Origin of the sequence: Citrobacter sp. Cf087, assembly GCF_030334285.1 — a bacterium.
In the GTDB taxonomy this organism is placed as follows: Bacteria; Pseudomonadota; Gammaproteobacteria; order Enterobacterales; family Enterobacteriaceae; genus Citrobacter; species Citrobacter freundii.
In genome coordinates this window covers 1-57,671 of record NZ_JAOWED010000022.1, presented here as the reverse complement: position 1 = coordinate 57,671, position 57,671 = coordinate 1, and the positions used below count along the sequence as shown (strand labels likewise).

Genomic DNA, 57,671 nt, shown 5'->3' with positions numbered 1-57,671 from the left:
GTACCAGCTCGCGATCGTCAAACACCGCGCGCATCGCCGGTGTGCCGAAAGAATCCCTGAACAGAACAGAATCAAGTACATTCGAAGCCATAAATCCCCCTGGAAAATCTGATAGTGATAAGATGCGTGTTTACGGTCGTTTTTTAGATATTCAAACGCCGACACAATGTCCAGACATAATTAAATGTCCGTACATTTGAATGTACGGACATTTATAGTATTCATAAGAAATGTAGGGAATAGTCCGTACAAATTTTCGTGATAAAGATCACTAATATTTTGATGAAACCGCGATGAAAGAATCTCTGTACAAGCGAATAGCACGTGAACTGGCGCAGCAAATTTCGGTGGGGACCTTTGCCCCCGGATCGCTGTTTCCAACGGAAATGGAACTGTGCGAAACATGGCAGGTCAGCCGCCACACCATGCGTGAGGCGTTGAGGGAATTAACAGAGCAAGGTCTGATTTCACGGCGTAAAGGCGCGGGAACTCGCGTTTGCGAACCTAAGGCTAACGGTGTCAATCACCCGCTATCGCATCTTGAGGATCTGTTGCTGCTGGCCAAAAACAATCTGCGCGTCATCAAGAAAATCGATGAGATTGTGGCGGACATCGAGCTGTCCCAGATGATTGGCTGCCCGCCAGGTTCCCGCTGGCTGCACATTGCCAGTACTCGCGAAGATGCGCAAAACCCCGACGCACCGATCTGCTGGACGGACAGCTATGCCAGCACGGATTACGCTAAACTGCGCACCTACATCCGTGACGATCCACACTCATTAATCAGCGACTTGATCGAAACGCATTACGGCATCAAAAGCCATGAGGTGCATCAGACTATTACGGCTGTCGGTGTGCCCAAAAAGGTGGCAAAGATCCTCAACGTAGCGCCTGATTCGCCAGCGATGAGAATTGTGCGTCGTTATCTGGACAGGGACGGGAAAGTATTTGAGACGACGATTTCGATTCACCCGGCAGGACGATATACCTGCTCAATCGTGCTGAAATCGCAAAGTTCGGGGGAGTGATTGACCTGTCCGGCCTACACCCTGTGTAGACCGGATAGCGTGTTTATACTGCCAGACAGCAAGGTGAATTACTGCGCTGAGGACGGTTTGCGCGGACGGCGCGGCGGACGAGGCTTATCGCCTGCCGGTTTGCCTTCGCCATTACGCGGCTTCGCTTTTGGCGCACCGCCATCCTGACGACGCGGCTGCTGGCCACGCCCTGCTCCGCCCTGCCCGCGACCACCACCGCCGCCACGCTGCTGGCGACCATTCTGGATCGGCTCAGCTTTAATGGAGGGATCTGGCTCATAGCCTGGCGTTGCAATACGCGGGATCTCTTTTTTCAGCAGCTTCTCGATGTCACGCAGCAGCTTGTGTTCATCGACGCACACCAGAGACAACGCTTCGCCAGTAGCGGCGGCACGCCCGGTACGACCAATACGGTGCACATAATCTTCTGGGACGTTTGGCAGCTCGTAGTTCACCACGTGCGGTAACTCTTCAATGTCCAGACCACGCGCGGCAATATCGGTCGCTACCAGCACGCGTATATCACCGGATTTAAAATCAGCCAGCGCACGTGTACGCGCCCCCTGAGATTTATTACCGTGGATTGCCGCACTGCGGATGCCGTCTTTATTCAGCTGTTCTGCCAGATGGTTCGCGCCATGTTTGGTACGGGTAAACACCAGCACCTGCTGCCAGTTGCCCTGACCAATCATCTGTGACAACAGTTCACGTTTACGTTTTTTATCGACGAAATGAACATGCTGAGTTACCTGCTCGGACGCGGTATTACGACGCGCCACTTCGATTTCCAGCGGGTTATGCAGCAGTTTTTCGGCCAGCGACTTAATGTCATCAGAGAACGTTGCCGAGAACAGCAGGTTCTGACGTTTTGCCGGCAGTTTTGCCAGAACGCGACGAATATCGTGAATAAAGCCCATATCCAGCATGCGGTCAGCTTCATCCAGTACCAGGATCTCCACCTGATCCAGTTTTACCGCATTCTGGTGCTCCAGATCGAGTAAACGACCCGGGGTGGCAATCAGTACATCCACACCGCCACGCAGCTTCATCATCTGCGGGTTAATGCTGACGCCGCCGAAGACCACCAGCGAGCGAATATTCAGATACTTACTGTAATCACGTACGTTTTCGCCAATCTGGGCCGCCAGTTCACGGGTTGGCGTGAGGATCAGCGCACGAACCGGACGACGGCTTTTACCATGCGGCTGATTGGTGATCAGGTGCTGCAACAGCGGCAGGGTAAAACCTGCCGTTTTCCCCGTACCGGTCTGGGCGCTGGCCATCAGATCGCGGCCTTCCAGCACGGCAGGAATAGCCTGCTGCTGAATAGGGGTAGGTTCACGGTAACCCTGCTCGGCAACGGCACGTAAAATTTCAGGGTTTAAACCAAGGGAATCAAAAGACATAACAACTCCGAACCGCCCTGACCGTTACCGGTGTCGTTTTCAGGGAGATACATACAATAGAGATGACAAAAACCACAATGTCATGAAGGGGCGGAGTGTAGCAGTTTTTGTGATGTGCCGCATAAATTATCCCTTCACTGGAAAATAACCGTCCGGACTGGACAAGGCTGCACATCAGTCATAATCTTAATCAATCGATTGATTAAGATCAGAGTCGTGCCATGAATACACCCACCATGACAACCAAAGGTGAACAGGCGAAGAACCAGCTCATTGCCGCCGCATTGGCACAATTCGGCGAGTATGGTCTGCACGCCACGACGCGCGATATCGCTGCACAGGCCGGGCAAAACATTGCGGCTATCACCTACTATTTTGGCTCAAAAGAGGATTTATATCTCGCCTGCGCCCAGTGGATTGCAGATTTTATCGGCTCACAGTTTCGTCCGCACGCTGAAGAGGCCGAGCGTTTATTCGCTCAGCCAGAACCGGATCGTGGCGCGATGCGTGAACTGATCCTGCGCGCCTGCAAAAATATGATCATGCTGTTAACCCAGGACGACACCGTTAACCTGAGTAAATTTATCTCGCGTGAACAGCTTTCCCCCACGGCGGCTTATCAACTGGTGCACGACCAGGTTATCAATCCGCTGCATACACACCTGACGCGCCTGATTGCCGCCTATACTGGCGGCGATGCCAACGATACCCAAATGATTCTGCATACCCACGCCATACTCGGCGAGGTGCTGGCTTTTCGTCTGGGGAAAGAAACCATTCTGTTGCGTACGGGCTGGTCACAATTTGATGAGGATAAAACCGCGCTGATTGACCAAACGATCACCTGTCACATCGATCTTATTCTGCAAGGTTTAACGCAAAGGAGTCTGGAGTCATGAAAAAACCTGTCGTTCTCGGGCTGGTTATCGCGGCCCTCGTTGCCGTGATTGCCGGTGGAACGTGGTGGTATCAGAGTCGGCAAGATAACAGCCTGACGCTATACGGCAATGTCGATATCCGTAGCGTCAACCTGAGTTTTCGCGTCGGCGGCAGACTGGCCTCACTGGCGGTTGATGAAGGCGATGCGATTACCGCCGGTCAGGTACTGGGTAAACTGGACCGCGCACCGTATGAAAACGCATTGATGCAGGCAAAAGCCAACGTTGCCGCCGCGCAGGCGCAATACGATCTGATGCTGGCAGGGTATCGCGAAGAAGAGATCGCGCAAACCGCGGCGGCAGTCAAACAGGCGCAGGCCGCCTATGATTACGCGCAGAATTTTTACAATCGGCAGGTAGGATTGTGGAAAAGCCGTACCATTTCTGCCAACGATCTGGAAAATGCGCGTTCATCTCGCGATCAGGCGTTAGCTTCATTGAAATCCGCACAGGATAAACTCACGCAATATCGCAGCGGTAATCGTGTGCAGGACATCGAACAGGCAAAAGCCACGCTCGAACAAGCTCAGGCAGAGCTGGCACAGGCAGAGCTTAATTTGCATGATACCACGCTGACCTCGCCATCTGACGGCACGCTTCTCACCCGCGCGGTTGAACCCGGCAGCATGCTGAACGAAGGGAGCACGGTACTGACGCTGTCGCTCACGCGTCCGGTATGGGTCCGCGCCTACGTTGACGAACGCAATCTGAGCCAGGCGCAGCCAGGACGTGAGATCCTGCTCTATACCGACGGTCGCCCGGACAAATCGTATCACGGCAAAATCGGCTTTGTGTCACCAACCGCCGAATTTACGCCGAAAACGGTCGAGACTCCTGATCTGCGCACCGATCTGGTGTATCGCCTACGAATTGTCGTAACCGACGCGGACGATGCGCTACGTCAGGGAATGCCGGTAACGATAAAATTTGGCGATGAGGCACGGCATGAATGACGCCGTCATTACGCTTAAAGGGCTGACGAAAAACTTTGCTGGAATGGAAAAACCGGCCGTCGCCCCGCTCGACTGTATCGTGCATGCGGGCTACGTGACCGGGCTTGTCGGGCCGGACGGTGCGGGCAAAACCACGTTGATGCGCATGCTGGCGGGATTATTAAAACCTGATGCCGGAAGTGCTGCGGTAATTGGTTTTGACCCCATCAAAGACGACAGCGCGCTGCACGCGGTGCTGGGCTATATGCCGCAGAAATTTGGTCTGTATGAAGATTTGACCGTCATGGAGAACCTCAATCTCTATGCCGATTTGCGCAGCGTCACCGGTGAGGCGCGAGAAAAAACCTTTGCCCGACTACTGGAGTTTACCTCGCTGGGGCCATTTACCGGACGACTGGCCGGCAAACTTTCCGGCGGCATGAAGCAGAAGCTCGGGCTAGCCTGTACGCTGGTCGGCGAACCCAAAGTGTTGCTGCTGGATGAGCCAGGTGTGGGTGTCGACCCAATTTCCCGTCGCGAACTGTGGCAAATGGTCCACGAACTGGCCGGAGACGGCATGCTGATCCTCTGGAGTACGTCGTATCTGGATGAAGCAGAGCAATGCCGTGATGTGCTGCTGATGAACGAAGGCGAATTGTTATACCAGGGCGATCCTACTCAGCTTACGCAAACCATGGCTGGTCGCAGCTTCCTGATGAGCAGTCCGCAGGAAAATAACCGCCGACTGCTGCAACGCGCGTTAAAACTACCACTGGTCAGCGACGGAATGATTCAGGGGAAATCCGTCCGTTTAATCCTGAAAAAAGAGGCGACAGCTCAGCAGATCCAAAACGCTGACGGCATGCCGCAGATAACCATCAATGAAACTGCACCCCGCTTCGAAGATGCCTTTATCGATTTACTCGGCGGAGCCGGAACATCGGAATCCCCGCTGGGCGCTATCCTGCATACCGTAGAAGGTACGCCTGGCGAAACGGTGATCGAAGCCAAAGCGCTGACCAAGAAGTTTGGCGATTTTGCCGCGACCGACCACGTAGACTTTTCCGTACAGCGCGGCGAGATTTTTGGTCTGTTAGGACCCAACGGTGCCGGCAAATCCACCACCTTTAAAATGATGTGCGGCCTGCTGGTCCCCACTTCCGGCAAAGCGCTGGTGCTGGATATGGACCTGAAAGTCAGCTCCGGCAAAGCGCGTCAGCATCTGGGCTATATGGCGCAGAAATTCTCCCTGTACGGTAACCTGACGGTTGAACAAAATCTGCGCTTTTTCTCCGGCGTCTACGGCCTGCGTGGTCGGGCACAGAAGGAGAAAATCGATCGTATGAGCGAGGCATTTGGCCTGAAGAGTATCGCTTCCCACGCCACCGACGAACTGCCGCTGGGGTTTAAGCAGCGTCTGGCGCTGGCCTGCTCGCTGATGCATGAACCCGACATTCTGTTCCTTGATGAACCCACTTCCGGGGTCGATCCCCTCACCCGTCGTGAGTTCTGGTTGCATATCAACAGCATGGTGGAAAAAGGCGTCACGGTGATGGTGACCACCCACTTTATGGACGAGGCGGAATACTGCGATCGCATCGGGTTGGTGTATCGCGGCAAACTGATTGCCAGCGGAACACCGGACGACCTGAAAGCTCAGGCTGCCGACAGCGACACTCCGGACCCGACCATGGAGCAGGCGTTCATTACGCTAATCAATGACTGGGATAAGGAGCATACGCATGAGTAACTCCGCTCTCTCCTGGCGTCGCGTACGTGCGCTGTGCGTGAAAGAAACCCGCCAGATCGTTCGCGATCCCAGCAGTTGGCTGATTGCGGTGGTGATCCCGCTGCTGCTGCTGTTTATCTTTGGCTACGGGATAAACCTCGACTCCAGCAAGCTACGGGTCGGGATTTTGCTCGAACAGCAAAGCGAAGAGGCGCTGGATTTTACCCATACTATGACCGGTTCGCCGTATATTGACGCCACCATCAGCGATAACCGGCAGGAATTGATTGAGAAAATGCAGGCCGGGCGCATTCGTGGGCTGGTGGTGATCCCTGTGGATTTTGCCCAGCAGATGGCGCGACCTAATGACGTGGCACCGATCCAGGTGATCACCGATGGCAGCGAACCCAATACCGCCAACTTTGTGCAGGGTTATGTTGAAGGCATCTGGCAGATTTGGCAGCAACAGCGGGCGGAAGATCGTGGGGAATCGTTCGAGCCTTTGATCGACGTGCAAACACGCTACTGGTTTAACCCGGCGGCCATTAGCCAGCACTTTATTATTCCCGGGGCGGTAACCATCATCATGACGGTGATTGGCGCGATCCTCACCTCATTAGTGGTGGCGCGCGAATGGGAACGCGGAACCATGGAGGCACTGCTTTCTACCGAAGTTACCCGCGTCGAATTACTGCTGTGTAAACTGATCCCCTATTATTTCCTCGGCATGCTGGCGATGCTGCTGTGTATGCTGGTGTCGGTATTTATTCTTGGCGTGCCCTATCGCGGCTCGTTGCTGATCCTGTTTTTCATTACCAGCCTGTTTCTGCTCAGTACGCTTGGCATGGGGTTGCTTATTTCCACCATCACCCGCAACCAGTTTAACGCCGCGCAGGTCGCGCTGAACGCCGCTTTCCTGCCCTCGATTATGCTGTCAGGTTTTATCTTCCAGATAGACAGCATGCCCGCGATTATCCGGGCGGTAACCTACATTATTCCGGCTCGTTATTTCGTCAGTACCCTGCAAAGCCTGTTTCTGGCGGGAAATATTCCGGTGGTGCTGATTATTAACGTGCTGTTTTTAATCGCTTCGGCGGTGATGTTTATTGGCCTGACGTGGCTTAAAACCAAACGTCGGCTGGATTAAGGGGACGGGCATGTTTCATCGCTTATGGACATTAATTCGCAAAGAGCTGCAATCGCTATTACGCGAACCGCAGACGCGAGCCATTCTGATTTTACCGGTGCTGATTCAGGTGATCCTGTTCCCGTTCGCGGCAACGCTGGAAGTCACCAACGCCACGATCGCTATCTATAACGAAGACAACGGTAAACATTCGGTTGAGCTTACCCAGCGCTTCGCCCGCGCCAGCGCTTTTACGCATGTTCTGCTGCTGAAAAGCCCGCAGGAGATTAAGCCTACCATCGATACGCAAAAAGCCCTGCTGCTGGTGCGCTTCCCGGCCAATTTTTCGCGCAACCTGGACACCTTCCAGCAAGCTCCTATGCAGATTATCCTCGACGGGCGTAACTCCAACAGCGCGCAAATTGCCGCCAATTACCTGCAGCAAATCGTTAAGACGTATCAGCAGGAGCTGATGGACGGCAAGCTGAAACCAAACAACAGCGAGCTGGTCGTGCGTAACTGGTACAACCCGAATCTGGATTATAAATGGTTCGTGGTGCCGTCGCTGATCGCCATGATCACCACTATCGGCGTAATGATCGTCACCTCGCTTTCGGTTGCTCGCGAGCGCGAGCAAGGTACGCTGGATCAGCTGCTGGTCTCCCCACTTACCACCTGGCAGATTTTCATCGGTAAAGCTGTGCCCGCGCTGATTGTGGCTACTTTTCAGGCCACCATTGTGCTGGCAATTGGTATCTGGGCTTATGACATTCCATTTGCCGGTTCACTGGGGTTGTTCTATTTCACAATGGTAATTTACGGGCTGTCGCTGGTCGGCTTTGGTCTGCTGATTTCATCGCTGTGCGCCACCCAGCAGCAAGCGTTTATCGGCGTGTTTGTGTTTATGATGCCGGCGATTTTACTCTCGGGCTACGTCTCACCGGTCGAAAACATGCCGGTCTGGTTGCAGAATCTGACGTGGATAAACCCGATCCGCCATTTTACGGACATCACGAAACAGATTTACCTGAAGGATGCGAGTCTGCAGATTGTCTGGGGAAGTTTGTGGCCGCTGTTGGTGATAGCGGCCACAACCGGCTCAGCGGCGTATGCGATGTTTCGACGTAAGGTGATGTAGCTTTTTGTCTTTCGCCAGCAGCGAGACCACGGCGGGTCCGGCCAGGATCACCAGACCCGCCAGTGCCAGCAAGACGTTGTTTTGCAGCACGCGCGACAGCAACCACAGCACGATCATTGCGGCACCGAAATACCACGTGGTAGTCAGCTCTTCCAGCACATCAGCGACGTCACGCCAGCGTTGTTCATGGTGACGTTGCAAGGCCAGCATTAATAAAACCGTTACGCCGTAAACGACGCATAATCCCAGGCCGACGCGCACCAGCGTGCCGCTCATCCAGCCCATTACCAGCAACGCCACTACCAGTAAATGCAACACAATCTGCCAGCAACTTAGACCCGTTGCGACACGAACACGTTGTTGCCACCTCATGGCTTTTCTCCTGAAGGATTTTCAACTAATTGTTCAGAGTACCGGACTTTACGGAAAATTCCGCAACACTGCATCTTTTTGTGACGATGACTACACTATTTTATTTAGGAAGTGACGCCAACGGGAGGCTCATGAGCGGATCGGGAGTTCAATTTTCATTCAATGTGCTCACCATTAATACTCACAAAGGGTTCACCGCCTTCAACCGGCGTTTTATTTTACCTGAGCTAAGGGAGGCCGTCAGAACGGTCGGTGCAGACATTGTATGCTTGCAGGAAGTGATGGGTGCGCACGAAGCTCATTCGCTGCACATTGAGAACTGGCCGGATACCAGCCACTACGAATTTCTGGCGGACACGATGTGGAGCGACTTCGCCTACGGGCGTAACGCCGTGTACCCGCAGGGACATCACGGTAATGCTGTGCTGTCGCGGTATCCCATTGAGCATTATGAAAATCGTGATGTGTCGGTCGGCGCGAGTGAAAAGCGCGGAGTCCTTTACTGCCGAATAGCACCGCCAATGCTCTCCTACCCCATTCATGTGATGTGTGTGCACCTCGGCCTGCGTGAAGCTCACCGCCAGGCCCAGCTCACGATGCTGGCTGATTGGGTTAACGCCCTGCCCGACGCGGAGCCGGTGGTGATTGCCGGGGATTTTAACGACTGGCGGCAAACGGCCAATCGCCCGTTGAAAGCCAAAGCTGGCCTTGACGAAATTTTTACCCGCGCCCACGGCCGCCCGGCGCGAACATTTCCGGTGCAGTTTCCCCTGCTGCGTCTGGACAGGATCTATGTGAAAAACGCGAATGCCAGTACCCCAACGACGCTGGCGCTGCGTCACTGGCGACATTTGTCCGATCATGCCCCTCTGAGTGCGGAGATTCATTTATGAAATATGGCTGGCGTGAAGGCAATCAAATTCAACTACTGGAAAACGGCGATCAATTCTACCCCGCCGTCTTTGACGCCATTGAACAGGCGCAACAAAAAATAATCCTCGAGACCTTTATCTGGTTTGAAGATGCGGTAGGAAAACAGCTGCATGCCGCGTTGCTCGAAGCCGCCCGGCGAGGAATCAAAGCAGAGGTGTTACTGGATGGCTACGGCTCGCCTGATCTTAGCGACAGTTTTGTCGAAGAGCTCACCGTAGCCGGCGTTGTTTTCCGCTACTACGATCCGCGTCCGCGTCTGTTCGGGATGCGCACTAATCTCTTTCGTCGTATGCATCGCAAAATTGTGGTCATTGATGATCGTGTTGCCTTTGTTGGCGGCATCAATTACTCCGCTGAACACATGTCTGATTACGGTCCGGAGGCCAAGCAGGATTACGCCGTGCGCGTTGAAGGTCCAGTCGTTGCTGACATTCTGAAATTCGTGCTGGAAAACTTGCCCGGACAGAGCGCTGTACGACGCTGGTGGCGACGTCATCACCGGGCAATCGACAATCATCGCCCCGGCGAAGCGCAGGCGCTGTTCGTCTGGCGCGATAACGAAGAACATCGTGATGATATTGAACGCCACTATCTGAAAATGCTGACCCAGGCACGGCGGGAAGTGATCATCGCCAATGCCTACTTCTTTCCCGGCTATCGCTTTCTGCATGCCCTGCGTAAAGCGGCCCGACGGGGCGTTCGGGTAAAACTCATCGTGCAGGGTGAACCGGATATGCCGATTGTGAAAGTGGGCGCCCGCCTGCTGTACAACTATCTGGTAAAAGGCGGCGTCCATGTCTATGAATACCGCCGTAAACCTCTGCATGGCAAAGTGGCGCTGATGGACGATCACTGGGCGACGGTGGGTTCCAGCAATCTTGATCCACTGAGCCTGTCACTGAATCTGGAGGCAAATCTGATTATTCATGACCGTACGTTTAATCAGACCCTGCGTGACAACCTGAATCCTATTATTGCGCAGGACTGCAAGCGGGTTGATGAATCCATGCTGCCAAAACGCACCTGGTGGAACCTGACCAAGAGCGTACTGGCCTTCCACTTTTTACGCCACTTCCCGGCGCTGGTCGGCTGGCTGCCGGCGCATACCCCGCATCTGGCCGAGGTAGAGCCGCCCGCGCAGCCTGCTCTGGAAACTCAGGACCGTATACAAACAGAGGATGCAGGAGGGAAAACCTGATGGCAAAAAGCCACCGACGCTGGCGGTTAGCGAAAAAGATCCTCACATGGCTGTTTTTTATTGCGGTGATCGTGCTGCTGGTTGTTTATGCCAGCAAGGTCAACTGGCAGGAGGTGTGGACGGTCATCCGCGATTACAATCGGATCGCCCTGCTCAGCGCCGTGGGGTTGGTGATCGTCAGTTATTTACTTTACGGCTGTTATGATCTGCTCGGGCGCTACTACTGCGGCCACAAACTGGCAAAACGCCAGGTCATGCTGGTGTCGTTTATCTGTTACGCCTTCAACCTGACATTGAGCACCTGGGTGGGTGGTATAGGGATGCGTTATCGCCTTTACTCGCGCCTCGGATTGCCGGGGGGCACAATAACGCGGATTTTTTCGCTGAGTATTACCACTAACTGGCTGGGCTATATTCTGCTGGGCGGTTTTATATTTACCTTCGGCGTCGTCGAACTGCCCGCACACTGGTATATCGATGAAGGCACATTGCGCATCTTAGGCATTGCGCTGCTGCTGATTATTGTTGTTTATCTGTGGTTTTGCGCCTTCTCTAAACATCGTCATATCACCATCAAGGGCCAAAAACTGGTGCTGCCCTCCTGGAAATTTGCCCTCGCGCAAATGACGATATCCAGTGCGAACTGGATGGTAATGGGGGCGATTATCTGGTTGTTGCTCGGTCAGAATATCGATTATTTCTTCGTGCTGGGCGTGCTGCTGGTGAGCAGTATTGCCGGCGTAATCGTGCATATTCCGGCGGGGATCGGCGTGCTGGAAGCGGTGTTTATGGCGCTGCTGGCAGGAGAGGACTCGTCTCAGGGAACGATCATTGCTGCCCTGCTCGCGTATCGCGTGTTGTACTATTTTATTCCGCTGCTGCTGGCACTGGTGTGTTATTTGCTGCTGGAGAGTCGGGCAAAAAAGTTGCGGGTAAAAAACGAGAAGGCGATGGCGAAATGATAGTATATATAGTGCCGGATGCGGCGTAACGCCTTATCCGGCCTACTTTTGATACCAAGCGGTAGGCCGGATAAGCGCAGCGCCATCCGGCAACAGAGAATTAACGACGATTGCCGAAAATACGCAGCAGCATCAGGAACAGGTTGATGAAGTCCAGATACAGCGTTAAGGCCCCAAGAATCGCGTATTTACGCAGATTGGAGCTGTCGCGCAGGTCAATCTGCTCACCGATATTTTTCAACTTCTGCGTGTCATAGGCGGTCAGACCAACAAACACAATCACCCCGATATAGGTCACCGCCCACATCAGCGCTTCGCTCTTCAGCCAAAAGTTAACCAGTGAGGCCAGTACAATACCGATCAGCGCCATAAACAGCATATTGCCGAAGCCGCTCAGATCACGTTTGGTGGTGTAGCCATACAAACTCATGATCCCGAACATCCCTCCGGTAACCACAAAGGTGCTGGCGATAGACGAGTAGGTATAGACGATAAAAATGCTTGATAGCGTCAGCCCGGTTAATGCCGAGTAGAGCATAAACAGCGTGGTCGCCATACCCGCGCTCAGCCTTTGCACCATGCCGGACAGGACGAACACCAGCGCCAGTTGAGCGATGATCAGGCCAAAGAAGGTGATTTTGCTGGAGAAGACAAACATCATCACCGCGGGCGTATTTGCCGCATACCAGGCGATAAACGCCGTCAGCAACAGTCCGCAGGTCATCCAGCCGTATACCTGCGCCATATACGTTTGCAGGCCGGAACGGGCCTGTACAATAGAATCGGATCGTGGGAATCGGTCCATGACAATCTCCTGAATCAGTATGAGCCTACAACAATTGTACTCTACCAGCGTTTTGCTGCTAGCTTATCGCTGTCGCGGGCATCAACCCAGCGCTCACCTTCCGGCGTGGCCTCGCGCTTCCAGAACGGCGCGCGGGTTTTCAGGTAATCCATAATGAACTGCCCGGCATCAAACGCGCTGCTGCGATGCGCACTGGTCACGCCAACAAACACGATTTCGTCACCCGGCCACAGTTCGCCAATGCGATGAATAACCGTCACCCGACCCAGCGGCCAGCGCAAACGCGCTTCGTCGACAATCTCCGCCAGCGCTTTTTCGGTCATTCCCGGATAGTGTTCCAGCGTTAACGCCTTAACGCTGTCACCGAGATTGTGATTGCGCACTTTACCGGTGAAAGTGACTACCGCACCGTCTTCATCACGCTCTGCCAGCCAGGGATACTCATCCCCGACGCGAAACGGCGCAGGGCCAACAACAATTCGCGTTTCAGTCATTTTAGCCTCCGGTTACCGGCGGGAAGAAAGCCACTTCATCACCCGCGTTAAGAGGATGATCAAAACTGACCAGCGTCTGGTTTACCGCCGCCAGCAGCTTGCCGTCTTCCAGCGCCAACGCCCAGCGATCGCTTTTTGCCGCAAGATGCTTGCGCAGCGCTTCTACCGTTGTAAACTCGGCGGCAACCTCTAACGCATCGGTGTTTACCAGTTCGCGTATCTGAGCAAAGAAGAGAACCTTAATCATGCGCATCTACCTTAAAATCTCCGGACTTGCCGCCGCTTTTTGCCAGCAGACGCACCGGACCAATCACCATATCCTTTTGCACCGCTTTGCACATATCGTAGATGGTCAACGCCGCCACGGAGGCCGCCGTTAACGCTTCCATTTCAACGCCGGTTTTACCGGTCAGGCGACACAGCGTTTCAATCCGTACGCGGTTGTGCTCCGGTTCAGCGTGAAGATTGACTTCCACCTTACTCAGCATCAGCGGATGGCACAGCGGGATAAGATCCCAGGTACGTTTGGCGGCCTGAATACCCGCAATACGCGCCGTGGCGAATACATCACCTTTATGGTGGCTGCCATCGATAATCATCGCCAGCGTTTCGCTACGCATAGTCACGAATGCTTCAGCACGCGCCTCGCGTACAGTTTCCGCTTTGGCGGAGACATCCACCATATGCGCTTCGCCAGCGGCGTTAATATGAGTCAGTTGCGACATACTTATTTCTTCAAATGTGGGTGGAAATTACACGGACGCGTACGGGCATCAAGCTGCGGCGCAATGATATTTTCCCAGGCGGTACGACACGCTTTGGTCGAACCCGGCATGGCGAAAATCAGCGTTTTATTGGCCACTCCGGCAATCGCGCGGGATTGCAGCGTCGCGGTGCCAATCTCTTCAAACGACAGCATACGGAAGACTTCGCCAAACCCTTCAACTTCTCTGTCAAACAGCGGTTGCAGCGCTTCCGGCGCCTGGTCCCCTTCGGTTAACCCGGTACCGCCGGTAATGAGCACTACCTGTACATCATCACTGGCAATCCAGGCAGAAACCTGGGCGCGGATGGCGTAACGGTTTTCTTTGACAATCGCCTTATCGACAATCTGATGACCCGCTTCTTGCGCCGAGTCACGCAGATAATGGCCGGAGGTGTCATCTTCTTCGCCGCGACGGTTGGAAACAGTAAGAATAGCAATGCGTGTCGGGATAAATTCAGCGCTTACCTGACTCATGAAAAACTCCTTTTAGCGATCAGCCGCCAATGTAAGATAAGTTTTGCGTAATACCGGTATTGTTCTGATGCAGGAAATGGGTCTGCTTTTTCTCCAGCAGCGCGGCTGAAATACGTTCTTCCAGCGCCGGCTGCTGAGCGTCATCTTCCAGCAAATCACGCAGGCTTACGCCGCCTTCACCAAATAAACACAGATGAAGCTTGCCAACAGAGGAAACGCGCAGACGATTACAGGTGGCGCAGAAGTCTTTCTCATAAGGCATGATCAGACCAATTTCACCAACATAATCAGGATGACAGAAAACCTGAGCTGGGCCGTCGCTGCGCTGTCGGATCTGGTGGATCCAGCCGCGACGCAATAGCTCATCGCGAAGTACCTGTCCGGAGATATGGTGTTTACGGAAGAGAGAGCTGCCCTCGCCCGTTTCCATCAGTTCAATAAAACGCAGTTGGATTGGCCGAGGTTGGATCCACGCAAGGAAGGTGTCCAGCTGATGATGGTTTACATCGCGCATCAGCACGGTGTTGACTTTCACTTTTTCAAAACCCGCATCAAAGGCGGCGTCAATGCCTGCCATCACCTGTTGAAACTTGTCCTGCCCGGTAATGGCATGAAACTGACGGGCATCCAGGCTGTCGACGCTGACGTTGAGCGCGGTCAGTCCGGCATCGCGCCAGGCAGCAGCATCGCGAGCCAGACGATAACCATTGGTGGTTACCGCAATCTGACGGATGGCGTCGTTTTCGCGCACGGCGGCGATAATGTCAGTAAAGTCGCGACGCAGTGAAGGTTCGCCCCCTGTCAGACGCACTTTTTCCGTTCCCAGACTGGCGAACGCGCGCGTGACACGGCGAATTTCATCAACGGTCAGAAAGCCGTTATTGGTGACCCCACCGGGCTTATAGCCATCCGGCAGGCAGTAGGTGCAACGAAAGTTACACACATCGGTAATCGACAAACGTAAGTAGTAAAACTTACGTGCGAAAGCATCGGTAAGTTGAGAGCCCATGTACACCTTTCCAAATACGGGAGACGTAGTCATTTCTTCCTGCGCCCTGGTGACAAACTTTTTCAAGTCTTGTCACGGCCAAAGCACCGTATCATTTGACCCAGGTGCAGAGGCTAGAGTGTTTATACTCGTCATACTTCGTGTTGCAGATGCGTTGGCTTCCGGCAACTCAAATTATTAAGAGTACTTAGTGGTTATGCCGATACTAGCGTGTAAATGACGCTTTTGCCATGTACACTTTCGCTATATAAATACATACATAACGACATGATCGTGCAATTTCGCTACAGAATAAGCAAAAATCACAGTTTTGCATTGATATACATCATCTTGCCATCAGGTGGATCTCGCCAGAAAGGAGTAGACCGCAGAAAAAAATTACGGCAGATGCCGACTGGATAATTGCTGAAAACACGCTATTTACGTTACTGTAGCGCCGATCAATTGATATCAGGAAAATATATGCGCACTCGCACGCTGGCAGATCTGGACCGCGTTGTCGCTCTCGGCGGAGGGCATGGATTAGGACGCGTTCTCTCCTCTCTTTCCCCATTAGGTTCCCGCCTGACGGGTATCGTCACCACCACGGATAACGGCGGGTCGACAGGCCGTATTCGTCGCTCTGAAGGAGGGATAGCCTGGGGAGACATGCGTAACTGTCTGAACCAGTTAATTACCCAACCCAGCGTTGCATCCGCCATGTTTGAGTATCGTTTTGGCGGGAATGGCGAACTTTCCGGGCATAACCTCGGAAACCTGATGTTAAAGGCGCTCGATCACCTCAGCGTGCGGCCTCTGGAAGCCATCAATTTAATTCGTAACCTGCTGAAAGTCGATGCGCATTTAATTCCGATGTCGGAGCTGCCGGTGGATTTGATGGCTATCGACGATCAGGGGCATGAAGTCTATGGCGAAGTGAATATCGATCAGCTTACTATCCCGCCTCAGGAGCTAATGCTGTCGCCAAAAGTCCCCACCACGCGGGAAGCAGTAGAGGCTATCGCCGAAGCGGATTTGATTCTGATAGGACCAGGCAGTTTTTACACCAGCCTGATGCCGATCCTGTTGCTAGACGAGCTGGCGCAGGCGTTACGTCGCACACCGGCCCCGATGGTCTATATAGGCAATCTTGGGCGCGAATTAAGCCTGCCAGCAGCCAGCCTGACGCTTAGCGATAAGCTGGCCATTATTGAACAGTACGTCGGGAAGAAAGTGATTGATGCGGTAGTTGTGGGGCCGAAAGTGGATGCTTCCGCCGTTACCGACCGCGTTGTCATTCAGGAAGTGCTGGAAGCCAGCGATATTCCCTACCGCCATGACCGCCAGCTATTGCATAGTGCGCTGGAGAAAGCGGTGCAGGCGCTAGGCTAAACGGATTTGCCTGATGCGCGGCGCTTATCAGGCCTACAAAACGCTCTGCTCCGGCATCCGACCTACGAACGCGATCTTTGCCGTAGGCCGGATAAGGGGTTTACCCCGCATCCGGCACACTCTTACGATGCTGCGATAAACAACTCGCGCAGTTGATGCAACTGGTCGCGGATCGTCGCTGCCTCTTCAAATTCAAGATTCTGCGCATGCTGCATCATCTGCCCTTCCAGCTCGTGAATCTTCTGCTGCAGCGCTTTTGGCGTCATATCCAGTTCCACAACTTCAGACTTCGCGCCTGCGCGTGACTTCCCTTTGCCTTTCGCCTTGGTCTTCGCAATATTCTGACCCAGCGCCAGAATATCGACTACTTTCTTATTCAGGCCCTGCGGCGTAATACCGTGCTCTTCGTTGTAGAGTTGCTGTTTCTCACGACGACGTTCGGTTTCACCAATCGCTTTAGCCATTGAGGCGGTAATTTTATCGCCGTAGAGAATAGCCTTACCGTTGATGTTTCGCGCCGCACGACCGATGGTCTGGATAAGCGAACGTTCAGAACGCAGGAATCCTTCTTTGTCTGCGTCCAGAATCGCCACCAGGGAGACCTCAGGCATGTCCAGACCTTCACGTAAAAGGTTGATACCCACCAGCACGTCAAACTCGCCCAGACGCAGGTCACGAATGATTTCCATGCGTTCCACAGTATCGATGTCAGAGTGCAGATAACGCACCCGCTCGCCATGTTCTTCGAGGTATTCTGTGAGGTCTTCTGCCATCCGTTTGGTCAGCGTGGTGACCAGCACACGTTCGTTAATCGCCGCACGGGTGCGGATCTCCGACAGCAGATCGTCAACCTGCGTCGCCACCGGACGCACCTCAATGACCGGATCCAGCAGGCCGGTCGGTCGTACCACCTGATCGACCACTTCATCACCGGATTTCTCCAGCTCATAGTTGCCCGGCGTCGCCGAAACGTAGATAGTTTGCGGAGCCAGCGCCTCGAACTCTTCAAATTTGAGCGGACGGTTATCCAGCGCCGACGGCAGACGGAATCCGTATTCAACCAGGGTTTCTTTACGCGCCCGATCGCCGCGATACATGCCGCCAATTTGCGGGATAGTCACGTGGGATTCATCCACCACCAGCAGGCCATCGGCAGGCAGGTAATCAAACAGCGTCGGCGGCGGCTCGCCGGGGCCGCGCCCGGACAGATAGCGGGAGTAGTTTTCAATCCCCGAGCAGTAACCCAGCTCATTCATCATTTCCAAATCGAACTGGGTACGCTGACTTAAGCGCTGTTCTTCCAGCAGTTTGTTATTTGCCAACAGGACTTTACGCCGCTCTGCCAGCTCAACTTTGATTTCTTCCATCGCCTGCACGATACGTTCTCGCGGCGTCACGTAGTGCGTTTTAGGATAGATGGTGTAGCGCGAAATTGTGGATTCGACCTGTCCGGTCAGCGGGTCAAACAGCGATAAACGTTCGACCTCTTCATCAAACAGTTCCACGCGCAGCGCGATGTCATCGGATTCTGCCGGGAAAATGTCGATCACTTCACCGCGCACGCGGAAGGTCCCGCGCTGGAATGCCTGATCGTTGCGGGTATATTGCAGCTCCGCCAGACGACGCAGGATCGCACGCTGGTCGATAATCATCCCCACCGTCAGGTGCAGCATCATTTTCAGGTACAAATCCGGGTCACCCAGACCATAAATCGCGGAAACCGACGCCACGACAACGACATCGCGACGTTCCAGCAGCGCTTTGGTTGCCGACAGGCGCATCTGCTCAATATGTTCGTTGACCGAAGCATCTTTCTCGATGAAGGTGTCAGAACTGGGTACGTAGGCTTCCGGCTGATAATAGTCGTAGTAAGAGACAAAATACTCCACCGCATTATCCGGGAAGAACTCTTTCATCTCACCGTACAGCTGAGCAGCAAGTGTCTTATTGGGGGCCAGCACCATGGTAGGACGCTGCAAGTCCGCAATCACGTTAGCGATGGTGAATGTTTTCCCCGACCCTGTCACCCCCAGTAGCGTCTGATGCGCCAGACCATCCTCCAGACCTTCTTCCAGGCGACGAATCGCCTCAGGCTGATCGCCAGAGGGTTTAAAAGCGGAATTTAGTTTGAACGGTTTACTCATGAGCAGCTACCTGAAGCAATGGGCGGGCAGGTGTGTAATTTTACTCGCAGCAGTATATTTTGCCAGTAAAATATACTGGATGAAAAAACAGTAACGCGCCAGAATATTTCTGTTACCCCAGCAAAATGGCCGTGACTACAGGCTAAAATTTGTCCGCAGGCAAGATAAAACACCAGCAAAAATGTGTTATCCCCAAACCAATGACTTTTTTAACATTTGTCAAGCTACTCGATGAAAGTTTTGTGGCAACGCATGACACTTCTGCGACAGCCATTGCATTTATCTAACATCCTGTAATCTAATGATTATTATCTTGAGCCGTCTTTCGCATCAATTTAGTCGCAGGCCGCGTCTTCTCTCGCTTACATTGTGTTTTCTAACCCTAATACACAAGGTTATCCACAGGAATAGTGGATAACTGCCTCCAGCCCGTATGGACTGTAGCCTGGCAAAAACGTCCTGATGGTCTTTTCTGGTGGGATAAAAAAAAATTATCGCTATTTTTTGATATTTATCAGCTAACGAAGCGACCTCGGATGGCCGAGATCTTGCTCGCATTTTCATCATTTTCCTGCCTGCACCATCACGACACTACCAGGCACTGCCAATGTGCACAAAACAATGTCAGGAATGCGGTCAGTAAGAATTTACCGCCAGCGCTGCACGCCATCCTGCTGTATTTTTCCCCAATTCCGCTTCTGGCAAGAGATTTGCAGTTTTCTCCCGACCACCAGTCCGCGAGGCGGATATCATCATGAGGGAGAAATCTATGTTGAGTCTTCGTGCAGTGAATCACTATTACGGTAATCAACACTCGCTTTGGGATGTCGATCTCGACCTGTTGCCCGGTAAATGTACCGCCGTGCTGGGTCTTCCAGGGATGGGAAAGACTACGCTTGCCAATTGCATCATCGGCAATTTACCGATTGAGAGCGGAACCATGTTCTGGCATCAGGCTGGCGCACCACCTTGCGATCTGCTTCAGATTCCGGCGGCAAAGCGCATTGCACTAGGTATTAACTGTGTATCACAGGAGCGGCGAATTTTTTCGCAGTTGACGGTAGAGGAAAATCTGCACATTGCGCGCCAGGCGGTTGAGGAAAGCGAAGCAATGAACAGCAGCGATATTTACCGCCTGTTTCCACAGCTGTTTGTACTGCGTCAGGCCAAAGGGGTGGCATTGTCGGAGGAAAATCAGCACCAGCTTGCACTCGCCAGCGCGTTGGTCACTCGCCCGCGTCTGCTGATCCTCGATGAGCCCACACGAGGAACAGGCCAGGCGTATATCCACAAACTGGGGAATCTGATTGTGAGGCTAAGCCAGGAGCTTGGCATCACCATTATGCTCGCGGAGCAGAGCCTGCCGTTCATTCGTCGGGTCGCCGACTGCTATTGCTTGTTACATCGTGGCCGCAACGTGGCTCAAGGGCAAATAACACAATTCAGCGACCCGCTAATCAACGACTGGTGGATGCCAGAGACAAAACGCTAAGATCGATATAACGACCTGTCGATGCTTGCTCCGGCTCTTCTGCCAGCCAGGGAATTTCCCCCAGCAGCGGAGCCGCAAGCGCACGCTTTAGCGTCGCCATATATTCAGCATGACGCTTGCCGGGGGGCGTCACATCATTGGCAACCCATCCGGCGAGCGTCAGCCCAGCCTGCTGCACCGCCTGGGCGGTCAAAATGGCATGATTGATACAACCGAGCTTAACGCCAACCACCAGAATCACCGGCAGTTGTTCCTCTTTTACCCAGTCAGAAAAACTCAGCGTTGGCGAAAGCGGCGTAAACCATCCGCCTGCACCTTCCACCAATACCCAGTCAGCCTGTTCTTCAAGCAAGCGTAAACCCGCAGACATCACGGAGGCCTGAATGGGGCGCCCTTCGTCAGCACTGATGATATGCGGTGAGGTAGGTTCCGCGAAGGTATACGGATTGATGGCTGCATAATCCACGGCTACAACGCTGTTGCGCTGTAGCGCCAGCGCATCACTGTTTCGCAGACCTTCATCCGTCATTTCACTGCCTGACGCCACCGGCTTATAGCCGACGGTTCGCAATCCCAACTGTCCCGCCGCCTGAAGCAACGCACAGCTGGCGATAGTTTTACCTACTTCAGTGTCCGTCCCGGTGACAAAATACGTGTTAGTCACGTTGAATCACTCCCAAAAAAAGATGATAGGTCAGCGGATATTTCCCCTGCTGACAGGGCCAGGCGAGCTGTAGCTGACGCAGTTGCGAGCGGGTCAGCACACGCTGCTCGCGTCCATCATGCAAATGCGTCGCACCAATACCCTTCAACGAGCGCATGGCGCTCAGCGCATCGTCAAACCACAGCGTGACGGCATGAGACTGGTATTCAACGTCCCAGCCGCACAGCGCGTTTTCCAGTTGCTCCACGGGCAAAAAACGGTTGGCATGCTCCCGGTCATCAACTGTTCGCCACGCCTGACGAAGTTCCGGCATCGAACCTTGCGCCAGGGTACTAAACGCCACCGTTCCGCCAGGACGCACCACCCGGTATAGCTCGCTTAACGCACCGCGTAGGTCGCTGCACCACTGCACGGCCAGATTGCTCCAGGCCAGGTCGAAAGTGGCAGCGGCCTGCGGAATGGCTTCGATATCCGCCAGCAGATAGTGATGGGCAACATCGTGACGCTGCGCTTCAGCCAGCATTTGCGCCGACAGATCCAACGCACAGACCTCGCTCCCCTGCTCCCGCCAGTAGAGACTCATACGCCCAGGCCCACAGCCCGCGTCCAAAACCCTTGAGAACTCCCGGCCATCGAGTTGTGCCAGTAACGCATCGGCACTCTGACGTTGTAGCTCTGCGTGTTGCTCATAGTGGGTGGCAGCGCGGCCAAACGCGGCGGCAATCGCCTGTTTATTGACCTGTGCCATGCAACACCTCCAGTAGACGATCGATATCCTGCACCTCATGCGCTTGGGTCAGCGTCAGCCGTAATCTGGCCGTACCGGTGGGCACCGTTGGTGGGCGAATCGCCGTCACCCAGCATCCCTGTTGCCGTAATGTCTGTGCCAGTTGCAGGGCTTTATGATTGTCGCCAACGATCAGCGGTTGAATAGCGCTGTCTGAATGCGCCAGCGTCAAATCCGTAGTATTCACCCCAGCGCGAAAACGCTGGATCAGCATCGCTAACTTTTCCCTGCGTTCATCGCCTTCACGGCTGCGGATCACCGCCAGCGCGGCGCGTAAGGCCTGCGCCTGCGCCGGAGGCATACTGGTGCTGTAGATCAGATGGCGGGCAAACTGCAACAGATAGTCGGCCACGCTATCAGAACACAGGATCGCCGCACCGCTGACGCCAAACCCTTTGCCAAACGTCACTACGAGCAGCTCAGGTTTCACCTGCTGTCGAGAGCACGAACCACGCCCTTCCTCACCGCTTACGCCAATCCCATGCGCATCATCCACCAGCAGCCACGCGCCCTGCCGTTTCGCCACCGCGTGGATTTCTGCCAGCGGCGCACTATCGCCATCCATGCTGAATACACCTTCAGTGACCACCAGTTGCTGCCCCGGACAGGGGGAAGTCAGCAGACGCTCCAGGTGTTGCGGATCGTTATGGGTAAAGCGACGTAAAACAGCAGGGCTAAGGCTGGCAGCCTCCAACAGCGAGGCATGGCTAAGCCTGTCGGCGACAATGCGATCGTCTTTTTCCATCAATGCGGCTATCACTGCCTGATTAGCGGCAAAACCGGAGATGAACAACAGCGCCCGGGAATAGCCGAGCCACTGCGCCAGCTCTTCTTCCAGCGCCTGATGCGCAACGGAATAACCGCTGACATGGCCCGAGCCGCCACTGCCGACGCCAAAACGCTCAGCACCCTGCTGCCACGCGCAGATAATTTGTGGATGGTGGCTTAAGCCGAGATAGTCGTTACTGGAGAAATTCAGATACTGACGACCGCCAGCCTGTAACCAGCGACCAGCACCCTGTGTCACTGCATAGCGCCGACGCCACGCATCAGCACGACGACGCGCCGTTAGCGCATCGTCGATTTTTTGCTGCCAGGTCATACGGTTGCCGCGTTGTAGTAATCGTCGGTATCCGGGGTACGCAGCGCCTGCTCCAGACGTTGTTGCTGTTCGTTATCACCCGCCAGTACCGCCGTTTGCTGCGGGTTAAGACCCAGCTTACGGAACAACAATAAATCTTTATCTTCGTTCGGGTTCGGCGTGGTCAGCAGTTTGCAGCCGTAGAAAATCGAGTTGGCCCCGGCCATAAAGCACATTGCCTGGGTTTGTTCGTTCATCTGCTCGCGCCCGGCGGAAAGACGTACGTATGAGGTCGGCATCATGATGCGCGCGACGGCGATAGTACGAATAAAATCAAAAGCATCTACGTCGTCGTTATCGGCAAGCGGCGTGCCCTTCACTTTCACCAGCATGTTGATCGGCACACTTTCCGGCGGCGTCGGCAGATTCGCTAATTGCAGCAGCAGACCCGCGCGGTCGGTCACCGTTTCACCCAGCCCCACAATCCCGCCGGAGCAAACTTTAATGCCCGCCTCACGCACTTTATCCAGCGTATCCAGGCGCTCCTGATACGAACGGGTGGTAATGATATTGCCGTAAAATTCCGGCGAGGTGTCGAGGTTGTGGTTGTAGTAGTCCAGACCCGCATTGGCCAGGCGCTGGGCCTGAGATTCGTCCAGCGTGCCCAGCGTCATACAGGTTTCCAGCCCCAGTTCTTTCACGCCCTGAACCATTTGTTCCAGGTACGGCATATCGCGTTCGTGAGGGTTCTTCCACGCCGCGCCCATGCAAAACCGCGTTGAACCGGCTTGTTTCGCCTTACGGGCAGAGTCCAGAACCTGTTCAACTTCCATCAAACGTTCCGTTTCCAGTCCGGTTTTATAGCGGGAACTTTGCGGGCAGTATTTGCAGTCTTCCGGGCAAGCACCGGTCTTAATCGACAGCAGCGTACTAACTTGTACCTGCCGCGGATCGAAATGCTGACGATGAACCTGCTGCGCTTCAAACAACAGATCCAGCAGCGGTTTTTCAAATAATTCGGTGACTTGCGACATTGTCCAGCGAGAAGAATGAGCCATATTGGTATACGTTTCGTTGTTAGTTTGGTGTAGACTCGTAAACCTAAATCTTTTTAATTTGGTTTACAAGTCGATTATGACAACGGACGATCTTGCGTTTGACCAACGCCATATCTGGCACCCTTACACCTCCATGACCTCCCCGCTACCGGTTTATCCGGTGGCCAGTGCCGAAGGTTGTGAACTGATATTAGCCAGCGGTGAGAAGCTGGTTGACGGCATGTCATCCTGGTGGGCGGCGATCCACGGTTACAATCACCCGCAGCTGAATGCCGCGATGAAAACGCAGATTGATGCCATGTCGCACGTGATGTTTGGCGGCATTACCCATGCCCCGGCTATTGCGCTGTGTCGCCAGTTGGTGGCGATGACGCCCGAGGCACTGGAGTGCGTTTTTCTCGCGGATTCTGGTTCGGTCGCCGTGGAAGTCGCGATGAAAATGGCGCTGCAATACTGGCAGGCCAAAGGTGAATCCCGTCAGCGTTTCCTGACATTTCGTAACGGTTATCACGGCGATACTTTCGGCGCGATGTCGGTCTGCGATCCCGACAACTCGATGCACAGTCTGTGGAAGGGTTATCTGCCTGATAACCTGTTTGCGCCCGCTCCGCAAAGCCGGATGGGCGACGAATGGGACGAACTGGATATGGTGCCTTTTGCCCGTCTGATGGCCGCACATCGCCACGAAATTGCGGCAGTGATCCTTGAGCCGATTGTGCAGGGCGCTGGCGGCATGCGCATGTATCACCCCGAATGGTTAAAGCGCATCCGTAAGATGTGTGACCGGGAAGGCATTTTGCTGATTGCCGATGAAATCGCCACCGGATTTGGTCGCACGGGCAAGCTGTTTGCCTGTGAGCATGCCGATATCACTCCGGACATTTTGTGCCTTGGCAAAGCGTTAACCGGCGGAACGATGACCCTTTCCGCCACCCTGACCACGCGCCTGGTTGCGGAAACCATCAGCAACGGTGAAGCCGGATGTTTTATGCACGGCCCGACTTTCATGGGCAATCCACTGGCCTGCGCCGTCGCCTCTGCCAGCCTGTCGCTGCTCGAAACCGGCGAATGGCGCTCGCAGGTCGCGGCCATTGAAGCGCAGTTGCGTGAAGAACTCGCCCCGGCGGCAGATTCCCGTTGGGTCGCCGACGTGCGCGTGCTTGGTGCCATCGGCGTGATAGAAACCACGCATCCGGTGAATATGGCCGCGTTACAGAAGTTCTTTGTCGAACAGGGCGTGTGGGTAAGACCGTTTGGTAAGCTCATTTATCTGATGCCGCCGTACATCATCAAGCCCGAACAACTGCGTCGTCTGACCCAGGCCGTCAATAAGGCTGTGCGCAATGCAACATTTTTTAGCGATTAATCGGCAGTAAGCTCTACGGTTTCTGGCTACACTTTTTGGCTAACGAGAGGAGTCAGCATGAAACTAATCAGTAACGATCTGCGCGATGGCGAAAAGCTTCCTCATCGCCACGTCTTTAACGGCATGGGATATGACGGGGATAATATTTCCCCGCACCTGGCATGGGATGATGTGCCCGCCGGGACTAAAAGCTTTGTCGTGACCTGTTACGATCCTGATGCGCCAACCGGCTCCGGCTGGTGGCACTGGGTGGTGGTTAACCTGCCTGCAGATACCCGGGTTTTACCACAAGGTTACGGCTCGGGGCTGGTTGCGTTGCCGGAAGGCGTGCTGCAAACACGCACGGATTTTGGTAAAGCCGGTTATGGTGGCGCTGCGCCGCCGAAGGGGGAAAACCACCGCTATATCTTTACGGTTCACGCACTGGATGTGGAGCGTATTGATGTCAATGAGGACGCCAGCGGCGCGATGGTTGGATTTAACGTCCATTTCCACTCGCTCGCCAGCGCTTCTGTTACCGCAATATTTAGCTAAGTTCTGTTGTGCCGGATGTCGGCTTAGCCTCATCCGGCCTACAAAGCCGGCCGTAAGTCTGATAAGACGCGTCAGCGTCGCCATCAGGCAATTCTCTAGAGAAATTCAGGCAGCAATTTCAGCAACGTTCCTTGCGCTAACAGTTCGGTCGCGCACTCGATATCCGGGGCGAAAAAGCGATCCTGCGTGTAATGAGCAACCTGCTCGCGTAAAGCCTGGCGCGCCTGCTCCAGCAGCGGGCTTGAGGTTAACCCTTCGCGCAGGTCAATCCCCTGACACGCCGCCAGCCACTCTACGGCAATCACGCCGCGCGTATTTGCTGCCATCTCCCACAGTCTGCGCCCCGCCGCCGGAGCCATAGATACGTGATCTTCCTGGTTGGCGGACGTCGGTAAACTGTCTACGCTATGCGGATGCGCCAGCGCTTTGTTCTCACTCGCCAGCGCGGCAGCCGTGACTTGAGCAATCATAAAGCCGGAGTTCACCCCACCGTTTTTCACCAAAAACGGCGGCAGTTGCGACATGTGTTTATCCATCATTAACGCAATGCGTCGCTCCGATAACGAGCCGATTTCCGCAATCGCCAGCGCCAGATTATCTGCCGCCATCGCCACCGGTTCAGCATGGAAGTTGCCGCCAGATATGACATCCCCCTCTTCGGCAAATACCAGCGGGTTGTCGGAAACCGCATTGGCTTCCACCAGCAGAACATCCATCACCTGGCGCATTTGCGTCAGACATGCCCCCATCACCTGTGGCTGACAGCGCAGAGAATACGGATCCTGCACTTTCTCACAGTTATGATGCGACTGCGAAAGCGAGCTGGTGTCGGTCAATACGTGACGATACAGCGTTGCGGCATCAATCTGCCCACGCTGCCCTCGCGCGGCGTGAATACGGGCATCAAACGGACGACGGGAACCCAGCACGGCTTCGGTGGTCAGCGCCCCGCACACCGTTGCAGACGCAAACAGTTCCTGAGCTTCAATTAGCCCACGCAGCGCAAAGGCCGTCGAAGCCTGGGTACCGTTGAGCAACGCCAACCCTTCTTTTGCCTCCAGCGTTATCGGCTCCAGCCCGGCCTTTTTCAGCGCTTCGGTCGCCGGGAGCCATTCACCCTGCCAGCGCGCCTTCCCTTCTCCCAACAGCGTCAAAGACATATGCGCCAGCGGCGCCAGGTCACCCGATGCCCCCACGGAGCCTTTCGCCGGGATCAGTGGATACACCTCGGCATTCACCAGCGCAATCAGCGCTTCAATCACGCTCAGGCGAATACCGGAAAAACCGCGCGCCAGGCTGTTGATTTTCAGCACCATAATCAGACGCACCATCGCGTCGTCCAGCGCCTCGCCGACACCTGCCGCATGGGAAAGCACCAGCGAACGCTGCAAATTCTGCAAATCTTCCGTGGCGATACGGGTCTGGGCCAGCAGGCCAAAGCCGGTATTAATGCCATACGCCGTACGGCCTTCAGCGACAATATTATTGACGCAGGCGACGCTGGCGTTAATAGCATCGATCGCCCCGGCATCCAGACTCAGTTTGACCGGCTGCTGCCAGATTTCACGTAGCTGGATAAAACTCAGATGGCCCGGCGTGAGTGTCATGGTGTTCATATCAGCGTTTCTCCTGCGTCGCGGCAACCATCGGCAAATTTAGCCCTTCTTCGACGGCGCATTCCACCGCAATGTCATATCCGGCGTCGGCGTGACGCATCACCCCGGTCGCTGGATCGTTATGTAAGACCCGGGCGATACGCGCCGCGGCTTCATCGGTGCCATCGCAAACAATCACCATCCCGGCATGCTGAGAGAAGCCCATACCGACCCCGCCACCGTGATGCAGCGACACCCAGGTCGCGCCGCTGGCGGTGTTAAGCAGCGCGTTCAGCAGCGGCCAGTCGGATACTGCGTCTGAACCGTCGCGCATAGCTTCAGTTTCGCGGTTCGGGCTGGCAACAGAACCAGAGTCCAGATGGTCACGGCCAATAACAATCGGCGCGGATACTTCACCGCTGCGCACCATTTCATTAAACGCCAGCCCTAGTTTCTGACGCCACTCCAGGCCTACCCAGCAGATACGCGCCGGTAAACCCTGGAAATTAATCCGCTCACGCGCCATATCCAGCCAGTGATGAAGGTGCTTATCATCTGCCACGATCTCTTTCACTTTGGCATCTGTTTTATAAATATCCTGCGGATCGCCGGAAAGCGCTACCCAACGGAACGGGCCAATGCCGCGACAGAACAACGGTCGAATATAAGCAGGTACGAAGCCGGGGAAATCAAAGGCATTTTCCACGCCCATCTCTTTGGCCATCTGGCGAATGTTGTTGCCGTAATCAAACGTTGGCACGCCCATTTTGCTAAACGCCAGCATCGCCTCAACGTGCGTTGCCATTGAACGTTTCGCCGCCTGCACCGTGCCCTGCGGATCGGACACCGCTTTTGCCTGATACTCTTCCCAGCTCCAGCCAGACGGCAGATAACCATGCAGCGGATCGTGGGCGCTGGTCTGGTCGGTGACCATATCCGGGCGCACACCGCGCTTCACCAGTTCCGGCACAACGTCGGCGGCGTTCGCACACAGCGCAATGGAGACCGCTTTACCCTCGCGAGTGTATTTGTCGATACGCGCCAGCGCATCGTCAAGCGATGTCGCCTGCTCGTCCACGTAACGGGTACGCAGACGGAAATCGATTCGGCTTTGCTGGCATTCAATGTTCAGCGAACACGCCCCCGCAAGCGTAGCGGCTAACGGCTGCGCCCCGCCCATGCCCCCCAGTCCTGCGGTCAGTACCCAGCGCCCGCTCAGGTTACCCTGATAATGCTGACGCCCGGCCTCAACGAAGGTTTCATAAGTCCCCTGCACGATGCCCTGGCTGCCGATGTAGATCCAGCTCCCGGCGGTCATCTGGCCGTACATCGCCAGCCCTTTGGCGTCCAGTTCGTTGAAATGTTCCCAGGTAGCCCAATGTGGCACCAGGTTGGAGTTGGCAATCAGCACGCGCGGTGCGTTGTCGTGAGTTTTGAATACGCCTACCGGTTTTCCGGACTGGACCAGCAGCGTCTCATCGGTCTCCAGTTTGGTCAGCGCGTTGACGATGGCGTCATAGCATTCCCAGTCCCGTGCGGCGCGGCCAATCCCGCCGTAAACCACCAGCTCATGCGGATTTTCCGCCACATCGGGATCCAGATTATTCATTAACATGCGCAGCGGCGCTTCGGTCAGCCAGCTTTTGGCCGTTAAGGTGGTGCCGCGTGGGGCACGAATATCCTGCTGACGATATTTGCTATGAGACATGGTTGAGCACTCCTCGGACAGAATGTAGGCCGGATCAGGCGTTTACGCCGCCATCCGGCAAGTGCCTGATGGCGACACTAACGCGTCTTATCAGGCCTACGTTGAATGGTTACGCACATCTGGAGTATATACTTGTCTATACAAGCTATCGCAAGGTCGAATTTAACAATTAAGATACATTTTTATTATATTGCGTCAGCAATCACGGTTTTCATCTCCTGTATCAGGACATAAACCGCCCTTGCAGTCGATAGCGGGAACCAGGGAACAGCAAACGGGCATGAGAGACAATGGATGACGCGGACCAGGTCTTGCGGCGGATCAGCAGGCAGGGATCGTGTTCTTTGATGTTCAGCAGCGCGCACTCTTCGGCGCTGGCACGTACCGCTTCAACAATATGCTCACCTTCGGTCAAGGGGGCTATCAGCGACAGGTAAGCGTGCGGCGTAGTCTGGCTGTAATCCTGCGCCAGATACTCCGGCACAATTTCGGCATTCACGCAGCGATCTTCAATCTGTACCGGCAGATCGTTCTCGTAGTGCACCATGACAGAGTGAAAAATAGAGGTGCCTTCTTTGACGTTTAATACCAAAGCCTGCTGCGCGTTTGCCCGGGTTCTTTCCAGCGTCAGCACTTCGCACCGGTGCTGATGCTGACGGGCGTTGATTTCATCCGCAATGCTGCGAATTTCAAATAGCGCGGACTGACCTTTTGGCTCGGCGACAAACGTCCCCACGCCCTGCAAACGCACCAGTAAACCTTCATCCGTTAACTCACGCAGCGCCCGGTTGATGGTCATGCGGCTGAAACCATACTGCGCCACCAGCTCTGCCTCAGACGGAATGCGATCGTGAGGCTGCCAGATACCGCTGGCAATTTTTTCGCTGATCTCCTGTTTGACCTTTTCGTAAAAAGGAGCCGGAGCAGAACGGGATGGGAGCATGCGTGAGCCTTCCTTAAGCTGAAAATGTGAGTGGGTACAGTTTACAGGCATTACCCGAACCTGATAAGCGCAACGCCATCAGGTATATCAGTGCCACCAGTGGGCGATTTGCCAGCCTAATCGCGCCGCAACCCGCGCCGCCCTGCCATCATCGTCAAAGCGTGGATTAAATTCAACCATATCCACCGCCTGTAGTTTACCGCTACGACATAGAGGCTCAATCAGTCTCAGCAGCGTCGCCAACGGTACGCCAAGCGCGGCGGGGGCCGATACACCGGGCATTTCCCACACCGGCAGCACGTCGAGGTCGATTGTCAGATAGATGACATCCAGATTGGCAATGAACTGCGCTAACTGCGCCTGCGCCGTATCACAATGCAGATCCTCCACTATGGTCACACCGAGCCGCTGGGCCTCATCCCAAAGCGCCTGGGTGTTTGCCGCCCGGCTGACGCCGATACAGGCATAGTGAAATTCACGCTGTTGTTCATCGCAAAGCTGCGCCAGCTGGCGAAACGGCGTACCGGATGTAGCCTGCCCGGCATGGCGCAAATCGAGATGCGCATCGAAGTTGACTATCCCCACTTTCGCCTGCGGGAACGCGTCCAGCACACCTGCGCCATGGGCATATGCGGTTTCGTGTCCGCCCCCCAGAACAAAGGTGCGCATATTTTCCTGCTGGCAACGCTGTACTGCATTGCGTAGCGCCTGCTGCGCGCCCTCAAGATCGGGGGCCTGCGCCACAATATTGCCCAGATCCACCAGTCGATGATGCCCATCGTGGCTGGCTAAATTCGCCAGCGCCTTGCGCAGCACATCGGGCGCTCCGGCAGCTCCCGTGCGCCCCTGATTACGTTTAACACCTTCGTCGCAGGCAAACCCGAGCAACGCTATCTGCTCGCGATACATTTCTGGGCTAAACGTCGGGCTCTGGGTGATAGTCTGAAACAGGCGCAGCGCATTCGGCGATTCGGCCCGGTCATCACGTCCCTGCCATAGCGCAGGTGAAGCAGGTTGCCAGTGAGTCATGCTATTTGTCCTTTGAATACGCGTTGGTAGAGCGGGTTGCGTCCGGGTTCATACAGGATCTCAACAGGAAGTGTTGCATCCCACACCACAAAATCGGCCACAAACCCGGCCTTCAATTGACCGTGGGTGTCGTGACGCCCCAGCGCCCGGGCCGCATGACGGGTTACGCCCGCCCATGCTTCTTCCGGCGTTAAGCCAAACTGAACGCAGGCCATATTCATCGCCCAGTGCAGGCTGATAAACGGGCTGGTACCGGGGTTAAAATCTGTCGCTACCGCCATCGGTACCTGATATTGACGCAGCAACGCTACCGGTGGGCGCTGCTGCTCTTTGAGGAAATAGAATGCGCCGGGCAGCAGCACGCCGACCGTACCGCTTTGGCTCATTGCCGCCACGCCCGCTTCATCGAGGTATTCAATATGATCGGCGGATAGTCCGTGGTAGCGGCTTACCAACTGCGCGCCGCCAAGCAATGACAGTTGTTCGACATGGCCTTTAATCGGAATGCCCAGCGCCTGCGCAGCCTGAAACACCCGCTCACTCTGCGCCAACGAAAAACCAACGCTTTCACAGAACAGATCAACGGTCTCAAACAGCCCTTGTTCCCACAGCTGCGGCAAAATGGTCTCGCACACCAGCGTAATATAGCCGTCAGGATCATCCCTGAATTCCGTTGGCGTCGCATGCGCAGCCAACAGCGTCGGGCTGATTTCAACGATATTCTCTGCCGCCAGCGCTGCCACCACGCGCAATATTTTCTCTTCTGTCGGCAAATCCAGGCCGTAGCCGGATTTTATTTCCAACAGCGTAACACCTTCTTTAATCAGCTGTTCCATCCGCTGATGGGCTACCTGTAAGAGTTGTTCATCCGTGGCGCTGCGGGTCGCCGATACGGTGGCATTGATCCCCCCACCCTGAGCGCTTATCTGCTGGTAGGAGACACCATTTAGCCGCTGCTCCCATTCACCTGCGCGGTTTCCGCCAAAGACGAGATGCGTATGGCAATCAATCAGGCCAGGCGTAATCAGCCGGCCCTGCATATCAAAAGTATTGTCATGTGTGAGATATAACGATGATTCCGGGACGATATCGCGAATCTTGCCCTGGCGGACGATCAGCGCGTGACCATCCACCAGCCCATATGGGGTACCACGTTCAGGATCCATAGTCGCCAGACGAACATTGCGCCAGATAACATCATCAGGGAAGAATTGCTGCATTCGACTCACCACTTGTCATAGGTTGTATAGACATTTATTTTTGATTATAGGGATGTTGTCAACCTGAAGAGCCATAATTGTTATCTATTTGTGATATAAAGACTCTCCGCGCCAGACATTGCTGCGATAAAAAACAACTTTTTACCTTTTCGCCTTCCCGTTTCGCTCAACTTAGTATAAAAAAGCAGGCTTTAATGGATAACTTTCAAAGCCCGGAGCAACCTGTGAACATATCATCAGTTTCCCGTCTGGCGCTGGCAATGGCTTTTGGCGTGACGCTGACCGCCTGTAGCTCTACGCCGCCCGATCAAATTCCTTCCGATCAGACCGCGCCAGGTACCTCTTCGCGCCCGATCTTGTCGGCCAATGAAGCGAAAAACTTCGTTGCTGCGCACTATTTTTCCGCGCTGACGCCAAACACCGCGCCATGGAGCCCTTCTTCAATTTCTTTGCCTGCACAACCTGACTTCGTCGTTGGCCCGGCAGGCACTCAGGGCGTAACCCATACCAGCATTCAGGCTGCGGTGGATGCGGCAATCATCAAACGTACGAACAAACGTCAGTACATCGCGATTATGCCGGGCGAGTATCAGGGCACGGTATACATCCCGGCAGCAACGGGTAGCCTGACGCTGTACGGTATGGGCGAAAAACCGCTGGATGTAAAAATTGGCCAGGCCATTGACGGTGACATGAGCACCGCAGACTGGCGTCGTACGGTGAACCCAGGCGGTAAATATATGCCGGGTAAACCTGCGTGGTATATGTTTGATAATTGCCAGAACAAACGTGGCACAAATATTGGTGTGATGTGTTCTGCCGTCGTCTGGTCGCAAAACAACGGTCTGCAATTGCAGAACCTGACCATCGAAAACAACCTCGGTGACAGCGTTGATGCAGGCAACCACCCGGCCGTTGCACTGCGTACCGATGGCGATAAAGTGCAGATCAACAAGGTCAATATTCTGGGTCGTCAGAATACGTTCTTTGTAACCAACAGCGGCGTACAAAACCGCCTGGAAAACGATCGTCAGCCGCGTACGCTGGTTACCAACAGCTACATTGAAGGCGATGTGGATATTGTTTCCGGTCGCGGCGCCGTGGTGTTCGATAACACCGATTTCCGTGTAGTGAACTCCCGTACCCAGCAGGAAGCCTATGTGTTCGCACCGGCTACTCTGTCAAACATCTACTACGGTTTCCTGGCGATTAATAGCCGCTTTACAGCAAGCGGCGATGGCGTGGCGCAGTTAGGCCGATCGCTGGATGTCGATTCCAACACTAACGGTCAGGTCGTTATCCGTGACAGCGTGATTAACGAAGGCTTTAACATGGCAAAACCATGGGCTGACAGCGTTATCGCAAAACGCCCATTTGCCGGTAATACCGGTGCGGAAGATGACAAAGGTGAAATCCAGCGCAACCTGAACGACACCAACTTCAACCGCATGTGGGAATACAACAACCGCGGTATCGGTAGCAAAGTGGTTGCCGAGCCGAAGCAGTAACAGCGAAAAGGGATGGCTTACCGCCATCCCTGAATATGTCACTCTTTTTATTGCGCCAGCACTGGCCGGTTGCTGTAAAGGCGGTTGAGTTCTTTTCTGCTGAGTCCGCGTTCTGGAGTCTTGCTTTGAAGTAAATCATCTGCAGGCTGTACAGCGGCAGTTTCATTTTCATTACTCAATGATGGCTCCAAAACATGTGGATCGTTATCATCAAGTTGTGTATCAATCCTATCATGCTCTTGCTTCTTTGCCAGCTCTAACATATCTGACATCAATTTATCCATTGATAACTCCTTTATAAAGGCAGGGTCAGTCATAGGTGTAACTTTAGCATCTAAGAATGTACTTAAAACAGTAGCATCGTGGGTTTCAATAGTCATATTAGTAGTCACTAGATTTGGGATAAACAGTTCCTTGGGCTTTGTCCCTTCAGAAAGACTGTAACTGGTTGACGTAATAGCATTGTCTTTTATTCTTACTACCTGAAGACATCCATTATATATACGATATGCAAGCCCCTCATCAGGTATTAACCCCCCTGGTCCTACTAGCATACGACGATACATAGACAAAAAATCTTCATAACTCGCCTTAATGTTCACCAGACTATTTTTTTTATCGCTCGGCACTTCCATGTCATGGATTACATTAGCAAACTCATTACTGTGCAATAAATATTCAGCCTTTGATTTCAGAATATTAGCCATAGCATCAATTTTTTCTTTCCTATTAAAATTGGGGGCAATAGCCTTAATAGACTTGCTTGGTGTCAATTTATAGCTAGCAACTTTAAAAATATCAGTTTTATTTTTATGTTTATTTATATATTTACTTGCACTTTCATTTATATTTATTTTCACATAGCGAATAAGAGCTTGAGTAAGTATTTCATCTTTTAAATCTGAATTGAGAACTTTATCAACAAATTGGTCATGATAAAGCTCCATAAAAGCAACGCTATCGACCTTATTTTGTAGAGAAGACACTCGCCAAGACTGGAGGCCGTCTATTGACTGAACAGATCCCTTTGGAATATCTGGCGAAAATGAATATTTACCATTATCACCAATTAATAATTTGAGGTTTGTACCAATCGATAGCGATTTTTCAGGCGTCAAATCGGAACTTGGTGCATTTACTGTCTCTTTGACTTTTTGAGACTGGTGCACACCATCTGTTGATATCACGGATTCATCATGACGTTTAATTTTGTCGGTATTCTGGCTATTTTCTACTACTTTTTCATTTTTTTGAATATAAATTTCATTGCTGTTGTTGACACGCGAACGGGAGGACTCCTGTAGACGGCGGATTTCCCGGCCACTCATCGTTTTGCCAATTACATTATTTTCTTGCAATGATTGAGACGGCGCCAAGGTTCGCAGCGGCAACTCCTGCGAAATATTCTCGCTTACCGGTGACAACACGGATTCCACAGAAACAGCTGCTGTGGGTTTATCCGTACCCGTTTTAGGTAGTGAAACATTGTCATCTTGTACAAGAGCATCAATCATATCATCAAGATAATCTCTAGGTCTCGCCACATCCGACAGATCGTCACTTATCTCATTATCACCAAATGCAGAAATGCTACCCAGTGATGGGTCTGAGTACTTTTCTCCAAAAAATTGATTAAATTTCTTCTTGAAATCCGAGTTAGTTTCAATCATTTTAAAATCAAAGTAGGAGTTGCCGTCAGAATTATCACAATTATATTTTTCATCTTGATAAACCTCCAACAAACCGCTGTTCTTTAATCTAAAATTATTAATCACCTCAACAAATTGAGTTTTATCTACCCCCATTTTTTCAAGTATTGAAAGATCATATTTATAAAGTTGAGATTCAATATTCACCTCACTGATATCATCATTTTTAATAACTTCCTGCGCAATACGACCAGTGGGAACAACAACATCAAGTAATACTCTTGAATTGTTAACACTGGTTTTTACTTCCTCTTGCCACATAAATTTATCTTTAAAACTTGTCGTTTCATTAATAACGGGGTAATTAAATTTATTTTTCACATCGATAGTAACATCTGCCCCACTATATCTTTTTTTAACAAATAATTCATTTAGTGGCAAATCAACTCCATTTTTAAACTTTATAGATGTTAGTCCATTTGAACGGAAACCTTCAACGTCGGGAGATAATAGCGATTTTATTTGTACGGTTGATTCATCCTTCAATAGATAAGGAGCACCTGAGTCTACCCTGGATGCAACAAATAAAAGATCTGCCATAAAACGAAGAAAAATTCCGCCTTCACTCTTCAACTCAATATAATTTTCTGCAAGAATATTTCTAACTTCACTCTCATTACTTTTGCAAAACTCAGAAATAACTTTGCTTGAAAAGTTATTGCCATTATTTTTATATTCTTCAAAAACACCCGGAAACTTATTGACAATGGTCATTAATCTCGGATCAAGACCTTTAGTCTCACTATTGATAATGGGAATTCTATTACCAGAATTAATACTGATAATGTTCTCCTGACCAGGATTATTTTCATTTTCCGCTATTTGCGGCTTAAAATAGCTTTCGATCTTGCTAGTAGTACTATCTATCAGCTTTTGCTGAGATATACCTCCAACTTGCTCGCGAAAATCATCCAATTCCGATGGTGTCATGCTTCTTATATAATCAAATCTGTTTTCATTTATTAATGAATCAATATATTCGATAAAACCTTCATGTGAAGAACGGGTTGTTTTCGCCTCCTCTACTTGCTTAAAATACTCATAGAAATGAGAAGCAGCCAACCCTCTCTCATATTTCTTATAAATACAACCAGGAATAGTATAAATCTTACCATTCACCCCCGGTATTTTAAGATCCCCATTGCCAGATATTGGTTTATATTCTGTTGCAAGTTCATCGAGCTTACCATTGGAGTCATAAAAATATTTAACCTCGACCTTAAGAAATTTTTTATGTTCTGCATCTCCTTGCTTTTCCAACTTAGTGACACACATACCTTTTTCAGTAAACTCAACACCATCATAGGGGATACTAATTTTTTTAAAAATTGACTTTTGCCGTTCAATTTCTTTAAGCATCTCTTTTTTTTCTGCTCTATCAGAGGTTTTCCTTGCCATTTCCTCAAGAGCATTTACATTTTTTAACGTATATACTTCATTATTAAATGTTATTTTAAACTCAGGAGTATTCGGCTCCACAGGAACAGTTGAACCAGTCGATACTGTAGATGTATTTGAAACAATGGTTTCTTTACCAGAATTTAACCCTACAATCAGTGCATCCTCTACAGATTCACTGGCTCGCCCCATTTCTTCTTCGTTTGACAACATATCGATAAACAGTTCTTTCTCTACTGGCTCAGTGGCTTGCCCCACTACTGCGTCGGTTGCCAACAGCTCAAAGAGCGGGTCTTCCGCTCCTGATTCACTGGATTGCTCTACTTCTTCTTCACTTGGCAACATATCGATAAACAGGTCTGGCTCACTGGCTTGATTCACTACAGCTTCAGTTGTCTGTGTATCAACAATATGCTCATTCGCTTCAGGCTGACTGGGTTGCCCTACTGTAGCGTTAGTTTTTGCATTTTGTGGTAAATCACTAACCCATTTTAGAAACTCATTAACTCTTTTTGCCTGTTTCTCAGTTGCGCGACATTGTTCTTTAGATTCTTTATTCTGATGATGGCTTAGCGCCATTTCGTTTACAGAAGTTAATTTATCGTCATTAAGCGTGCTGATCTCTCTAAGCGCATGAGATGAAAATGTAAAAGCGGCACCTTTTATATCGACCATTTTTTCTATTGACGAAAGCAAATACTTCAACTGACTTTCTCTGGTAATTGCCAGATGATGATATTTTCTGGCTAACTCCCTGTTGCCCGATGTATGTTCTTTACTTGAATACGAGGCATACTTATCCCACGCCATAGCAGATTCTTGTTGTAAAAAAAGAACTTTATCTTTCGGCGATAAGTCATGGTAGTATGACCTCACGACAGAGAAGTCTTTTATAGCATCTTTAACTGCAAAAGACTCAATGTGGTTATCCAGCCAGGCAATTTGCTGTCTTGAACTTTCTCGCTCATATTTGTTTTTAAGTTCGTGAAGCCCAGATATCTTGCTATCTCTCAATTCCCTGAGCGTATTAATACCTTTCTGAGAAAACTCATTTTCTACATTATTGTTTTTAAGACACACCGCAACCATACTCGCCATACTACCGGGTTCTGGTTCTGCTTCGGTGATATTTTTCAACTCTATTTTAAGTGAGATAATTTCTTTACGATATGCTTTATTTTTTAACAGATTCAATTGTCTGGCTAGTTTACCAATCTCTTGTCCGTATTCTAAAGTTTTGGCATCATCATCCGTGATGCCATTATCCTCCAGATGATTGAGTAACTCCTTTTCCTTTCGTTTCAGTTCACTCTTTATTTTTTTTGGATTCAGGGATGCCAGACCCTCTAACTTAGAAATAGCCTTTTTGATATTTTCCGATCTTGACGACAATACTTTAACATCTTGTATATTGCTAAAATCATTACTGTTAACCATGGTACTCAAGGCGGATAGATAGCCAGAATCAGCATATACAGTATCAATATAGTTCTTGAATTTATCACTACTATAAATTGTCGGAAGATATTTTTCCGCATCAGATTGTGATATATTTTCAACCCATCCTTTTTTTATAACATTCTCAATAGCAGCACAACGGAGTTTATCTTTATCTGTCCAGCCTTTCATTGTTTTTGCGGACCAGTCCGTACACAGTGCATCAATCCCTTTCGCGTAGTTTTTTTTAGCCGTAGACCGCGTTAGAGCCTGAGAATCTGCATGGCGTTTACTTTGTTGTAGCGCTTCTATATTCTTTCCATTGGAATAATGGAACATAGAATCGATATTATTCTGCAAATGATACAGCTTATCCTTTCCAAAAAACTCCTTAACATCAGCATCTATTCCTATACCTATAACCCTGGCAGGAACACCACTGCCAAATTCATGAACAAGAGATTTTACATATTCACTGACTTTATTCTCTTGAGAATATCTTGATGTATCCAGAAGTGTGGGGAAGTGTGTCTCTAAAGATTCTTTTCCATATAACACGCCGAGAGGAAGTGCATTATTTTCGTTAAGAATGATATTCTGGCTTTTCTCACGGATAAATAACTTTAAATTCGCAATATTATTTGGCTTGTCAAAAGTACTATATTTTGCCTCAGGCTCCTGCCAGGCAATTATATTATCCCATGAAATGATCTTACCGTTATATTGAATTCCTTTAGTACTGATTAATTTATTTCCTTTACTATCGGTGGCACTTTCAGCAATGAGTGTCATTCTCTCTTTTCTGTCTAACGTTCTGGCAAATGTAGTCCCATCATCCTTCTCGACCAAGGAATAGTGGACCAGAGCATTACCAACATGTTTAGCTGGTACATGTAAATTAAGGGTACCCTTGCCATCACCGCTGCCAGAATCAAGGGTCAAGGTTCCCATGACACTAACCTGCGATTTTAGAGGCACATTAATAGTCGCCGTAGCTTCACTTTTCGGTCGACAATCAGAAAGACGTCGAATGGTGTGACATGTTTCGGCTCTGGAAAGTTTTTGGCCTGATAGATTAGATACAGATTGAATGTTATCCCTAAAGTTGTCTACCGTTTTGTTTCTGTGTAATTGTTTCGGAATTGAATTTTGTACTTCAGGTACAGCGCGACATTGGCTTCCAGCATTCAATAAATAAATTTCGCTCATATTATCCCCCAGAAAATAATCCATTTAACTATCAATGTTTTGAATAAATCACAGCAAGAATATATGTAGAATCTATTCTTTTCACCGTATAGAATCTCATACTCTTTGAATGGAAAATTTCAAAAAACGCTCCATTTTCCGAAAATTTTTTACGCAAAAATTCATTGATATTTAATGCAGAAAAAAGGAAGAAACTAAATCGTCAGCAGAAACGCAAGTCCAGCCTACTGTAGAAGGGAATTAAACAAGCAGAAACAGTAAAAGTATTTGCAATCAATCTTAAAGATAGCGACGCCCGCTAACGGGCGTCGCTATTGTTAGTACGCGTTAACCACCACCCACATCGGGCCTTGTCCTACCGCGTAACGACCGTTCTCTGTCAACAGTCCTTGTTCGCCTGCAATCTTATACACCGCGATATGGTGCGATTTTTGCCCGGCGGCAATCAGGTATTTTCCGCTGTGATCGATATTAAAACCACGTGGCTGAGTTTCGGTAGGCTGGAAACCCTCTTTAGTCAGTACGCTACCGTCTTCAGACACGCTAAAGACCGTAATCAGGCTGGCGGTGCGATCACAGGCATACAGATGACGCCCATCAGGTGTGATATGAATATCTGCTGCCCAACGGGTATCAGCGAAATCTGCAGGCATCATATCCAGCGTCTGCACACACTCAATTTTGCCGTACGGATCTTTCAGCTCCCATACATCAACAGAGCTGTTCAGTTCGTTCACACAGTAGGCATATTGCTTATTCGGATGGAACGCCATATGACGCGGGCCCGCGCCTTCCACGGTAGTCACTTCAGCCGGTTCCTGCGCGACCAGATGGCCATCATCGCTTACGTCAAACAGGCAGATACGATCCTGTTTCAACGCCGGAACCCACAGGGTACGGTTATCCGGAGAGATGTTGGCTGAGTGGCAACCATCCAGACCCTCAACCACGTCAACCAGTTCCACCGGCAGACCATCTTCCAGACGCGTGACGCTCACGCTGCCAGCGTTATAAGAACCCACAAACACGAAACGTCCCTGATGATCGGTAGAAATATGCGTCGGGCTACCCGGCAGCGCAGACTCTGCCGCGAAGGTCAGCGCACCGTCATCAGGCGCAATACGATAAGCCAACACGCGAAACTCCGGGCGCACGCCAACATAGAGGTAACGCTTATCCGGGCTGACGACCATCGGCTGTACCTGACCCGGCACATCAACCACCTGTGTCAGCGTCAGAGAACCATCGTGATTCAGGCTCCAGACGTGGATTTGCTGACTTTCAGGGCTGGCGGTATAAACGGTTTGCTTCATGAATACTCCTTTGCTTTTTGGCAGGTGGCTGCAATTGCCTGACACACGCCTAAGGTAGACGCTTTTAACGGTGAATGCTTAATTAAGGCTCAGAATTTTGTCCGGCTCCCGTCTCGGTGTACCATTCCAACAGACATAATTCTCAACCTTAATCTGGATAAACCTATGACCGCACGCGTGATTGCCCTGGATTTAGACGGTACCCTCTTGACCCCGAAAAAAACCTTGCTGCCATCCTCTCTCGAAGCGCTCTCGCGCGCCAGAGAAGCAGGCTACCAACTTATCATTGTCACAGGTCGCCATCACGTTGCTATTCATCCTTTTTATCAGGCACTGGCGCTGGATACACCTGCAATTTGCTGTAACGGTACCTATTTGTATGATTATCAAGCAAAAAAGGTGCTGGAATCCGATCCCCTTCCGGTAGACCAGGCATTACAGCTGATCGAAATGCTGGATGAACATCAGATCCACGGGCTGATGTATGTGGATGAGGCCATGCTGTATGAGCGCCCGACCGGGCATGTAGTGCGTACCGCTAACTGGGCACAAACGCTGCCGCCGGAACAGCGCCCGACCTTCACCCAGGTTCCTTCGCTGGCGCAGGCAGCGCATGACGTTAACGCCGTCTGGAAATTTGCTCTGACCGACGAAGATATTCCGAAACTGCAGCAGTTTGGCCGGTATGTCGAGCAACATCTGGGGCTGGAGTGTGAATGGTCCTGGCACGATCAGGTCGACATTGCCCGTAAAGGCAACAGTAAAGGACGACGCTTGACCCAGTGGATAGAAGCACAGGGCGGGTCAATGGAAAACGTGATTGCCTTTGGCGATAACTTTAACGATATCAGCATGCTGGAAGCCGCAGGCACCGGCGTAGCCATGGGCAACGCGGATGACGCGGTCAAAGCACGCGCCAACATCGTGATTGGTGATAACACCACCGACAGCATCGCGAAATTTATCTACTCTCACCTGCTGTAATCAGGCGGTAATCGATACGCTCTTAATTTGCGCGTACAGCCACAGGCCAGGTTTGATACCCAGTTCATCCCTGGCCCATGGGCTGATCTTCGCCCACAGCGTCTTACCGCCCACCTCAAGCTGAACTTCCACCTGACCGTTGTCGTCATAGCAGTGCGCGACTTTTGCCCGGAGAACATTACGAATACTGGTCTGTTGCGGCGGTTGCAGTACCAATGAAACATCAGAGGCCTGAATACGAATACGCAGCGCGGTTTGCAGCGGTTGCTCCAGCTTGTTGACCCACAGATGCTGATCGCCAAGCGCCAGCGCGGTCATCGCGTAGTGTGGATGATGTTCCAGCACGCTGACTTTCAGAATACTGCTTTGCTGTTCCTTAGGCAGCCAGGGGTGCATCACGCTGCTGCCCCAGACATCTTCCAACGAACCAAACGCTTTGACCTGCCCGTTTTCCAGCACCATCACTTTATCTGCCAGGTGCAAAATCTCATCAAGCGAGTGGCTGACGTACAGCATCGGAATATTAATTTCCCGCGCCAGGCGTTGCAGATAAGGCAGCAGTTCGCGTTTACGCGGTATATCCAGAGAGGCTAACGGCTCATCAAGCAGCAATAACTCAGGCGCGGTCAGCAGCGCCCGACCGATGGCGACACGCTGCTTTTCACCGCCAGAAAGACCGCCTGGCAGACGGTCAAGCAGCGGTTCAATGCCCAACAACGCCACCAGCTTATCAAACTGTCCGGCCATGCTTTTCGCCATTCCGTAACGCAGGTTGCCGCGCACTTTATAGTGCGGGAACAGGCGCGCATCCTGGAAAACATAGCCCACCCGGCGTTTTTCCGGCGTTAAACAGATACCGTTCTCGACGTCGTTTAACACCCGACCGTTGAGCACGATGCGCCCGGACTGCGGCTGCGTCAGACCACTGATGGCGTTAATCAGTGAGGTTTTGCCCGCACCGGAAACGCCAAAAATAGCGGTGATGCCGCTCGCTGGCAGCGTTTCGTTGAGCGTCAGACAATGCGTCCCCAGCGTCTGAGAGAAATTAAGTTCAAGCATGATTATCGCCCCGTCCGCTCACGGCTAATACGCGCCAGCCATTCAGAAATCAGCAGCGAAATCAGCGCCAACACAATGGAAATGATACATAACCTCGCCGCCGCGCTTTCGCCGCCGGGAGTTTGGATCAGAGTATACATCGCCGAAGGAATGGTGCGGGTTTCACCAGGAATATTGGAAACAAAGGTAATGGTTGCACCAAATTCCCCAAGGGAACGCGCAAACGCCAGCACCGTACCAACAATAATACCGGGCAGCATCAGCGGTAACGTAATGGTCATAAATACGCGCCAGCGTCCGGCTCCCAGCGTGCGGGCCGCCTGCTCCAGCTTGACGTCGACACCTTCCAGCGCCAGACGAATAGCCCGCACCATGAGCGGGAAGGACATCACCGCAGCGGCCAGCACCGCCCCACGCCAGCTAAAGGCAAAAGTGATGCCAAACCAGTCGTACAGCCATTCGCCAATGAATCCGCGCCGTCCCATAGAGACCAACAGCAGATACCCCACCACCACAGGCGGCAGAACCAGCGGCAAATGCAGTACGCTGTCGAGCAGCGCTTTGCCTGGGAACTTGCATCGCACCAGTAGCCAGGCAAAGAAGATCCCAAATGGCAGACTAAACAACACGGCCAGGGAAGAAACTTTCAGGCTCAGTATAACGGCCTGCCATTCAGGATCGGTCAGTATCATTACTTGGTCGTAAATCCATAACGTTTAAAGATTTCAGCAGCCTGCGGTCCTTTCAGGTAATCATAGAACGCGCTAACCGTTGCGTTTTTGTGCCCATCAACAATCGCGATAGGGTATTCCACTTTTTTGTGCGAATCTTCCGGGAAGGTCGCCACAACTTTTACGCCCTTGCTGGCGACGGCGTCAGAACCATAGACGATCCCCAGCGGCGCTTCGTTACGCTCTACCAGCGCCAGCGCACCGCGCACGTCTTCAGCAGGAGCCAGTTTCGGGGCCAGGGTATCCCATGCACCCAGTTTTTGCAGCGCTTCTTTGGCATAAATGCCTGCCGGAACATGTTCCGGATCGCCAACAGCCAGGCGTCCACCGTTCAACAGACTGGTCCAGTTGGTTTTGCTGTCGATGGTGAAATCTTTCTGTGCGCTGGCTTTCGGCGCAACCACCACCAGGCTGTTACCCAACAGCGTTTCACGCGTTGCGTTATCAATCGACTTCTTGTCTACCGCGTAGTCCATCCATTTCTGATCGGCAGAAATAAACAGATCGGCCGGTGCGCCTGCTTCAATCTGACGCGCCAGTGTGGAAGAAGAAGCAAAAGAGGAGACAACATCAACGTTCTTCTCTTTTTTATATTGCGTTGCAATGTCCTGCATCGCGTTGGTCAGCGAAGCCGCTGCGAAAACGGTAATCTTTCCTTCATCCGCCAGCGCATGTCCGGCAACAGTAAGAGAAAGTGTTGCCCCTGCAAACAAGCGTAACCATGTACGTGCCATCTGTAACTCCTTTGCGTTTCGTTATGTAGGCGCAAATATAACGATTAAACCAGGATTTTCCCAGTGGTTATTGATACCAATTAGAGGTTACACAAAGAAAATATCGGCAGGGAAAGTAGGATCTTGAGAAACTGTAGCGAGAGAAAACGAGTAGGAAGGCAAAAAATATAAACGCCCGACTGAGCGGGCGTTTGGGGAATCAATGATTCTGTCTGGACTGGTCTTTTTGACCGATACCGGAGAAAATGTTGAACACTTCACCCAGTCCGTAAATCAGACCCAGAATGATGGCCATTACCACAGGTACCATGATTACGGCGAATACCAGACTTTTCAATAACTCTAACATGGTCAACTCCAGATATAGTCCTTAGTTGTATTCTAACCACATAACGCAGAAAAGCACTCCCCTTTTGTGCGGTCGGCTTTGCTCAGGCGCGGTTTTCCGTCACAATACCCTTTTTTGCCAGGAGCTTGTGATGCAGGCCGAAATCCTTCTTACGCTGAAACTTCAGCAAAAACTGTTTGCTGACCCCCGTCGCATTTCTCTGCTTAAGCACATTGCGCTTTCCGGTTCCATCAGTCAGGGCGCGAAGGATGCAGGTATCAGCTACAAAAGCGCCTGGGATGCGATTAACGAAATGAACCAGCTCAGCGAGCAGACGCTGGTTGAACGTGCCACAGGCGGTAAAGGCGGCGGTGGCGCGGTGTTAACGCGCTATGGCCAACGTTTAATCCAGTTATATGATTTACTGGCGCAAATCCAACAAAAAGCTTTTGATGTGTTGAGCGATGACGATGCGCTACCGCTCAACAGCCTGCTGGCAGCTATCTCGCGTTTTTCACTGCAAACCAGCGCCCGTAACCAGTGGTTTGGCACCATTACCGCTCGCGACCACGATCAGGTCCAGCAGCATGTTGACGTCCTGCTGGCCGATGGCGAAACGCGCCTGAAAGTGGCAATCACTGCGCAAAGCGGCGAGCGTCTGGGTCTTGAGGAAGGCAAAGAAGTACTGATTTTGCTGAAAGCGCCGTGGGTGGGAATCACTCAGGACGACGCCATCGCTCAGGCTGCCGATAACCAGTTGCAGGGCACGATTAGCCATATTGAACGCGGTGCGGAACAGTGTGAAGTGCTGATGACGTTGCCAGATGGCCAGACGCTCTGCGCGACGTTGCCGATAGATCAGACCCACACATTAACTGAAGGCGCTAACGTCACAGCATATTTTAATGCGGACAGAGTGATTATCGCCACACTGTGCTGAGTTAATTGACATCAGCCTGAAGAACACGTATCCCTGTTATTCATCGCTGCAAATAATGGGATACAAAATGTCATCGTTGCAAATTTCGCAAGGCATGTTTCGTCTTAGCGACACAAAAACGCTCCAGTTAGATGCGTTGACGTTAAACGCGGGTGATAGCTGGGCGTTTGTTGGCTCTAATGGTAGCGGGAAATCTGCGCTGGCCCGCGCGCTGGCGGGCGAGTTGCCGCTCCTGAAAGGCGAACGCCGCTGCCAGTTCACACGTATTACCCGACTCTCCTTTGAGCAGCTCCAAAAGCTGGTCAGCGACGAGTGGCAGCGGAACAACACCGATCTTCTTAGTCCCGGTGAAGACGACACAGGGCGCACCACCGCAGAAATCATTCAGGATGAGGTCAACGATCCCGCCCGCTGCGCTGCGCTGGCGCAGCAGTTTGGCATTTCAGCCCTACTCAACAGGCGTTTCAAATACCTTTCCACCGGTGAAACACGCAAAACTCTGCTCTGCCAGGCATTAATGTCCACGCCAGATTTGCTGATCCTTGATGAACCCTTTGACGGGCTGGACGTCGCGTCCCGCCGCCAGTTAGCAGAACTGCTCGATGAGCTACACCAGGCCGGTTTAACGCTGGTACTGGTGCTTAATCGCTTTGATGAAATTCCCGAATTCGTGCAGTTTGCCGGCGTGCTTGCCGATTGCACACTGACGGAAACCGGCGCAAAAATCGACCTTCTGCAACAGGCATTAATCGCTCAGCTTGCCCATAGCGAGCGGCTGGAAGGCATCCAGTTACCCGAGCCGGATGAGCCTTCAGTACGCCACACATTGTCAGATAACGAGCCGCGCATTGTGCTTAACGATGGCACCGTCTCGTATAACGATCGCCCTATCCTGCATCATCTGAGCTGGCGGGTAAATCCGGGGGAACACTGGCAAATCGTCGGCCCCAACGGTGCGGGGAAATCAACCCTGCTCAGTTTAATCACCGGCGATCATCCCCAGGGATATAGCAACGACCTGACCCTGTTTGGCCGACGCCGGGGCAGCGGTGAAACTATCTGGGATATCAAAAAACACATTGGCTATGTCAGCAGCAGCCTGCATTTGGATTACCGGGTAAGTACAACAGTTCGCAACGTTATTCTCTCCGGTTATTTCGATTCAATCGGCATTTATCAGGCCGTCTCCGACAGGCAGCACAAGCTGGTACAGCAGTGGCTGGATATTCTTGGCATCGATAAACGTACCGCGGATGCGCCATTTCATAGTCTTTCCTGGGGACAACAGCGGCTGGCATTGATTGTTCGTGCTCTGGTGAAACATCCTACATTGCTGATCCTCGATGAACCCTTGCAAGGATTAGATCCGCTCAACCGCCAACTGATCCGTCGGTTTGTGGATGTCCTGATCGGTGAAGGCGAAACTCAGCTTTTGTTCGTCTCTCATCACGCCGAAGATGCCCCGGCCTGCATTACCCATCGGCTAGAGTTTGTACCCGAGGGAGATATCTACGGCTATCGACAAACTTCTCTGCGTTAATTTTCATGCCAGGGCGTTTATCACGCCCTTTTTTCTGCTTTTTTTTCAGACAATCGCTGTAATAACAACCTAACATAATGATTTATAATAAATTAACTAGCAGCGTCGAGTGAAAATCCTGGAGTGTAAACGATTCCACTAATTTATTCCGTGTCACACTTTTCGCATCTTTGTTATGCTATGGTTATTGCATACCATAGGCTTAACGGAGCGAATTATGAGAGTATTGGTTACAGGTGGTAGCGGTTACATTGGAAGCCACACTTGCGTGCAGTTGCTGAAAAACGGTCACGAGGTGGTGATCCTGGATAATCTCTGCAACAGCAAGCGCAGCGTACTGCCCGTCATTGAGCGTTTAGGCGGCAAGCATCCGACCTTCGTGGAAGGAGACATCCGTAACGAAGCGCTGATAACCGAAATTCTGCACGATCATGCCATTGATACGGTCATCCATTTTGCCGGTTTAAAAGCCGTTGGAGAATCCGTTGCCAAGCCGCTGGAGTACTATGACAACAACGTCAACGGCACTCTGCGTCTGGTGAATGCAATGCGCGCAGCCAACGTGAAAAACTTTATTTTCAGCTCCTCCGCGACCGTCTATGGCGATCAGCCGCAAATTCCTTACGTTGAAAGCTTCCCCACCGGCACGCCACAAAGTCCGTACGGCAAAAGCAAGCTGATGGTGGAACAGATCCTGACCGATCTGCAAAAAGCTCAGCCCGACTGGAGCATTGCCCTGCTGCGCTACTTTAACCCTGTTGGCGCTCATCCGTCAGGAGATATGGGGGAAGATCCGCAAGGTATTCCAAACAACCTGATGCCTTACATCGCGCAGGTTGCCGTTGGCCGCCGCGAGTCTCTTGCCATATTTGGCAATGACTACCCTACTGAAGATGGCACCGGCGTACGCGACTACATCCATGTGATGGATCTCGCCGACGGCCACGTTGCCGCCATGGAAAAACTGGCAGGCATTCAGGGTGTGCATATTTATAACCTCGGTGCAGGCATCGGCAGCAGCGTGCTGGACGTGGTCCACGCCTTCAGCAAAGCCTGTGGTAAACCGGTGAATTACCACTTCGCCCCGCGCCGTGAAGGCGATCTTCCAGCCTACTGGGCTGATGCCAGCAAAGCCGATCGCGAGCTCAACTGGCGCGTGACCCGCACATTGGATGAAATGGCACAAGATACCTGGCACTGGCAGTCACGCCACCCACAGGGATATTCGGATTAAGGACCAATCATGACGCAATTCAATCCTGTCGATCATCCACACCGCCGTTTTAACCCGCTCACCGGGCAGTGGATCCTCGTATCACCGCATCGCGCCAAACGCCCGTGGCAAGGGGCGCAGGAAACTCCGTCTAAGCAGGTACTACCTGCACATGACCCGGACTGCTTCCTGTGCGCTGGCAATACGCGCGTTACCGGCGACAAAAACCCGGATTACACCGGGACCTATGTCTTTACCAATGACTTTGCGGCGCTGATGTCCGATACCCCCGACGCGCCGGACAGTCACGATCCGTTGATGCACTGCCAGAGCGCGCGCGGTACCAGCCGCGTGATTTGCTTCTCACCCGATCACAGCAAAACGTTGCCGGAACTCAGCGTCCCTGCACTGACAGAAATCGTAAAAACGTGGCAGGAGCAGACCGAAGACTTAGGGAAAACCTATCCCTGGGTGCAGGTATTTGAGAATAAAGGCGCAGCGATGGGGTGCTCGAACCCACACCCACACGGACAAATTTGGGCCAACAGCTTTTTGCCTAACGAAGCCGAACGTGAAGATCGCCTGCAGAAAGCGTACTTCGCCGAACAAGGCGCGCCAATGCTCGTTGATTACGTCCAGCGAGAACTGGCGGATGGCAGCCGTACGGTTGTTGAAACCGAGCACTGGCTGGCGGTTGTACCTTACTGGGCCGCGTGGCCGTTCGAAACGCTGCTGCTGCCGAAAGCGCATGTGCTGCGTATTACCGATTTGAGCGACGAACAGCGGGCTGACCTGGCGCTGGCGTTGAAAAAACTGACCAGTCGTTATGACAATCTGTTCCAGTGTTCATTCCCCTACTCCATGGGCTGGCACGGCGCACCGTTTAACGGTGAAGAAAACCAACACTGGCAGTTGCATGCACACTTTTATCCGCCGCTGCTGCGTTCCGCGACTGTGCGTAAATTTATGGTCGGATATGAAATGCTGGCAGAAACCCAGCGCGACCTGACGGCAGAACAAGCGGCTGAACGACTGCGTGCGGTCAGCGACATCCATTTTCGCGAATCCGGAGTTTAAATAATGAGTCTGAAAGAAAAAACACAATCTCTGTTTGCAGAAACATTTGGCTACCCTGCCACCCATACTATTCAGGCACCGGGTCGTGTAAACCTGATCGGCGAGCATACCGATTATAACGACGGCTTCGTTCTGCCTTGCGCCATCGACTATCAAACCGTTATCAGTTGTGCGGCACGCGACGATCGAAAAGTCCGCGTGATCGCCGCTGATTACGACAATCAGATTGATGAGTTCTCGCTTGATGCGCCGATTATCGCCCACGACAGCCAGCAGTGGTCAAACTACGTGCGTGGCGTAGTGAAACATCTGCAAAAGCGCAATAACACCTTTGGCGGCGCTGATCTGGTGATCAGCGGTAACGTCCCACAGGGCGCGGGGTTAAGTTCTTCTGCCTCGCTGGAAGTCGCTGTGGGTACGGTATTCCAGCAGCTCTATCATCTGCCGCTCGACGGCGCGCAGATAGCCCTGAACGGTCAGGAAGCTGAAAACCAGTTTGTCGGCTGTAACTGCGGCATTATGGATCAGTTGATCTCGGCACTTGGTAAGAAAGATCATGCGCTACTGATCGACTGCCGAACGCTTGGCACCAAAGCAGTTTCTATGCCTGAGGGCGTAGCGGTGGTGATCATCAACAGTAACTTTAAACGTACGCTGGTCGGTAGCGAATACAACACCCGTCGCGAACAGTGTGAAACCGGCGCGCGTTTCTTCCAGCAGCCAGCGCTGCGTGATGTTAACCTTGAAGCGTTTAACGCCGTCGCCCACGAATTGGATCCGATCGTCGCCAAACGCGTTCGCCACGTGATCACGGAAAATGCGCGTACCGTTGAAGCAGCACAGGCGCTGGAAAAAGGCGACCTGCTGCGTATGGGCCAACTGATGGCGGAATCTCACGCCTCAATGCGCGATGACTTTGAAATTACCGTGCCGCAAATTGATACGCTGGTTGAGATTGTCAAAGCGACCATTGGCGATAAAGGCGGTGTACGCATGACCGGCGGCGGCTTCGGCGGCTGTATAGTGGCGCTGATCCCGCAAGATTTGGTGCCAGCCGTACAGCAAGCTGTAGCTGAGCAGTACGAAGCAAAAACTGGAATTAAAGAAACATTCTACGTCTGCAAACCTTCTCAAGGAGCCGGACAATGTTAAACGAAATCCCCGTGCAGGCTCCGGACGGTCAGCCGTTTCGCCTGCTCACCCTGCGCAATGACGCAGGGATGGTGGTCACGCTGATGGACTGGGGCGCGACCCTACTCTCTGCGCGTATTCCGCTCAGCGATGATAGCGTGCGCGAAGCATTACTCGGTTGTGCCAGCCCGGAACAATACCCGGGACAGGCTGCATTTCTGGGGGCCTCGATTGGTCGCTACGCTAACCGTATCGCCAACAGCCGCTATACATTTGCTGGCGAAACCGTTGAATTAATACCAAGTCAGGGCGACAACCAGCTGCACGGCGGGCCGGACGGTTTTGACAAACGTCGCTGGCAGATAGTCAATCAAAATGACCGCCAGGTGCTGTTCGCCTTAACGTCTGACGATGGCGATCAGGGCTTCCCTGGCCATCTTTGCGCTACCGTGCAGTATCGCCTGACTGACGATAATCGTATTTCGATAACCTACCGCGCCACGGTCGATAAGCCCTGCCCGGTGAATCTGACGAATCACGTTTATTTCAACCTCGACGGTGACAAAACGGATGTGCGCCAACACAAGCTGCAAATCCTCGCCGACGAGTACTTGCCGGTTGATGAAATGGGCATCCCGCACGACGGACTGAAATCCGTCGCTGGTAGCACTTTCGATTTCCGTACGCCTAAGATCATCAGCAGTGAATTTCTTGCCGATGACGATCAGCGCAAGGTAAAAGGTTACGATCACGCCTTCCTGCTCCAGGCACAGGGCAATACGCATACGCCGGTCGCTCGACTGTGGTCCCAGGATGAAAAACTGCAGATGGAGGTCTACACCTCCGCCCCGGCATTACAGTTTTATTCCGGGAATTTCCTCGGCGGTACGCCATCCCGTGGTCCTGATGCCTACGCCGACTGGCAAGGTCTGGCACTGGAAAGCGAGTTCCTGCCGGACAGCCCGAACCATCCGGAATGGCCGCAGCCAGACTGCTTCCTGCGTCCTGGCGAAGAGTACGCCAGCGTGACGGAATACCGGTTTATTCCAGCTTAATTGTTCCCCCCTCCCAGGCCCGATGACGTAACGTATCGGGCCTGTTGCTTGTTTATCACAGTAGAACCGCTCAAATCCCCACCGTTCAAAGACAAAATCGCAACCTTGAGTTCACAAGAACCTTACACTGTGGCGCTATTTTCGCTATGGTTATGCGTAAGGATTGCCGCTGACGCATTACGGCAATATAATGAGAATTATTATCATTAAATATGATTTATAGGAGTGAGTGTATGGCTGTAACTAAGCTGGTTCTGGTACGTCACGGTGAAAGTCAGTGGAACAACGAGAACCGTTTTACCGGTTGGTATGACGTTGATCTGTCCGAGAAAGGTGTGGGCGAAGCAAAAGCGGCAGGTAAACTGCTGAAAGAGGAAGGCTACAGCTTCGATTTTGCTTATACCTCTGTGCTGAAACGTGCCATTCACACCCTGTGGAACGTACTGGACGAACTGGATCAGGCCTGGCTGCCAGTTGAGAAATCCTGGAAACTGAACGAACGTCATTACGGCGCGCTGCAGGGTCTGAACAAAGCTGAAACCGCTGAAAAATACGGTGACGAGCAGGTTAAACAATGGCGTCGCGGCTTTGCGGTAACGCCACCGGAACTGACCAAAGATGACGAGCGTTATCCGGGTCACGATCCGCGTTATGCGAAGCTGACCGACAAAGAGTTACCGGTTACCGAAAGCCTGGCGCTGACCATCGATCGCGTTATCCCCTACTGGAACGAAACCATTCTGCCGCGCATGAAAAGCGGTGAGCGTGTGATTATCGCCGCTCACGGTAACTCTCTGCGTGCGCTGGTTAAATACCTGGATAACATGGGCGAAGATGAGATCCTTGAACTGAACATTCCGACCGGCGTACCGCTGGTATATGAGTTCGACGAAAACTTCAAACCGATCAAACACTACTATCTGGGTAACGCTGACGAGATCGCCGCAAAAGCTGCGGCCGTTGCGAACCAGGGTAAAGCGAAGTAATTTCTTCGCGACACATAAAAAAGCGCGGATTATCCGCGCTTTTTTATTTTTCTGGAAGGCTAACGTTTTAACCGCGACGCGCTTTTACCGCATCCGCCAACTGGCGCAGCACCGCATCGGTGTCTTCCCAGCCAATGCAGGCGTCAGTGATGCTCTTACCGTAGGTCAGCGGCTCGCCGCTATCCGGGTTCTGATTACCCTCGACCAGATGGCTTTCGATCATCACGCCAATAATCGCTTTTTCTCCACCAGCGACTTGTCCGCAAACGTCTTTCGCAACATCCATCTGCTTTTTGAACTGCTTGCAGGAGTTGGCATGGCTAAAGTCGATCATCACTTGTGCAGAGAGCCCTGCTTTGATCAGACCTTCTTTCACGTCGGCAACGTGCTGAGCGCTGTAGTTAGGTTCTTTGCCGCCGCGCAAAATAATATGGCAATCGCCGTTACCGCTGGTATTCACGATCGCTGAATGACCCCATTTGGTCACAGACAGGAAGCAGTGTGGCGCCCCTGCTGCGTTGATTGCATCAATCGCAACTTTGATCGTGCCATCGGTACCGTTTTTAAAACCAACCGGGCAAGACAGACCTGATGCCAGCTCGCGGTGTACTTGAGACTCAGTGGTACGAGCCCCAATCGCGCCCCAACTCATCAAGTCGGCGAGGTATTGCGGCGTGATCATATCGAGGAACTCACCCGCAGCCGGCAATCCGCTATCGTTGATATCCAGCAGCAATTTACGTGCAATGCGCAGCCCATCGTTGATTTGGAAGCTGTTGTCCATGTGCGGATCGTTGATAAGCCCTTTCCAGCCGACGGTGGTTCGCGGTTTTTCAAAATAGACGCGCATGACAATTTCAAGCTCGCCTTTTAACTCTTCGCGCAGCGCCAGCAGGCGGGCGGCGTACTCTTTAGCGGCTGCCGGTTCATGAATAGAGCACGGCCCAATCACCACTAACAGGCGATCATCGCTCCCTTTCAGAATTTTATGAATCGCCTTACGGGCATGAGCCACCGTGTTTGCGGCATTTTCAGTAGCGGGGAATTTTTCCAGCAATGCGACTGGCGGTAATAACTCGTTGATCTCTTTAATGCGTAAATCGTCGTTCTGATAATTCATGATTATTCCAGCGTTGCCATACTTATATAAATGAATGCAATCCCTCCAATCTATATCTTCAGTCATAAAGTGTAAACGGGGTTTTACACTTTGGACGGATTAATCCTGGAATTGGCCAAAAAAACACAATAAAGTAGCGAAAAACGAGATCCAACCTACAATTTATAACTGTAACAGCTTTAATTTTCAGAAATTTCAAGATTCTATGCTGGGTTTAATTTCTCAGGCAAAACTATTAACCACATATTGATGATGTAACTGGCACATGCACTGTTGGAAGACGTTATCCGACATATCGACCATAACAGGAGCATATTATGCATATGACAAAGCTGGCTTCACTCTTTCTTACCGCTACACTCAGCCTCGCCAGCGGCGCGGCGCTGGCTGCTGAAACCAATACGCAGTCCAATAACGGCCAGGCAAATTCCTCGGCGGATGCCGGTCAGGTCGCCCCAGACGCACGCGAAAACGTGGCACCAAATAACGTCGACAACAGTAACGTGAATTCGGGTGGCACAATGCTGCACCCGAACGGTTCATCAATGAACCATGAAGGGATGACCAAAGACGAGATGCACAAGAACACCATGTGTAAGGACGGTCGCTGCCCTGATGTGAATAAGAAGGTTGAGACCGGAAACGGCATTAATAATGATGCCGAGACAAAAACTGATGGCACTACGCAGTAACGCTGAAAATAAAGCTAATAACGGGAGAGCAATAGCTCTCCTTTTTAATTTTATCATCCCAAAAACGGTATGATGGCATACAGTAAAGATGAGAATAACAAAGGGATGGCATAATGGCGCACTCGCATACTCATAATTCCTCTGAGCAACCCAAGGACAATAATGCCCGCCGCTTGATGTTTGCATTCTGCATTACAGCCGGATTTATGTTGGTTGAAGTGGTAGGTGGAATACTTTCAGGTTCACTGGCCTTGCTGGCTGATGCCGGGCATATGCTCACTGATGCCGCAGCGCTCCTTTTCGCGCTGCTGGCCGTCCGGTTTTCCCATCGACCGCCCACAATACGACACACCTTCGGCTGGCTGAGGCTCACGACACTGGCCGCGTTTGTTAATGCCATCGCATTGGTCGTGATCACCATTTTAATCGTCTGGGAAGCCATTGAGCGCTTCCATACGCCCCGCCCCGTGGCAGGCGGCATGATGATGGTTATAGCTGTCGCGGGTTTACTCGCCAACGTGCTGGCTTTTTGGGTTCTACACCGCGGCAGTGAGGAGAAAAACCTGAACGTCCGCGCCGCGGCACTACATGTGATGGGCGATTTACTCGGCTCGGTCGGGGCGATCATCGCTGCGCTTATTATTATCTGGACGGGCTGGACGCCTGCGGACCCGATTCTCTCGATTCTGGTTTCCGTGCTGGTACTGCGCAGCGCCTGGCGACTGTTAAAGGATAGCGTTAATGAATTACTGGAAGGTGCCCCGCTGACGCTGGATATTGCCGCACTGCAGCGCCATCTCAGCCGGGATATCCCCGAAGTCCGCAATGTACACCATGTCCATGTCTGGATGGTGGGTGAAAAACCGGTAATGACGCTGCATGTGCAGGTGATCCCGCCGCACGATCATGATGCCCTGCTGGAACGTATTCAGCATTTCCTTATCCACCACTACCAGATTGAACACGCGACGATCCAGATGGAGTATCAGCCGTGCAATGGGCCGGACTGCCACCTGTACCAAGGCGTGTCCGGCCATTCACATCATCACCATTAATGGGACAGCGCGCGGGAACCCCGCTCACGCGCGCTGTTAATCCACATCCTGCTACCATTCAGGGCGATAACCGTCAGGATCATATACTCCAGCGACATGGCATATACGCCTTGTAGGGCGAAAATCACTACGCTTATTACGTTAATGATCACCCACAGCAGCCAGTTTTCGACGTATTTGCGCGTCATCAGGATCATCGCCGCAATCGACAACACCATCATGCAGGAGTCCCAGAACGGGAATGCATCGGGTTGCAACTCAGGCACAACAACCTGTAATCCTAATGCCTGCATAATGTTCACCGCAATGCGGGTCAGGAATGCAAAGACCGGATCGATATAGACCGACATCAGACCGATCGCTACCACGCAAGCCGCCAGCCAGCCGATCGCTTTTGGTAACGGCAGCCAGCGAATTTTCAGTTCCGCTTCATGCTGGTTAGTTTGCCTGGACCAGGCATACCAGCCGTAGATGTTGGCGGCAAAGAAGAAAACTTGCAGCAACAGGCTTGCATAGAGCTGGATCTGAAAGAAGATAATCGCAAACAGCGTGACGTTTATCAGGCCGAAGAAGTAATTGCTTATTTTCTCAAGACTCGCCAGACCAATACACAGCAACCCGGCGATCGTCCCCACAGCTTCGATCCACGACAGATCGTAACCGCCAGCGCCGATCGGAATATGTACCAGAATGTTCTGCGTGCTAAAAAAGTCCATCTTTTCCCCCAGAGCAAAAAAATTAATTAAGCTCGAAGTGTAGCCGCAAATTCCAACATGCGGTTTAACGGCAACAACGCCCCTTCTCGCAGCGCAGCATCAACATGTATCTCATGAGCCGCTCCGCCTTGTTCCAGGCCCTCAGCAATCGCCTTGAGGCCGTTCATCGCCATCCACGGACAATGCGCACAGCTGCGACAGGTTGCCCCCTCGCCAGCCGTCGGCGCTTCAAGCAATTCTTTATCCGGAACGGCCTGCTGCATTTTGTAAAAAATGCCCCGGTCAGTCGCCACAATCAGTTGTTGATGCGGTAACGATTTAGCTGCGTTGATTAACTGGCTGGTTGAGCCAACCGCATCGGCCATATCAACGATAGACTGAGGGGACTCCGGGTGCACCAACACCGCAGCATCAGGATAAAGCCCCTTCATGCGTGTTAAAGCCTGAGTTTTAAATTCGTCGTGGACGATACAGGCCCCCTGCCAACAAAGAACGTCTGCACCGGTCTGTTTTTGCACGTAGTTGCCCAGATGTCTGTCCGGAGCCCAGATGATTTTTTCACCTATACTATCAAGGTGCTCAATAAGTTCTACCGCGATACTGGACGTGACAACCCAGTCCGCCCGCGCTTTAACGGCAGCGGAGGTATTGGCGTAAACCACCACGGTACGATCAGGATGCGCATCGCAAAACGCGCTGAAAGCATCAATCGGACAACCCAGATCTAATGAACATTCCGCCTGTAAGGTCGGCATCAGGATGGTCTTTTCCGGGCTGAGGATTTTGGCGGTTTCCCCCATAAACCTCACTCCTGCAACCAACAGCGTAGAGGCAGAATGTTTTGAGCCGAACCGCGCCATCTCCAGAGAATCAGAAATACAGCCACCGGTCTCTTCGGCCAATTGCTGAATTTCAGGATCGGTGTAATAGTGCGCGACCATAACGGCATCACGCTCTTTCAACAGGCGCTTGATTTTTTCACGATAAAATTGCTTTTCATCCACACTCAGCGGGGCTGGCTTCGGCGGAAACGGATAAATTGCTGCTTCTGGATCAAACATCACGCTCATCTTGCTTTCTCGTTTTACTAGCTTAACGAAATAACCGATTAAAAGCGTGACGCACGCCGTATTCGGTTAGATTTGTTTTATATGCTAAACAAGATAGCGGATTGGCGTAAGAAAGTCACAATAATTGCGTGTGATGAATGCCGGATGGCGACTGACGTCTTATCCGGCCTACGTGAATAGTGTCGTCTGTAGGACTGATAAGCGAAGCGCATCAGGCAAGCAGGTTCGAATCGTTGATTCTGCGCATAGCAAAAAGGCGCCTTTAGGGCGCCTTTTTACACTGGTGGGGCGTGCAGGATGACTCGCTACGCTCGCCCTTCGGGCCATCGCCGTAAACGGCTCCGTTGTCTCACTT

52 protein-coding genes and 1 riboswitch (1 of these 53 running past the window's edge) are annotated in these 57,671 nt (G+C 52.2%); of the genes, 24 read left to right on the top strand and 28 right to left on the bottom strand.

Going from position 1 to position 57,671, the window contains the following annotated elements; translation table 11 throughout:
* Positions 1 to 91: the 5' portion of a class-II fumarase/aspartase family protein gene (locus OGV57_RS02285; RefSeq protein ID WP_054528212.1), read on the bottom strand. The gene continues 1,262 nt to the left of window position 1, outside the view; the window shows 91 of its 1,353 coding nt (coding positions 1-91); its start codon is at positions 89 to 91; the stop codon falls past the left edge of the window.
* Between the two features lie 202 nt (positions 92 to 293).
* On the opposite strand from OGV57_RS02285, the gene OGV57_RS02280 reads away from it, so the two are divergent.
* Positions 294 to 1,028 (top strand): GntR family transcriptional regulator, encoded by a 735-nt coding sequence (locus tag OGV57_RS02280; protein WP_016149828.1) that lies wholly within the window; start codon positions 294 to 296, stop codon positions 1,026 to 1,028.
* Between the two features lie 68 nt (positions 1,029 to 1,096).
* Here the strand turns inward: OGV57_RS02280 and rhlE are convergent, their stop codons facing one another.
* Entirely contained in the window at positions 1,097 to 2,443 is a 1,347-nt protein-coding gene (gene rhlE / locus OGV57_RS02275; RefSeq protein WP_003035219.1) for an ATP-dependent RNA helicase RhlE, read from the bottom strand.
* Between the two features lie 221 nt (positions 2,444 to 2,664).
* Between rhlE and cecR the strand changes: the two genes are divergently transcribed.
* From cecR to OGV57_RS02250, 5 genes are read left to right on the top strand one after another with little or no spacing between them, the layout of a single operon-like run.
* A complete protein-coding gene (cecR, locus tag OGV57_RS02270; RefSeq protein WP_003035216.1) occupies positions 2,665 to 3,342 on the top strand; it encodes a transcriptional regulator CecR in 678 nt (225 codons plus the stop codon).
* Complete coding sequence (gene hlyD / locus OGV57_RS02265; RefSeq protein ID WP_054528211.1) at positions 3,339 to 4,334, top strand: secretion protein HlyD; 996 nt, start codon at positions 3,339 to 3,341, stop codon at positions 4,332 to 4,334. Before cecR ends, hlyD begins: the two co-directional genes overlap by 4 nt.
* Positions 4,327 to 6,063, top strand: a complete 1,737-nt coding sequence (locus tag OGV57_RS02260; RefSeq protein ID WP_003845404.1) for an ATP-binding cassette domain-containing protein — start codon at positions 4,327 to 4,329, stop codon at positions 6,061 to 6,063. Before hlyD ends, OGV57_RS02260 begins: the two co-directional genes overlap by 8 nt.
* Positions 6,056 to 7,189 (top strand): ABC transporter permease, encoded by a 1,134-nt coding sequence (locus tag OGV57_RS02255; protein WP_003035208.1) that lies wholly within the window; start codon positions 6,056 to 6,058, stop codon positions 7,187 to 7,189. Before OGV57_RS02260 ends, OGV57_RS02255 begins: the two co-directional genes overlap by 8 nt.
* A gap of 10 nt (positions 7,190 to 7,199) precedes the next feature.
* A complete protein-coding gene (locus tag OGV57_RS02250; protein ID WP_003035205.1) occupies positions 7,200 to 8,306 on the top strand; it encodes an ABC transporter permease in 1,107 nt (368 codons plus the stop codon).
* On the opposite strand, the gene OGV57_RS02245 is transcribed toward OGV57_RS02250, so the two are convergent.
* Positions 8,268 to 8,678: a YbhQ family protein gene (locus OGV57_RS02245; RefSeq protein ID WP_003035203.1), complete on the bottom strand. Its 411-nt coding sequence runs from the start codon at positions 8,676 to 8,678 to the stop codon at positions 8,268 to 8,270. The genes OGV57_RS02250 and OGV57_RS02245 overlap by 39 nt on opposite strands.
* A 131-nt stretch (positions 8,679 to 8,809) precedes the next feature.
* On the opposite strand from OGV57_RS02245, the gene OGV57_RS02240 reads away from it, so the two are divergent.
* From OGV57_RS02240 to OGV57_RS02230, 3 genes are read left to right on the top strand one after another with little or no spacing between them, the layout of a single operon-like run.
* On the top strand, positions 8,810 to 9,571 hold the full coding sequence (locus OGV57_RS02240) for an endonuclease/exonuclease/phosphatase family protein (protein WP_054528210.1): 762 nt from the start codon (positions 8,810 to 8,812) through the stop codon (positions 9,569 to 9,571).
* Positions 9,568 to 10,809 (top strand): cardiolipin synthase ClsB, encoded by a 1,242-nt coding sequence (clsB, locus tag OGV57_RS02235; RefSeq protein WP_003837040.1) that lies wholly within the window; start codon positions 9,568 to 9,570, stop codon positions 10,807 to 10,809. Before OGV57_RS02240 ends, clsB begins: the two co-directional genes overlap by 4 nt.
* A complete protein-coding gene (locus OGV57_RS02230; protein WP_003837042.1) occupies positions 10,809 to 11,771 on the top strand; it encodes a lysylphosphatidylglycerol synthase domain-containing protein in 963 nt (320 codons plus the stop codon). The genes clsB and OGV57_RS02230 overlap by 1 nt, the downstream gene beginning before the upstream one ends.
* Before the next feature lie 100 nt (positions 11,772 to 11,871).
* Here the strand turns inward: OGV57_RS02230 and OGV57_RS02225 are convergent, their stop codons facing one another.
* From OGV57_RS02225 to moaA, 6 genes are all read right to left on the bottom strand, one after another.
* Positions 11,872 to 12,576: a Bax inhibitor-1/YccA family protein gene (locus tag OGV57_RS02225; protein ID WP_003831536.1), complete on the bottom strand. Its 705-nt coding sequence runs from the start codon at positions 12,574 to 12,576 to the stop codon at positions 11,872 to 11,874.
* A gap of 41 nt (positions 12,577 to 12,617) precedes the next feature.
* Positions 12,618 to 13,070, bottom strand: coding sequence for a molybdopterin synthase catalytic subunit MoaE (moaE, locus tag OGV57_RS02220; protein WP_032938561.1), 453 nt, complete (start codon positions 13,068 to 13,070; stop codon positions 12,618 to 12,620).
* Position 13,071: 1 nt separating this feature from the next.
* The gene (gene moaD / locus OGV57_RS02215) at positions 13,072 to 13,317 is read right to left on the bottom strand and encodes a molybdopterin synthase sulfur carrier subunit (protein ID WP_054528209.1); all 246 of its coding nucleotides are present in this window, start codon (positions 13,315 to 13,317) and stop codon (positions 13,072 to 13,074) included.
* A complete protein-coding gene (gene moaC, locus OGV57_RS02210) occupies positions 13,310 to 13,795 on the bottom strand; it encodes a cyclic pyranopterin monophosphate synthase MoaC (RefSeq protein WP_003035188.1) in 486 nt (161 codons plus the stop codon). Before moaC ends, moaD begins: the two co-directional genes overlap by 8 nt.
* Positions 13,796 to 13,797: 2 nt before the next feature.
* On the bottom strand, positions 13,798 to 14,310 hold the full coding sequence (moaB, locus tag OGV57_RS02205) for a molybdenum cofactor biosynthesis protein B (protein ID WP_003035187.1): 513 nt from the start codon (positions 14,308 to 14,310) through the stop codon (positions 13,798 to 13,800).
* A 19-nt stretch (positions 14,311 to 14,329) separates the two neighbouring features.
* Positions 14,330 to 15,319, bottom strand: coding sequence for a GTP 3',8-cyclase MoaA (moaA, locus tag OGV57_RS02200; protein ID WP_032934386.1), 990 nt, complete (start codon positions 15,317 to 15,319; stop codon positions 14,330 to 14,332).
* Positions 15,307 to 15,452, bottom strand: a riboswitch (molybdenum cofactor riboswitch). (Overlaps the previous gene by 13 nt.)
* 329 nt (positions 15,453 to 15,781) lie before the next feature.
* Between moaA and yvcK the strand changes: the two genes are divergently transcribed.
* Entirely contained in the window at positions 15,782 to 16,690 is a 909-nt protein-coding gene (gene yvcK, locus OGV57_RS02195) for a uridine diphosphate-N-acetylglucosamine-binding protein YvcK (RefSeq protein WP_049016240.1), read from the top strand.
* Between the two features lie 122 nt (positions 16,691 to 16,812).
* Here yvcK and uvrB read toward each other — a convergent pair whose 3' ends face one another.
* Entirely contained in the window at positions 16,813 to 18,834 is a 2,022-nt protein-coding gene (gene uvrB, locus OGV57_RS02190; RefSeq protein ID WP_003837055.1) for an excinuclease ABC subunit UvrB, read from the bottom strand.
* A 769-nt stretch (positions 18,835 to 19,603) separates the two neighbouring features.
* On the opposite strand from uvrB, the gene OGV57_RS02185 reads away from it, so the two are divergent.
* Positions 19,604 to 20,326 (top strand): ABC transporter ATP-binding protein, encoded by a 723-nt coding sequence (locus OGV57_RS02185; RefSeq protein ID WP_003035181.1) that lies wholly within the window; start codon positions 19,604 to 19,606, stop codon positions 20,324 to 20,326.
* Here the strand turns inward: OGV57_RS02185 and bioD are convergent.
* From bioD to bioB, 4 genes are read right to left on the bottom strand one after another with little or no spacing between them, the layout of a single operon-like run.
* A complete protein-coding gene (bioD, locus tag OGV57_RS02180) occupies positions 20,292 to 20,990 on the bottom strand; it encodes a dethiobiotin synthase (protein ID WP_032948884.1) in 699 nt (232 codons plus the stop codon). The genes OGV57_RS02185 and bioD overlap by 35 nt on opposite strands.
* Positions 20,983 to 21,738: a malonyl-ACP O-methyltransferase BioC gene (gene bioC, locus OGV57_RS02175; protein ID WP_048233296.1), complete on the bottom strand. Its 756-nt coding sequence runs from the start codon at positions 21,736 to 21,738 to the stop codon at positions 20,983 to 20,985. Before bioC ends, bioD begins: the two co-directional genes overlap by 8 nt.
* Positions 21,722 to 22,879 carry an 8-amino-7-oxononanoate synthase gene (gene bioF, locus OGV57_RS02170; protein WP_048233295.1) on the bottom strand — a complete coding sequence of 386 codons (1,158 nt, stop codon included), beginning with the start codon at positions 22,877 to 22,879 and terminating at the stop codon, positions 21,722 to 21,724. The genes bioC and bioF overlap by 17 nt, the downstream gene beginning before the upstream one ends.
* Entirely contained in the window at positions 22,876 to 23,916 is a 1,041-nt protein-coding gene (gene bioB / locus OGV57_RS02165; RefSeq protein WP_054528208.1) for a biotin synthase BioB, read from the bottom strand. Before bioB ends, bioF begins: the two co-directional genes overlap by 4 nt.
* Positions 23,917 to 23,992: 76 nt before the next feature.
* Between bioB and bioA the strand changes: the two genes are divergently transcribed.
* Positions 23,993 to 25,282, top strand: a complete 1,290-nt coding sequence (gene bioA / locus OGV57_RS02160) for an adenosylmethionine--8-amino-7-oxononanoate transaminase (protein WP_054528207.1) — start codon at positions 23,993 to 23,995, stop codon at positions 25,280 to 25,282.
* Between the two features lie 57 nt (positions 25,283 to 25,339).
* Positions 25,340 to 25,816 carry a kinase inhibitor gene (locus tag OGV57_RS02155; RefSeq protein WP_054528206.1) on the top strand — a complete coding sequence of 159 codons (477 nt, stop codon included), beginning with the start codon at positions 25,340 to 25,342 and terminating at the stop codon, positions 25,814 to 25,816.
* Positions 25,817 to 25,911: 95 nt separating this feature from the next.
* Here OGV57_RS02155 and hutH read toward each other — a convergent pair whose 3' ends face one another.
* The 5 genes from hutH to hutI all read right to left on the bottom strand — a co-directional run bounded on the left by hutH (position 25,912) and on the right by hutI (position 32,311).
* The gene (gene hutH / locus OGV57_RS02150; protein WP_016149818.1) at positions 25,912 to 27,432 is read right to left on the bottom strand and encodes a histidine ammonia-lyase; all 1,521 of its coding nucleotides are present in this window, start codon (positions 27,430 to 27,432) and stop codon (positions 25,912 to 25,914) included.
* 1 nt (position 27,433) lies between these two features.
* Positions 27,434 to 29,119: a urocanate hydratase gene (hutU, locus tag OGV57_RS02145; RefSeq protein WP_003837071.1), complete on the bottom strand. Its 1,686-nt coding sequence runs from the start codon at positions 29,117 to 29,119 to the stop codon at positions 27,434 to 27,436.
* 223 nt (positions 29,120 to 29,342) lie between these two features.
* Entirely contained in the window at positions 29,343 to 30,062 is a 720-nt protein-coding gene (locus tag OGV57_RS02140; protein WP_003023059.1) for a histidine utilization repressor, read from the bottom strand.
* Positions 30,063 to 30,149: 87 nt separating this feature from the next.
* On the bottom strand, positions 30,150 to 31,091 hold the full coding sequence (hutG, locus tag OGV57_RS02135; protein WP_054528205.1) for a formimidoylglutamase: 942 nt from the start codon (positions 31,089 to 31,091) through the stop codon (positions 30,150 to 30,152).
* Positions 31,088 to 32,311: an imidazolonepropionase gene (gene hutI / locus OGV57_RS02130; protein ID WP_054528204.1), complete on the bottom strand. Its 1,224-nt coding sequence runs from the start codon at positions 32,309 to 32,311 to the stop codon at positions 31,088 to 31,090. The genes hutG and hutI overlap by 4 nt, the downstream gene beginning before the upstream one ends.
* Before the next feature lie 224 nt (positions 32,312 to 32,535).
* Between hutI and OGV57_RS02125 the strand changes: the two genes are divergently transcribed.
* On the top strand, positions 32,536 to 33,819 hold the full coding sequence (locus OGV57_RS02125) for a putative acyl-CoA thioester hydrolase (RefSeq protein WP_054528678.1): 1,284 nt from the start codon (positions 32,536 to 32,538) through the stop codon (positions 33,817 to 33,819).
* A 47-nt stretch (positions 33,820 to 33,866) separates the two neighbouring features.
* Here OGV57_RS02125 and OGV57_RS02120 read toward each other — a convergent pair whose 3' ends face one another.
* Positions 33,867 to 39,572, bottom strand: coding sequence for a hypothetical protein (locus OGV57_RS02120; RefSeq protein WP_226791582.1), 5,706 nt, complete (start codon positions 39,570 to 39,572; stop codon positions 33,867 to 33,869).
* 317 nt (positions 39,573 to 39,889) lie between these two features.
* A complete protein-coding gene (gene pgl / locus OGV57_RS02115) occupies positions 39,890 to 40,885 on the bottom strand; it encodes a 6-phosphogluconolactonase (protein ID WP_003023041.1) in 996 nt (331 codons plus the stop codon).
* A 165-nt stretch (positions 40,886 to 41,050) separates the two neighbouring features.
* Here pgl and OGV57_RS02110 point away from each other — a divergent pair, with 165 nt between their 5' ends.
* A complete protein-coding gene (locus OGV57_RS02110) occupies positions 41,051 to 41,869 on the top strand; it encodes a pyridoxal phosphatase (protein WP_048216686.1) in 819 nt (272 codons plus the stop codon).
* Here OGV57_RS02110 and modC read toward each other — a convergent pair whose 3' ends face one another.
* From modC to OGV57_RS02090, 4 genes are all read right to left on the bottom strand, one after another.
* A complete protein-coding gene (modC, locus tag OGV57_RS02105) occupies positions 41,870 to 42,928 on the bottom strand; it encodes a molybdenum ABC transporter ATP-binding protein ModC (RefSeq protein ID WP_054528202.1) in 1,059 nt (352 codons plus the stop codon).
* A 2-nt stretch (positions 42,929 to 42,930) separates the two neighbouring features.
* Entirely contained in the window at positions 42,931 to 43,620 is a 690-nt protein-coding gene (gene modB, locus OGV57_RS02100) for a molybdate ABC transporter permease subunit (protein WP_003023032.1), read from the bottom strand.
* A complete protein-coding gene (gene modA, locus OGV57_RS02095) occupies positions 43,620 to 44,393 on the bottom strand; it encodes a molybdate ABC transporter substrate-binding protein (protein ID WP_003837095.1) in 774 nt (257 codons plus the stop codon). The genes modB and modA overlap by 1 nt, the downstream gene beginning before the upstream one ends.
* Positions 44,394 to 44,592: 199 nt before the next feature.
* A complete protein-coding gene (locus tag OGV57_RS02090) occupies positions 44,593 to 44,742 on the bottom strand; it encodes an AcrZ family multidrug efflux pump-associated protein (protein WP_003023026.1) in 150 nt (49 codons plus the stop codon).
* Between the two features lie 130 nt (positions 44,743 to 44,872).
* Here OGV57_RS02090 and modE point away from each other — a divergent pair, with 130 nt between their 5' ends.
* The 7 genes from modE to gpmA all read left to right on the top strand — a co-directional run bounded on the left by modE (position 44,873) and on the right by gpmA (position 52,663).
* Positions 44,873 to 45,661, top strand: coding sequence for a molybdenum-dependent transcriptional regulator (modE, locus tag OGV57_RS02085; protein ID WP_003023018.1), 789 nt, complete (start codon positions 44,873 to 44,875; stop codon positions 45,659 to 45,661).
* Between the two features lie 67 nt (positions 45,662 to 45,728).
* Positions 45,729 to 47,201: a molybdate ABC transporter ATP-binding protein ModF gene (gene modF / locus OGV57_RS02080; protein ID WP_032938578.1), complete on the top strand. Its 1,473-nt coding sequence runs from the start codon at positions 45,729 to 45,731 to the stop codon at positions 47,199 to 47,201.
* A gap of 217 nt (positions 47,202 to 47,418) precedes the next feature.
* Positions 47,419 to 48,435 (top strand): UDP-glucose 4-epimerase GalE, encoded by a 1,017-nt coding sequence (gene galE / locus OGV57_RS02075; protein ID WP_003837100.1) that lies wholly within the window; start codon positions 47,419 to 47,421, stop codon positions 48,433 to 48,435.
* Between the two features lie 9 nt (positions 48,436 to 48,444).
* Positions 48,445 to 49,491: a galactose-1-phosphate uridylyltransferase gene (gene galT / locus OGV57_RS02070; RefSeq protein ID WP_044701072.1), complete on the top strand. Its 1,047-nt coding sequence runs from the start codon at positions 48,445 to 48,447 to the stop codon at positions 49,489 to 49,491.
* 3 nt (positions 49,492 to 49,494) lie between these two features.
* Positions 49,495 to 50,643, top strand: coding sequence for a galactokinase (gene galK, locus OGV57_RS02065; RefSeq protein WP_016149810.1), 1,149 nt, complete (start codon positions 49,495 to 49,497; stop codon positions 50,641 to 50,643).
* Positions 50,637 to 51,677, top strand: coding sequence for a galactose-1-epimerase (gene galM / locus OGV57_RS02060; protein WP_016149809.1), 1,041 nt, complete (start codon positions 50,637 to 50,639; stop codon positions 51,675 to 51,677). Before galK ends, galM begins: the two co-directional genes overlap by 7 nt.
* Before the next feature lie 233 nt (positions 51,678 to 51,910).
* Positions 51,911 to 52,663: a 2,3-diphosphoglycerate-dependent phosphoglycerate mutase gene (gene gpmA, locus OGV57_RS02055; RefSeq protein ID WP_003022999.1), complete on the top strand. Its 753-nt coding sequence runs from the start codon at positions 51,911 to 51,913 to the stop codon at positions 52,661 to 52,663.
* 67 nt (positions 52,664 to 52,730) lie between these two features.
* Here gpmA and aroG read toward each other — a convergent pair whose 3' ends face one another.
* Entirely contained in the window at positions 52,731 to 53,783 is a 1,053-nt protein-coding gene (gene aroG, locus OGV57_RS02050; RefSeq protein ID WP_054528201.1) for a 3-deoxy-7-phosphoheptulonate synthase AroG, read from the bottom strand.
* A 317-nt stretch (positions 53,784 to 54,100) separates the two neighbouring features.
* Here aroG and OGV57_RS02045 point away from each other — a divergent pair, with 317 nt between their 5' ends.
* Positions 54,101 to 54,475, top strand: a complete 375-nt coding sequence (locus tag OGV57_RS02045; RefSeq protein ID WP_003022994.1) for a YbgS-like family protein — start codon at positions 54,101 to 54,103, stop codon at positions 54,473 to 54,475.
* Between the two features lie 113 nt (positions 54,476 to 54,588).
* A complete protein-coding gene (gene zitB, locus OGV57_RS02040; protein ID WP_003022992.1) occupies positions 54,589 to 55,530 on the top strand; it encodes a CDF family zinc transporter ZitB in 942 nt (313 codons plus the stop codon).
* Here zitB and pnuC read toward each other — a convergent pair.
* Together pnuC and nadA are read right to left on the bottom strand one after the other, a co-directional pair.
* Positions 55,527 to 56,246, bottom strand: a complete 720-nt coding sequence (pnuC, locus tag OGV57_RS02035) for a nicotinamide riboside transporter PnuC (protein ID WP_003022990.1) — start codon at positions 56,244 to 56,246, stop codon at positions 55,527 to 55,529. The genes zitB and pnuC overlap by 4 nt on opposite strands.
* Before the next feature lie 26 nt (positions 56,247 to 56,272).
* Positions 56,273 to 57,316: a quinolinate synthase NadA gene (gene nadA, locus OGV57_RS02030; protein WP_016149808.1), complete on the bottom strand. Its 1,044-nt coding sequence runs from the start codon at positions 57,314 to 57,316 to the stop codon at positions 56,273 to 56,275.
* Positions 57,317 to 57,671: the final 355 nt, after the last annotated feature.

Bases quoted from the DNA above. Each gene is read 5' to 3' on its own strand.
- OGV57_RS02280 (WP_016149828.1), top strand. From the start codon at position 294: ATGAAAGAATCTCTGTACAAGCGAATAGCACGTGAACTGGCGCAGCAA.
- rhlE (WP_003035219.1), bottom strand. From the start codon at position 2,443: ATGTCTTTTGATTCCCTTGGTTTAAACCCTGAAATTTTACGTGCCGTT.
- cecR (WP_003035216.1), top strand. From the start codon at position 2,665: ATGAATACACCCACCATGACAACCAAAGGTGAACAGGCGAAGAACCAG.
- hlyD (WP_054528211.1), top strand. From the start codon at position 3,339: ATGAAAAAACCTGTCGTTCTCGGGCTGGTTATCGCGGCCCTCGTTGCC.
- OGV57_RS02260 (WP_003845404.1), top strand. From the start codon at position 4,327: ATGAATGACGCCGTCATTACGCTTAAAGGGCTGACGAAAAACTTTGCT.
- OGV57_RS02255 (WP_003035208.1), top strand. From the start codon at position 6,056: ATGAGTAACTCCGCTCTCTCCTGGCGTCGCGTACGTGCGCTGTGCGTG.
- OGV57_RS02250 (WP_003035205.1), top strand. From the start codon at position 7,200: ATGTTTCATCGCTTATGGACATTAATTCGCAAAGAGCTGCAATCGCTA.
- OGV57_RS02245 (WP_003035203.1), bottom strand. From the start codon at position 8,678: ATGAGGTGGCAACAACGTGTTCGTGTCGCAACGGGTCTAAGTTGCTGG.
- OGV57_RS02240 (WP_054528210.1), top strand. From the start codon at position 8,810: ATGAGCGGATCGGGAGTTCAATTTTCATTCAATGTGCTCACCATTAAT.
- clsB (WP_003837040.1), top strand. From the start codon at position 9,568: ATGAAATATGGCTGGCGTGAAGGCAATCAAATTCAACTACTGGAAAAC.
- OGV57_RS02230 (WP_003837042.1), top strand. From the start codon at position 10,809: ATGGCAAAAAGCCACCGACGCTGGCGGTTAGCGAAAAAGATCCTCACA.
- OGV57_RS02225 (WP_003831536.1), bottom strand. From the start codon at position 12,576: ATGGACCGATTCCCACGATCCGATTCTATTGTACAGGCCCGTTCCGGC.
- moaE (WP_032938561.1), bottom strand. From the start codon at position 13,070: ATGACTGAAACGCGAATTGTTGTTGGCCCTGCGCCGTTTCGCGTCGGG.
- moaD (WP_054528209.1), bottom strand. From the start codon at position 13,317: ATGATTAAGGTTCTCTTCTTTGCTCAGATACGCGAACTGGTAAACACC.
- moaC (WP_003035188.1), bottom strand. From the start codon at position 13,795: ATGTCGCAACTGACTCATATTAACGCCGCTGGCGAAGCGCATATGGTG.
- moaB (WP_003035187.1), bottom strand. From the start codon at position 14,310: ATGAGTCAGGTAAGCGCTGAATTTATCCCGACACGCATTGCTATTCTT.
- moaA (WP_032934386.1), bottom strand. From the start codon at position 15,319: ATGGGCTCTCAACTTACCGATGCTTTCGCACGTAAGTTTTACTACTTA.
- yvcK (WP_049016240.1), top strand. From the start codon at position 15,782: ATGCGCACTCGCACGCTGGCAGATCTGGACCGCGTTGTCGCTCTCGGC.
- uvrB (WP_003837055.1), bottom strand. From the start codon at position 18,834: ATGAGTAAACCGTTCAAACTAAATTCCGCTTTTAAACCCTCTGGCGAT.
- OGV57_RS02185 (WP_003035181.1), top strand. From the start codon at position 19,604: ATGTTGAGTCTTCGTGCAGTGAATCACTATTACGGTAATCAACACTCG.
- bioC (WP_048233296.1), bottom strand. From the start codon at position 21,738: ATGGCACAGGTCAATAAACAGGCGATTGCCGCCGCGTTTGGCCGCGCT.
- bioF (WP_048233295.1), bottom strand. From the start codon at position 22,879: ATGACCTGGCAGCAAAAAATCGACGATGCGCTAACGGCGCGTCGTCGT.
- bioB (WP_054528208.1), bottom strand. From the start codon at position 23,916: ATGGCTCATTCTTCTCGCTGGACAATGTCGCAAGTCACCGAATTATTT.
- bioA (WP_054528207.1), top strand. From the start codon at position 23,993: ATGACAACGGACGATCTTGCGTTTGACCAACGCCATATCTGGCACCCT.
- OGV57_RS02155 (WP_054528206.1), top strand. From the start codon at position 25,340: ATGAAACTAATCAGTAACGATCTGCGCGATGGCGAAAAGCTTCCTCAT.
- hutH (WP_016149818.1), bottom strand. From the start codon at position 27,432: ATGAACACCATGACACTCACGCCGGGCCATCTGAGTTTTATCCAGCTA.
- hutU (WP_003837071.1), bottom strand. From the start codon at position 29,119: ATGTCTCATAGCAAATATCGTCAGCAGGATATTCGTGCCCCACGCGGC.
- OGV57_RS02140 (WP_003023059.1), bottom strand. From the start codon at position 30,062: ATGCTCCCATCCCGTTCTGCTCCGGCTCCTTTTTACGAAAAGGTCAAA.
- hutG (WP_054528205.1), bottom strand. From the start codon at position 31,091: ATGACTCACTGGCAACCTGCTTCACCTGCGCTATGGCAGGGACGTGAT.
- hutI (WP_054528204.1), bottom strand. From the start codon at position 32,311: ATGCAGCAATTCTTCCCTGATGATGTTATCTGGCGCAATGTTCGTCTG.
- OGV57_RS02120 (WP_226791582.1), bottom strand. From the start codon at position 39,572: ATGAGCGAAATTTATTTATTGAATGCTGGAAGCCAATGTCGCGCTGTA.
- pgl (WP_003023041.1), bottom strand. From the start codon at position 40,885: ATGAAGCAAACCGTTTATACCGCCAGCCCTGAAAGTCAGCAAATCCAC.
- OGV57_RS02110 (WP_048216686.1), top strand. From the start codon at position 41,051: ATGACCGCACGCGTGATTGCCCTGGATTTAGACGGTACCCTCTTGACC.
- modC (WP_054528202.1), bottom strand. From the start codon at position 42,928: ATGCTTGAACTTAATTTCTCTCAGACGCTGGGGACGCATTGTCTGACG.
- modB (WP_003023032.1), bottom strand. From the start codon at position 43,620: ATGATACTGACCGATCCTGAATGGCAGGCCGTTATACTGAGCCTGAAA.
- modA (WP_003837095.1), bottom strand. From the start codon at position 44,393: ATGGCACGTACATGGTTACGCTTGTTTGCAGGGGCAACACTTTCTCTT.
- OGV57_RS02090 (WP_003023026.1), bottom strand. From the start codon at position 44,742: ATGTTAGAGTTATTGAAAAGTCTGGTATTCGCCGTAATCATGGTACCT.
- modE (WP_003023018.1), top strand. From the start codon at position 44,873: ATGCAGGCCGAAATCCTTCTTACGCTGAAACTTCAGCAAAAACTGTTT.
- modF (WP_032938578.1), top strand. From the start codon at position 45,729: ATGTCATCGTTGCAAATTTCGCAAGGCATGTTTCGTCTTAGCGACACA.
- galE (WP_003837100.1), top strand. From the start codon at position 47,419: ATGAGAGTATTGGTTACAGGTGGTAGCGGTTACATTGGAAGCCACACT.
- galT (WP_044701072.1), top strand. From the start codon at position 48,445: ATGACGCAATTCAATCCTGTCGATCATCCACACCGCCGTTTTAACCCG.
- galK (WP_016149810.1), top strand. From the start codon at position 49,495: ATGAGTCTGAAAGAAAAAACACAATCTCTGTTTGCAGAAACATTTGGC.
- galM (WP_016149809.1), top strand. From the start codon at position 50,637: ATGTTAAACGAAATCCCCGTGCAGGCTCCGGACGGTCAGCCGTTTCGC.
- gpmA (WP_003022999.1), top strand. From the start codon at position 51,911: ATGGCTGTAACTAAGCTGGTTCTGGTACGTCACGGTGAAAGTCAGTGG.
- aroG (WP_054528201.1), bottom strand. From the start codon at position 53,783: ATGAATTATCAGAACGACGATTTACGCATTAAAGAGATCAACGAGTTA.
- OGV57_RS02045 (WP_003022994.1), top strand. From the start codon at position 54,101: ATGCATATGACAAAGCTGGCTTCACTCTTTCTTACCGCTACACTCAGC.
- zitB (WP_003022992.1), top strand. From the start codon at position 54,589: ATGGCGCACTCGCATACTCATAATTCCTCTGAGCAACCCAAGGACAAT.
- pnuC (WP_003022990.1), bottom strand. From the start codon at position 56,246: ATGGACTTTTTTAGCACGCAGAACATTCTGGTACATATTCCGATCGGC.
- nadA (WP_016149808.1), bottom strand. From the start codon at position 57,316: ATGAGCGTGATGTTTGATCCAGAAGCAGCAATTTATCCGTTTCCGCCG.